Raw genomic sequence first — 40940 nt, 5'->3', positions numbered from 1 at the left:
AGAGCACATAAGATCATAGTCAGATCGTGAGGTCAAACCTGTTTACATGGTTAAAAAACATTCACGATCCCGCCCTGGGAGTTGTCCCTATGACAGAAACGGCATTGTTGCTCATCAATTCATGTGCCGTACTGGAAAGCCTGCTGGAACAAGGCGAGTGGCAGGTGGAGCAGGCAAGCTCCCTGGTGGTGGCAGAGAAAAAACTGCAGGAAAAGGACTATCCCCTGGTGCTGGTGGTGATCGAGCATCAGCAGCACGAAGCCCTCTACAACCTGATTGCGCAGCACTCCGGCGCCTTGTGGATCGGCCTCATCCAGCGGGACTGTCTCGCCAGCGAAGCCCTTCGCAATTTGCTGGCAGCCTGTTTTCATGATTTTCACACCTTTCCCCTGGACAGAGACAGGCTCTCCCACAGCCTGGGACATGCCCTGGGGATGGCGCGCCTCATCCGGCGACACCGCCCCCGACTGCAACCCCAGCTTCGTTTCATTCAGGGGGAGAGCGCCCCCATCCGCCAGTTGCGCGACCAGATCGTGCGGTTGCAGCATTGCCGCCTGCCCGTACTGGTGACGGGACCGAGCGGCACGGGCAAGGAGCTGGTGGCCCGGGAGCTGCACTACAGCACGTTCGGGGAGGAGAGCCCTTTCGTGGCGGTCAATTGCGGGGCCATGCCCCATCAGCTCATCCAGTCCGAGCTGTTCGGCCACGTCAAGGGGGCCTTCACCGGGGCACAGCACCACAAGATAGGCAAGATAGAGGCCGCCGATGGCGGCACCCTGTTTCTCGACGAGATAGGGGAGCTGCCGCTGGAGGATCAGGCAACCCTGCTGCGCTTCTTGCAGGAGCAGTGCATAGAGGCGGTGGGCAGCCACCTGACGCGTCGTGTGGATGTGCGGATCATCGCGGCCACCAATATCGATGTGGAGCAGGCGGTGGCCAGCGGCGGATTTCGCATGGATCTCTACTACCGGCTCAACGTGGTGCGCCTGCGCACCCCGGCCTTGTGCGAGCGGGCGGAAGACATCCAGCTCCTTGCCGATGACATTCTGGCGGAAGTGCGGGGCGGGCGGGTGCTCAGCTTCACCCGCAAGGCGCGCCAGGCCATGCAGTCCTATGGCTGGCCGGGGAATGTGAGGGAGCTGCGCAACCGGGTTCAGCGGGCAGTGGTCATGTGCAGCGGCCCCTTCATCGAAGCCGATGACATGGAGCTGACCAACATGGACAGCCTGCTGCTCGACGGCTCGCTCAAGGCGGTGCGCGAAGCGGCGGAGCGTCAGGCCTTGCAACGGACGCTGGCCCGCTTCCCCGATCAGCTCGAGGAGGTGGCCCGCACGCTCGATATCTCCCGGGCCACCCTCTATCGCCAGCTGGACAAGCACGATCTGCTGTGAGGGGACGGCAGTATCGCCCCGTCATGCAAAAAGCCCGGGCAGCAGGCCCGGGCTTCTTGTCTGGCCCCGTCGTGGGGACTCGTTACTTCCGATGAGCTTCAGGCCATCTCCATGGCGAGGTGACAGAGTCGCCGCGCAGCCTCCTCCTCGCTCTTGACCACCTGATGCACGCCGCGCACGCGCAGATGATGCACCTCCTCGTGCTGGTGGGCACAGGCGGCGATGCGCATCAGGGCGCCGTATTCCTGCGCCCTGATGGCTATCTCACCGGCCAGCAGGCTGTCATCCAGGGTGATCAGCAGCCAGCTGGCGTTGGGCAGCGCCGCCGTCAGCAGATCCTGCTGGATGGGATGGCCCGCCAGACAGGTGATCCCCATGGCGCGCCAGGGGGCCAGCAGTCGCTCGTCGGTGTCGATCACCACCATCTCCCTGCCTTGTTCATGCAACTGCCGGATGAGGTGCTGACCTATCTCGTCGGCGCCCACTACCACCACATGGCCCTGCAAGGGGCAGAGGTGAGGTGACTCATCGGTGCGTGGCTCGGGATGGCGCCTCAGCCAACGCTCCACCTGGTTGAAGACCAGCGGATTGAGCACGATGGAGAAACAGGCGCCGACCAGCACCAGATCCCGGGCGACTCCGGGGACCAGCTCGAGCATGACCCCGAGACCCATCAGGATGAAGGAGAACTCCCCCACCTGGGCCAGGCTGGCGGAGATGGTCAGCGCCGTGCGCTGGCTGTGGCCAAAGAGCCGCACGATGGCGAAGGCGGCCACCGATTTGCCGATCACGATGACGAACAGGGTGGCCAGCACGGCCAGGGGCTCGCGCAGCAGGATGACGGGGTCGAACAGCATGCCCACGGAGACGAAGAAGAGCACGGCGAAGGCGTCCTGCAGGGGCAGGGTGTCGTTGGCCGCCTTGTGGCTCAGATGGGAGCTGTTCATCACGACGCCGGCGAAGAAGGCGCCGAGAGCAAAGGAGACGCCAAACAGCTTGACGGCGCCAAAAGCGATGCCAAGGGAACAGGAGAGGACGGCCAGGGTGAACAGCTCGCGGGAGCCGGTGGCGGCGGTGCGGGCCAGCAGCCAGGGGATGAGGCGTCGCCCGCCGATGACCATCAGGGCGATGAAGGCAGCTACCTTGGCCAGGGTCAGGCCGATATCCGCCATCACCTGGGCCGGGGTCAGTGCCTCGCCCCCCTGCTGCAGGTTGGCGAGGATGGGGAGCAGTACCAGGGCCAGCACCATCACCAGATCCTCCACGATGAGCCAGCCGATGGCGATGCGTCCCTCGTTGGTGTCGAGCTGGCCGCGGCTCTCCAGGGCGCGCAGCAGCACCACGGTACTGGCGGTGGAGAGGGCCAGGCCAAACACCAGGCCGGCGGTCACGGTCCAGTCGAGCAGTTGGGAGAGGCCAAGGCCGAGCAGGGTCGCAAGGGTTATCTGAACGATGGCTCCCGGGATGGCGATGTGTTTCACCGACAGCAGGTCTTTCACGGAAAAGTGCAGGCCGACACCAAACATCAGCAGGATGACGCCGATTTCGGCCAGCTCGGGGGCGAGCCGCAGATCGGCGACATAGCCCGGCGTAAAGGGGCCGCATACCACGCCGGCCGCGAGGTAGCCCACCATGGGGGAGATGCGCAGGCGGCTTGCCAGCATGCCGAAGAGGTAGGCCAGCACGAGGCCGCCTACCAGGGTGGTGATAAGGGGGAGTGAGTGGTCCATGTCGTCACCTCGCTAATGGCAGTCAGGGGCTACCAGATCACCCGAAGGTGAAGAGGGCAGCTGTCAATGAGCAGGGGGCGAAAGAGACAGAAGTTGGCCGTATCAAGGGGAAATCTTGAGGGCAACAGATGCCGTTTCTATTGAAAAGTAATGCATTTATATGCCATGAGCAACACTGTTCCAGTTTTTGCGTTGGTTTTGATGAAAAGCATCTTTAATGCATTGCGATTGGGTGAAAAGAGTGTGCAGTTAAAGAAAAATTGGCAGGAATAAACAATCGATGATGATATTGGGAGGCAAGGGAGAACACCTATGAGCACACGGCATGGAGGAGGCTGGCCTCCTCCATGGTGAACGAGGGTGCTGAAGGGGCATCACTCCCCCCTGGCGACCCCCTCACGTCTGGGGTCTGCGGCCCCCAGCCAGCCGCCGGCATGGCGCTGGACGCCCTGCAGCCCGGAGGTCTGCTCGTTAAGCAGGACCTCGTGCCCTCTGGCCTTGAGCCCCTGAACCACGGCGTCGGGCGTGCGCCCCTGCTCCAGCTCGGTGGGGCCGTTGCGACTGCCGAAATTGGGCAGGTTGATGGCCTGCTGCAGGTCGAGCCCCCAATCCTGGGTGCCGAGCAGCGCCTTGCCCACGTAGTTGATGATGGCCGAGCCTCCCGGGGATCCCAGGCTCATCTCGAGCTCGCCGCTTGCCTTGTCAAACACCAGCAGGGGCGACATGGAGGAGCGGGGGCGCTTGCCGGGCTCCACCCGGTTGGCCACCGGCAGGCCGGCGGCGTCCACCGAGGTGAAGGAGAAGTCGGTGAGCTGGTTGTTCAGCAGGTAGCCGTTGACCATCAGCCGCGAGCCGAAGCCATCCTCGATGGAGCTGGTCATGGCCACCGCCATGCCGCTCTTGTCCACGATGGAGATGTGGCTGGTGGAGGGCAGCTCCGGGGTGGCGTCCCGGCCCCTGGCCAGCGCCCGTGGCGGGTTGCCGGGCTGGGCGACGCCCATGGAGCGGTTGCCGATAAGGTGCCCCCGCTGCGCCAGATAGCCCTTGTCCAGCAGGCCTGTCACCGGCACGTCGACGACGTCGCCGTCGGCCACATACTGGTTGCGATCGGCGAAGGCGAGGCGTGCCGCCTCGCTGTAGAGGTGAATGGCCTCGCTGGAGGCGGCCAGTTGACCCTGCTCCCCCTGTACCGGTTTGAGGGCGGCCATGTCCCGGCTTTCCAGCATGCCGAAAATCTGGCCAAGGGCGATGGTGCCGGAGGAGGGGGTCGGGAAGCCGCAGATCTCGCTCTGGCGATAGTCAAAGCAGAGCCCGTCCCGCAGCTTGGCCTGGTAGCTGGCGAGATCGGCGGCGCTCAGCACCCCGGGGTTGGTCGGGTGGGCGTGCACCTTGGCCACCATGGCCTCGGCCAGCGAGCCGCGATAGAAGGCGTCGGGGCCGTCGCTTGCCAGGGTACGCAGCACCCTGGCCAGGGCCGGGTTGGTGAGCCGGGTACCTGCCGTCTTGGGAGTGCCGTCCGCCTGATAGAAGTAGGCACGGGCGTCCGGATCCCCGGCCAGATAGGGATCCTTGGCAAGCAGGGTGGCGAGGCGGGGGCTTATCACGAACCCTTGCTCCGCGAGGGTGATGGCGGGTTCGAACAGCGTGGCCCAGGGCAGCTTGCCATAGCGCTCGTGCGCCAGGGCCAGGGCACGCACCGTGCCGGGGGCGCCGACGGAGCGCCCGCCCACCACCCCCTCATAGAAGGCCATGGGTTTGCCCTCCTTCATGAAGAGCTGATCGGTGGCAGCGGCGGGGGCTGTCTCCCGGCCATCCACCGCCGCCACCTGCTTGCCGTCCCACACCAGCATGAGGGAGCCGCCGCCGATGCCCGAGGATTGAGGCTCCACCAGGGTCAATACCAGCTGGACGGCGATGGCTGCATCGATGGCGCTGCCCCCCGCCTTGATGATCTGGTAGCCCGCATCCACCGCCAGCGGGTTGGCCGCCGCCACCATGAAGTCACGGCCCTGCCAGCCGGGCTTGTCAATCCAGCCGCTGGCCGCCTCCGGGGCGATCAGGGTCTGGGGAGGAGGGACATAGTGAAAGCCATCCTGGGAGGCGCAGCCGCCAAGCAGGCCGAGGGCGACCAGCAGGCCGAGGGGGTTGAGGGACATGACAGGCTCCTTGTCGGTTTCTTGTTCACCTGCCGAAATGTGTCACACTTGGAGCTTGATTAAAAGTTTGTCTTAATACTCATATGGTTACAAAACTATCAAGGAGGCGCTCATGACACACCGGGGGACGCTGGCGAAACCTTGCATGGCGGGGCTGCTCTGCCTGTTGCTGGCGGCCTGCGGGGAGCCGACCTTCAGACCGCTGGCCCAGGGGGAGACCCTGCTCGCCTTCGGGGACAGTCTGACCGAGGGGCGCGGGGTGAGCCCGTCCCAAAGCTACCCCAACGTGCTGGCGACCCTGAGCGGCCATCCCGTGGTCAATGGCGGGGTGTCCGGAGAGCTGAGCCAGGCCGGCAGGGCCCGCCTGCCCGGGTTGCTGGCCCGGCACAGACCCGCTCTGGTCATCCTGCTGGAGGGGGGCAACGACATCCTGCGTGGCAGCGGGGAGGCGGCCCTCAAGGCCAATCTCGCTGCCATGATAGAGGCGGTGCAGGGGAGCGGGGCCCAGATCCTGCTTGTCGGGGTGCCCCGAAAATCCCTGTTTGCCGATGGCGCTCCCCTCTACGAGGAGCTGGCAGAGCAGTACGGGCTGGTGCTGGACAACGACAGCATCGGTGAGTTGCTGCGAGACCCGGCCCTGAAGTCCGATGCGGTGCATTTCAATGCCGAGGGTTACCGCACCCTGGCGCAGCGATTTCATCGACTGTTGCAGGAAAGGGGGGCGCTATAGCGAGGTGTCATGCTGCCGGGGCAGTGCGCCATGCTGCCGCAATCAATGGGGCGCGGCGCGCTACCCCGGAGGGGACCAGCCCGCGGCGACGGTGCCGATGGAGATGAAAAAACCGCCGTGAAGGCGGTTTTTTGCAATCAGGCTGAGCCAATTTGCTTAGATGGACTGCTCTTCACCGCCCAGGGCGGCAAACAGGGCCGGGATGAACTGGGAGAGCTCGGCGGTGACCAGGGCGAAGTCGGCGTCCAGGCGGGCGGCGGGATCTTCACTGGTGACGTCGTCGTTCTGCTCGCGCAGCTCTTCGCTGAACTTGAGGCGCTTGATGGAGAGATCGTCCCCCAGCACGAAGCTCAGGGTTTCGCCCCAGTTGAGGGCCAGCTTGGTCACCAGCTTGTCGTTGGCCAGGTGATTCTTGATCTCCTCGCTCATCAGATCCTGCTGCTTGCAGCGGATGATGCCGCCGTGCTCCATGGCGCTGCGCAGCTCGGCTTCGTCCTCCAGGGTGAAGGCGGCGGGCAGGTTGCCCTCGTTGAGCCACTCGGTCATGGTGATCTCGGGCGGGTTCTTGAGGGCCACCGGCACCACCGGCAGGGAGCCGATGGATTTGCGCAGGAGCGCCAGCAGATCGTCCGCCTTCTTGGCTGAGCCTGCATCCACCACCATCAGGTTGTCGGCAGGGTTTATCCAGGCGAAGGTCTGACTGGTGCGGCTGAAGGCGCGGGGCAACAGGGTGTGCATGATCTCCTCTTTCAGCGCCTCCTTCTCTTTCTTCTTGAGGGCGCGACCCTGCTCGAATTCAATGGCCTCTACCTTCTCCGCCAGCATCTCCTTGACCACGGTGCCGGGCAGCATCTTCTCTTCCTTGCGAGCGCACAGCAGGATGTGGCCAGAGGCGGCGTGGGTCAGGGTGGAGCCGAATTTGCCAAGGGGCTTGACCCACCCGAACCGGGAGATGTCCTGGCTGCCGCATGGGGTGAAGGCGCAGGCTTCCAGCTGGGTTTCCAGCTGCTCAACGGTCAGGTCGAAGGGGCGGGTAAAGCGGTAAATCTGCAGGTTTTTAAACCACATGGCGTCCTCGGTCTCTAGATTGTCCGGCGGGCATTGTACTAGAGAGGCGCTTTGTGATCAGCCAATCATTCTCGCTAAATAAAGGGCGATCGACCTCACAGGGCCCCATCTTGATCCCCCGGGAGCGGGCCCAACTCCCCTAGACTGCGAGTGTTCACATTGCTGACAAGGAGGCGACCATGTTGAGACAGAGTCGGCCGGAAGACATGGAAGAGATCGTCGAAATCTGGCTCCTGGCCTCCCTGCAGGCCCACGATTTCGTCGATGCCTCCTGCTGGTGGCAGGCTCAGGAGGAGCTGCGTACCCGCTACCTCGATCACGCCCGCATCTGGGTGTTCGAGGAGCGAGGGGACCTGCTCGGCTTCATGGCGCTGGTGGATGATTACCTGGCTGCACTCTTCGTGCGCCCCGATAGGCAGGGACGGGGGGTGGGGCACGCCCTGTTGCAGGAAGCCAGATCCAGATGTGCCGAGCTGCATACCCGGGTCTTCGTGGAGAACGAGCCGGCGGTGCGTTTCTACCGCCGCCACGGCTTTGAAATCGGGGGGGAGGTGCCCGATCCCCTCACCGGCCATCTTCAGTACCAGATGCATTACCAAGCCGTCTGAATCTGACGTCTGGGGCTGCCCCGGTTGAAAACGGGGGGCACCATCCTCATCTTGTCTCCATCCCGGGGCGCCCTCGCCCCCGCTCTCTTCTCCTTATCGAGCCGTTTTCCATGAAGATCCTGCACACCGCCGACTGGCACCTCGGTCATCAGCTTCACGGCCACGACCGCCGCTTCGAACACGCCGCCTTCCTCGACTGGTTGGCCGACACCATCAAGACCCGCGACATCGATGCCCTGCTGGTGGCGGGCGATCTGTTCGACACCGCCAACCCTCCCGCCAGTGCCTGGCAGCAGCTCTACCGCTTCCTGGCACGGCTGCGGGCCGAGCACCCGGCACTGGAGATGGTGCTGATCGGCGGCAACCACGACTCCCCCTCCAAGCTGGATGCTCCCCACGAGCTGCTGCGCGCCTTCGATCTGCATCTGGTGGGCAGCATCAGCCGGGACGACGAGGGGCGCCTCGAGACCGAGCGCCTGTTGGTGCCGCTGCGAGGCAAGAACGGCGAGGTGGCCGCCTGGTGCGCCGCCGTGCCGTTTCTGCGCAGCAGCGATCTGCGCCCGGAAGGGCTCAGCGAGGGGCAGGACAGACTCATCGAAGGGGTGCGCCAGGTCTATGAAGCGGTGCTGAGCGAGGGGCGGGCGCGCTGCCATCCGGATCAGGTCCTCATCGCCATGGGCCACGCCTATCTGGCGGCGGGCCAGCTCTCCGAGCTCTCTGAGCGGCGGGTGCTTGGCGGCAACCAGCATGCCCTGCCTGCCGAGCTGTTTGCCGCCGCCGACTACACGGCGCTGGGTCACCTGCACCTGGCGCAGAGCCCGGCCGAGGGAGTGCACTATAGCGGCTCGCCGCTGCCGCTCTCGCTGGCCGAGGCGAACTACAACCATCAGGTGCTGGAGGTGACGTTTGAGGGGGGCAAGCTGGCCCAGCTTGAGCGGATCCCGGTGCCCCGGGCGGTGGAGATGATCCGGCTGCCCCAGAGCGGCCTTGACGAGGCGCTCCAGGCCATCGAGGCGCTGGCGCTGCCCGCTTGCCCGCAGCAGGCGCAGCCCTTCCTCGAGGTGCGGCTGCTGCTGCCCAAACCCGAGGCCCGCATCCGCGAGCGCGTGCTGGCCGCCATCGGTGACAAGCCGGTGCGTCTTGCCCGCATCACGACCAGTTATCAGGGCTCGGGCCAGGGGCTGGCGGACGGTGCCGGCCAGCGCCGGCTCGATGAACTCTCCCCCACCGAGGTGTTTCGCCTCTGCTATCAGCGTCAGTTCGACGGGGAGCCGGAGGCCGAGCTGGTGGCGTCGTTTGAAGAGATCCTGGAGCAGGTGAAGGAGTCCAGCCAATGAAAATCTTGTCGCTGTCAGGGGAGAATCTGGCCAGCCTGACCGGTCAATTCACCATCGATTTTGCCGGTGGCGCCCTGGGGGCCGCCGGCCTGTTTGCCATCACCGGCAATACTGGCGCTGGCAAGAGCACCCTGCTCGATGCCATCTGTCTGGCGCTCTACGACGAGATGCCGCGCTTTATCGCCAATCGCAAGAATGTCGCCGAAGTGGGCCGCATGGATGACGAGGAGAAGCTCAAGGCCAACGACGTGCGCGGCATCCTCAGCCGCGGTCACGCCAGCGGTTTTGCCGAGGTGCAGTTTCGCGGCTGTGACGGCCGTGTCTGGCTGGCCCGCTGGGCGGTGCGCCGGGCTCGCAACCGCGCCGAGGGGCGCTTTCAGGCCCAGGAGCGCAGCCTGACCGACGTGGCGTCGGGCCAGGTATTCAGTGGCAGCAAGCGGGAGCTGCAGGATCGCATCGACGAGCTGGTGGGACTCTCCTGGGAGCAGTTTCGCCGCGCCGTCATCCTGCCGCAGGGGGAGTTTGCCGCCTTCCTCAAGTCGAGCGCCGACGAGCGTTCGGCCCTGCTCGAACGGATGACCGGCACCGAGCTCTACTCCGCCATTTCGGTCCAGACCCATGAACGGGCGCGGGAGGAGCAGCAGAAACTTGCCGCCATCAGCCAGCGGCTCGGCGACGTGGCGCTGATGGACGAGGCGACCCGCGAGCAGTGGGTGAGCCAGCAGGTCAGCCTCGCCACCAGCCTCAAACACGAGCAGCAGCAACAGCAACTGATGCAGGACTTGCGGGATCTCAACGGCCGCATCGCTGCGCAGTTGCAGGCCTGTCAGGAGGGAGAGGCGGCCCTTGCCGCGGCGGAGGCGGCCCACGGTGCGGCCGCTCCCGAGCGGGAGGAGTTCGCCCGCGCCGAGCAGGCCCAGGTGGCCCGCGCCGATCACGACGAGCTGGCTCGCCTCACCCTGGAGGTGCAGCAGCAGGAGAAGGCACTGGCCGAGCTTGGCCCCGAACTTGGCAAGCTGGAGGAGCAGACCCAGCAGAGTGCCCTCACCGAACAGCAACTGCTGGCGGAGAAGATCGCCGCCGAGCGCGAGTGGGGAGCCCTGCAACCCGAACTCAAACGGGCGCAGGAGCTCGACACCCGCATTCGGGAAAAGCAGCAGCAACTGCAGAAGATCCAGCAGGAGGGGTCGCAGGAGCGGGAGGTGCAGCTCACCCTGGAACAGGGCTGGCGCCAGCAGCGCCAGCAGGTGGAGCAGCTCAAGGCCCAGCACCTGCAGTGGGGCGCCTGGCTTGAGGAGCACAAGGAGCTGGCGCCGGTGGCCCGCCAGTGGCAGCCGCTGCTCACTGCCATGCAGGATTGGGCCGAGGATGCCGACAGGCTGCAGCAACTGCTCACCCTGCGCGAGCACAAGCTGCGCACCCTCAGGCAACTGCAACACCAGCTGGAGCAGGGGCAGCAGGAGCGCGACTACTGGCAGCGCGAGCAGACCCGGTTGCAGCAACAGCAGCACGAATTGCAGGAGCAGCAGTGGGAGGGGCGTCTGGCCAAGGCGCAGGAGCAGTGGCAGCAGCAGACCGAACAACTGGGCCAGCTGCGCCAGCTGCTGGAGCTGGCGGACTATGGCCGCAATCACGGTGAGCAGCATGGTCGCCTGCAGCAGGAGATCGCCCAGCTGGAGCAGGCGCTCGGCAAGCTGGCCATCCTCGGCGATGAGTTGACGCCGGCCCGCGAGCGGCTCGCCCTGCAACGGGACGAGGCACGCCGCGCGCTGGAGCAGTCCCGTGCCATCGCCAGTTTCGAGCAGCATCGCCACATCCTGCGCGACGGTGAACCTTGCCCGCTCTGCGGCGCCGAGGAGCACCCCTATCACCAGAGCCAGCCGCAGGTGGCCGGTATTCTCGGCCAGCTGGCGGAGCGCGTCCGCAGCCTGGAGCTCGAGTGGGAGCGGCTCAATCACCAATACATTCAGTGCGAGAGCGAACGCCAGGAGCTGGCCCGCCAGCTGGCAGTGCGTCAGCAGCATCTACCTGAGCTGGAGACGCGCGCCGAGCAGCTGACCCAGCGTTGGCAGCAGCTGGGCGGTGCCGAGCTGCTGGGCCATCCGCTGCCGCTGCGTCAGAGCCCGATCGAGTGGAACGAGTTGATGAGTACCCTGCTCGGCCGCGGCCAGAGTCTGGAGCAGGGGCTGGCCCGCAGCCAGCAGCAACTGCGCGAGGCCCAGCAGGGGCAGCAGCAGTTGCAGGCCGTGCGCCAGCAGCTGAGCCAGCTGGCCAGCCAGCACCAGCAGTTCGAGCAGCAGTGGCAGGAGGCCGATCGCCAGCGCATCGCCCTGGAAGGGGAGGTGAAGGGGATGGGCGAGCAGGAAGCGACCCTGCGCCAGCGCCTTGAGCAGGGGGGCAACCGGATCGACGAGCAGATGGGAGGCCAGCCCTGGCGTCAGTGGCTGGGCAGCCAGCAGTGGCGCGAGTGGCAGCGGGCCTGCGAGGCCTGGCTGCACGGCCAGAGCGAGTGGGAGCGGCTGACCGGCGAGATTGCCAGCCTTACCCCGGCCCTGAGTGCTCAGGAGGCGCGTCTGCAGACCCAGCGCGAGCTGCTGCACAAGCTCGAGCGCGACTACAAGGAACATGAACAGCAACGGCAGGGGCTGGTTACCAGTCGTGCCACCTGTCTGGGGGGGGAGGAGATTGCCCTGGTCGAGAGCCGCTGGCAGCAGCGGCTGCAGCAACTGGCCAGCGAGCTGGAGACGATGCAGGGGGCGGCCCGCACCCTGCGCGAGCGCCAGACCGAGCTCAAGACCCGTCTCAGCCATCTGGAGCAGGAGAAGCAGGTGAGCAGCCGGCGGCGACGGGAGGTGCTGGGGCGCTGGGCTGCCCACGCCAGCAGCCTCGGCATCGCCGAATATGATCTGCGCCGCCTGCTGGCCATGAGCCCGGATGAGCTCAAGGGGCGCCGCGCCGCCTTGCAGGCGCTGGAGGATGCCCGCGCCGAGGCGCGTACCCGCTTGACCGAGCGGCAGCGGGCGCTGGCGCTGGAGGAGAGCAAGCGAGAGCGTTACTGCGAGCATCACCCCGAGCTGGCCGCGTTGGCGCCACAGGAGCTCGCCAGCCGGCTGACGGCGCTGGAGGCGCACTGCCGCACTCTCGACGAGCAGCTGTTCCAGTGCAAGAGCACGCTGGCCCAGGCCGAGGCGGCGGCCCTCAAGGCGGGCACCTTGCAGGAGGAGCTGGCTGCCCAGCAGGCGGTGGCGGATCATTGGCAGCGGCTCTGTGATCTCATCGGTTCGGCCAGCGGCGCCAAGCTGCGTACCTTCGCCCAGAGCCTCACGCTGGAGCGGCTGCTGCTGGAGGCCAACGCCCAGCTCGCCGAGCTCTCGCCTCGCTATCGGCTGGAGCGGGTGCCCGGCACCGATCTGGCGCTGCAGGTGGTGGATCTCGACATGGGGGACGAGGTGCGCTCGGTGGACTCCCTCTCCGGCGGCGAGAGTTTCCTGGTGGCGCTGGCGCTGGCGCTGGCCCTCTCCAGCCTGTCGTCGCGCCAGACCCAGGTCGAATCGCTCTTTATCGACGAGGGCTTCGGCACCCTCGATCCCGACAGTCTGGATCTGGCGCTCTCAAGCCTCGATTCCCTGCAGGCGGCTGGCCGCCAGATCGGGGTCATCTCCCACGTGCAGACCCTGGTGGAGCGGATCGGCGTGCAGGTGCGGGTGGAGGCCCTCGGCGGCGGCGAAAGCCGGGTAGTATTGTCCGGCTGACGAGGTGTCGCCCATGACCCTCCATGAACAAAAAGGCCCCTGTCACAGGCAATGCTGTTCAGATAAGCACTTTTTTGACTGATTATTCATAAATTGGATTTGAGTTGAGGGGGCAAGGCTGTGTCCAGTCGATCTTCCTCCAGCCTTTATCCAGCGGGGCTTGCAATAGAAAGAGGGAGGCATCATGCCTCCCTCGCTTTTTTGTCCTGATACTACGTGGACTGGAACTCAAATTCTCTTAAGTGAACAGCATTGCCCTGTCACAGGGGCCTTTTTGTTGGTGTGCAACCCGTCGCTGGTTATTTGCGCTCGGGCAGCATATTGGTCAGGGCGTTGTCCTTGAGCACATGGTGGTGGTAGATGGCTGCCGCCGCGTGCAGGGCAATCAGAGCATAGCCAATGTTGGCCAGCGTCTCGTGCAGCTCCTTGATGGTACCCTTCAGGCCGTCGTCGGGGGCGATGAGGGCGGGGAGCGCCAGGCCGAAGAAGGGGATGGGCTTGCCGCCCGCACTCAACAGCAGCCAGCCCAGCAGCGGGGTGAGGATCAGGAAGCCATAGAGCGCCAGATGGGCGAGCTTGGCCAGCGTGAGCATCAGGGGGGAGAGCTCGGGCACGATACGTGGTGAAGGGCTACCCACGCGCACCAGCAGGCGCACGACCACCAGCGCCAGGATCAGCAGACCCACCATGAAGTGAAACTCCTTCATCAGGTCGCGGCCAGCCGACCCTTTGGGGAAGATGTCCCTGAACTCCATCAGCGCATAGACGGCGATCATCAGCAGCAGGGTCAACCAGTGCAGCCCTATGCTCAGGCTGCCATAACGTTGTTCGGTATTTCTCAGCATCGTTGTCTCCTCGCCACTTAAGCGGCTTATCTCTTTTCATCCCGTCTCATATCGAACCAAAGGACCCGCAGGTATCCCTCTTGAGGGTACTCGGCTTGCTTATGCCCGTGTTGATCTCGATAACATTTCTGCCTGTTTGCCGTCATGCTGACCTGTGCGGGAGCCCATGGAGTATCGGGAGATGGAAGGGGCAAAAAAAAAACCGAAGCACCAGGCTTCGGTTTTTGGCGGTCGCTGGCGTCAGGCCAGGGCGCATTATTTCTTGATGCGGATCACCGGGGTTTCGCCCACGGTCACGGCGCCAGTCATCTTCACCAGCTCTTTGATCTCGTCCATGTTGGAGATGACCACAGGTGTCAGGGTAGACTTGGCTTTGGCTTCCAGAACGGCCAGATCGAACTCGATGATGGTGTCACCGCGCTTGACCTGTTGACCTTCCTGAGCGATACGGGTGAAACCTTCACCCTTCAGCTCGACGGTGTCGATACCGAAGTGAACGAACAGCTCGATACCAGAGTCGGACTCCAGAGAGAACGCATGGTTGGTCTCGAAGATTTTGCCGATGGTGCCGTCGCACGGAGCAACCATCTTGTTGCCGGCCGGCTTGATGGCGATGCCGTCGCCGACGATCTTCTCGGCGAAGACGACGTCAGGCACATCTTCGATGGGGACGATTTCGCCGGACAGCGGAGCAAAGATTTCGATGCCGCCAGTGTCAGAACTGTCGTCGGAAACCAGTTTCTTCAGTTTGTCGAACAGACCCATAGTAAAAGCTCCTAGAGATGATTGTCGCTGTTTGCAGCCGATCTTAGCAGACTGCCTTCTGCTTAATAAAGTTATCTACGCACGCTTCGATTTCGGCGGCGGTGGCAAAGCTCAGCGCCTGGTCGGCCATGGCCTTCACATCTTCGAAGTTGGTGTTGCGGATAAGCTTCTTGATACGCGGTACAGAGATGGCGCTCATGGAGAACTCATCCAGACCCATACCCAGCAGCAGCAGGGTGGCGCGTTCGTCACCAGCCAGTTCACCGCACATACCGGTCCACTTGCCATTGTCATGGGAAGCGTCGATCACCATCTTGATCAGGGTCAGGACGGAGGGTGACAGCGGGTTGTACATGGCGGAAATCATCTCGTTACCACGGTCGACAGCCAGGGTGTACTGGGTCAGGTCGTTGGTACCGATACTGAAGAAATCCACTTCCTTGGCCAGATGATGAGCCATCACGGCCGCGGCCGGGGTCTCGATCATGATACCCACTTCGATGGATTCATCAAAGGCTTTGCCTTCGGCACGCAGTTCGGCTTTCAGCGTCTCCACGGTAGCCTTCAGGCTGCGGAACTCTTCGACGGAGATGATCATCGGGAACATGATGCGCAGTTTGCCGAAGGCAGACGCACGCAGGATGGCCCGCAGCTGGGCGTGCATGATGTCGGTGCGATCGAAGAAGATACGCACGGCACGCCAGCCCAGGAAGGGATTCATCTCTTTCGGGAAATTCATGTAGGGCAGTTCTTTGTCGCCGCCGATGTCCATGGTACGAACGATGATCGGTTGATCCGGCATGGCTTCGGCCACTTCTTTGTAAGCCTTGAACTGCTCGTCTTCGGTCGGCAGCGCGTCACGGTCCATGAACAGGAACTCGGTACGGTACAGACCCACGCCTTCGGCGCCGTTGCGAATGGCGCCTTCGGTATCCTTGACGGTCCCGATGTTGGCGCACACTTCGACCTGGTGGCCATCCAGAGTGATGGCAGGCAGGTCTTTGAGCTTGGCCAGCTCGTCCTTCTCGGCCTGGAACTGGGCCTGGAACTTCTTGGCTTCGTTCAACTGGTCGGCGGTCGGGTTGATGATGACCTGGTTGTTGATCGCATCCAGCACCAGCATGTCACCGTTCTTGACGCGCTCGGTGATGTCGTTGGTGCCCACGACGGCCGGCAGCTCCAGGGAGCGGGCCATGATGGAGGTGTGGGAGGTACGGCCACCGATGTCGGTGACGAAGCCCAGCACGTATTTCAGGTTGATCTGAGCGGTTTCAGACGGGGTCAGGTCTTTGGCGACCAGGATGACCTCTTCGTCGATGGTGCTCAGGTTGACAACTGCGATGCCCAGTACGTTCTTGACCAGACGGGTGCCGATGTCACGGAAGTCGGTGGCGCGCTCACGCAGATAGGGGTCATCCAGATCGGCCATCATCTTGGCGTACTGTTCGATCACCTCGTGAACGGCTCTGTCGGCAGAGGCCTTGTGTTCTTTGATGAAGGATCTGATATCCCCTTCCAGCTCTTCATCTTCGAGCAGCATGATGTGGCCTTCGAAGATGGCCTCTTTTTCTTCACCGAAGGTGCGACCGGCCATCTCTTTGATGGCTTCCAGCTGTGCGGCTGACTTGGTGCGGGCTTCGAGGAAGCGGTTGATCTCGGCATCAATCTGTTCGGCGGGAATCTTGCCCTGATTGATAACGATTTCATCTTCTTTCAGAAGAAGCGCCTTGCCGAATGCGATACCGGGGGACGCAAGAATGCCAGATATCATAATCCTTCCTATTAAAACGACTGTGGGGGAGGAATAAAGCTGGATTACTCCAGCTCGTCCATCAGGGCAACCAGCTTCTCAACGGCTTTCTGAGCGTCCGGGCCGTCAGCCTGGATGGTCACGTTGGTGCCTTTGGTCAGACCCAGGGTCTGGAGCTTGAACAGGCTCTTGGCGCTGGCGGATTTGCCACCGGAGACCACAGTGATCTCGCTTTGGAATTCTTTGGCTTCTTTCACGAACTGAGCTGCAGGACGGGTGTGCAGGCCGTTTTCAGCAGTAATAACAACAGACTTCTCGTACATGGTTTCACCCCATATTATTGATATTGTTTGGAGAGATGGTCGCCAATGAGGCTTCCTGTCTCACCGTGTCAGTATGGATATGTTGTAAAGTAACGAAATCAGACCTGCAATGGTTTAATCCAGGTCAATTTTCTGTGCAGTATTCGGCGTCGTGGCCAGGTATTTTTTCGCTATCAGGCTGTAAGCCGCGTCAGGACTGGCCTGAAATTATTTTATAACGAAAAATAACACTTTGTTACCTTGTGATACCTTGCCAGCAAACACCTCGTGACGCCGCACAGGATATGAGATTTATCACAGAATGTCTGCTTTTTTTGTCATATCCAATTTTGTTATTTTACCCCAAAAAATAAGGGGCCGAGTGGCACTGGTGGCTAGAGAGTTTAGCGCATAATGAAAACGGCGCTCCGAGGAGCGCCGTCGTTTTGGTGTTGGCTGATCAACTACTGCTGCAATTCCTGCTCGCTGAACACACCGGCGAAGAGGGCGCTGGAGAGGTAACGCTCGGCGGCGCTCGGCAGGATGACGACAATCGTTTTCCCTTCGAACTCCGGCTGCTCGGCCAGACGGTTGGCAGCGACCACGGCAGCGCCGGAGCTGATACCGGCCAGGATCCCTTCCTCTTCCATCAGGCGGCGGGCCATCTCGATGGCTTCGTCACTGCTCACCTGCTCGACGCGGTCCAGCAGGCTCAAATCCAGGTTGCCCGGGATGAAGCCAGCGCCGATGCCCTGGATCTTGTGCGGACCCGGTTTGATCTCTTCACCCGCCAGTTTCTGGCTGATGACGGGAGATTCGCTGGGCTCGACCGCCACGGAGACGATGGCCTTGCCTTTGGTCTTCTTGATGTAGCGGGAGACCCCGGTGATGGTGCCGCCGGTACCGACGCCCGCCACGAACACATCCACCTCGCCATCGGTGGCGTCCCAGATCTCGGGGCCAGTGGTCTGCTCGTGGATTTCCGGGTTGGCCGGGTTTTCAAACTGTTGCAGCAGCACGTACTTGCCCGGCTCGGATTCGAGGATCTCGTTGGCCTTGGCAATGGCGCCCTTCATGCCGAGGGGACCTTCGGTCAGCACCAGGTTGGCACCCAGGGCCTTGAGCAGCTTGCGGCGCTCCAGACTCATGGTGGCCGGCATGGTCAGGGTGATGGGATAGCCGCGGGCCGCAGCCACGAATGCCAGGGCAATGCCCGTGTTGCCGCTGGTGGGCTCGATGATCTCCTTGCCCTTGGTCAGCACGCCGCGTTTCTCGGCATCCCAGATGAGGTTGGCACCGATCCGGCACTTGACGCTGAAGCTTGGGTTGCGGCTCTCGATCTTGGCCAGCACGCGGCCCTTGGTAACACGGTTGAGACGAACAAGCGGGGTGTTGCCTATGGTCTGGCTGTTGTCCTCAAAAATTTTGCTCATGGTGCTATCCCTGTGTTTGTTAAGGCGATTAAACAAGATTACCCTGTGGTTTCTGAATGAGAAGTGACGAATCGTTATAACAATATGTTATTACAACATATAGAACTTATTCTCTCTTGCCGAGGGGGCTCCCGCTGCCTGGGCATCCAATGGAAGGGATCTCATGGGATTTGCAGGAAGCGACCGCTATCTCGCATCACAGGCACTGAAGATGGCCGTCGATGCCGCCATCGTGCTGGAGAAGCCGCTGCTCATCAAGGGTGAGCCCGGTACGGGCAAGACAGTGCTGGCGGAGGCGGTGGCCGAGTCCCTGGGCGCCGAGCTCATCAGCTGGCACATCAAGTCCACCACCAAGGCCCAGCAGGGGCTCTACGAATACGATGCCGTCGCCCGGCTGCGAGACTCCCAGCTCGGTGACCCCAGGGTAGGGGAGATAGGCCACTACATCCGCCGGGGCAAGCTGTGGCAGGCCTTCAGCGCAGAGCAGCGGCCAGTGCTGCTCATAGATGAAATCGACAAGGCGGACATCGAGTTTCCCAACGATCTGCTGCTGGAGCTGGATCGGATGGAGTTCGATGTCTACGAGACCGGCGAGCGAGTCAAGGCCCGCCAGCGGCCGGTGGTCATCATCACCTCCAACAACGAGAAGGAGTTGCCGGATGCCTTCCTGCGCCGCTGCTTCTTCCACTACATTCGCTTCCCCGACAAGGCCGAGATGCAGGCCATCGTCAAGCTCCACTACCCAAACCTCAAGGAGAGCCTGCTCGGTGAGGCGATGGAGCTCTTCTTCGAGCTGCGCGAGGTAGAGGGGCTGCGCAAGAAGCCGTCCACCTCGGAGCTGCTGGACTGGATCCGGCTGCTTTTGGCCGACGATATCGCCCCCGAGGCGATGCGCACCCGCGAGCCGGGCAAACTGGTGCCTGCCCTCTACGGCGCCCTGCTCAAGACCGAGCAGGACCTGCATCTGTTTGAGAAGCTCGCTTTTCTGGCCAGACGCGGCAGCTGACCCATGCTGATCGACTTTTTTACCCATCTGCGCCGTCACAAGCTCCCCTGCAGCCTGCGCGAATTGCTGGACTTGCACGCGGCGCTGGCAGCCAGACTGGCCAGCCTCGACATGGACGAGTTCTACCAGCTATCCCGCTGCCTGCTGGTGAAGGATGAGGCGCACTATGATCGCTTCGATCGCGCCTTCGCCGAGTATTACGAGGGGTTGGCCGCCATCCCCCTGTTGCCGGAGAGCCTGCCCGAGGAGTGGCTGCGCAAGGAGTTCGAGCGGCTATTGAGCGCCGAGGAGAAGGCGTTGCTCCAATCCCTTGGCGGGCTCGACCAGCTGCTGAAGACCCTAAACCAGCGCTTGAACGAGCAGAAGGAGCGTCACGCCGGCGGCAACAAGTGGGTCGGCACCGGGGGCAGCAGCCCGTTCGGTCACGGCGGCTATCACCCGGAAGGGATCCGCATGGGGGGAGAGGGCCAGCACGGGCGGGCGACTAAGGTGTGGGAAGCGCGCCACTTTCGCAACTTCAGTGACGACTCGCCCCTGGGGCAGCGCGCCATCCAGCTCGCCCTTCGCAAGCTCAGGCGCTGGGTGCGCCGGGGCAATCCCGACGAGCTGGATCTCGACGACACCATCCAAAGCTCGGCCAGGCAAGGCTGGCTCGATGTGAAGCTCAGACCCGAGCGCCACAACGGGGTCAAGCTGCTGGTCTTCTTCGATGTGGGGGGCTCCATGGATGCCCATGTGGCCGAGGTGCAGCGCCTCTTTTCGGCCCTGCGCCACGAGTTCAAGCACCTGGTGTTCTTCTATTTTCACAACTGCCTCTACGACTTCGTCTGGCAGGACAATGCCAGGCGCCTTGATGATCGGTTCGATACCCTGCGGCTGCTGCGCACCTACGGCAGCGACTACAGGGTGATGGTGGTGGGGGATGCGAAGATGGGCCCCTATGAAATCACCTGGCCAGGTGGCAGCGTAGAGTACTGGAACGAGGAGCCCGGCCAGGTGTGGCTCGGGCGCCTGCAACAACATTTCCCCAAGATGGTGTGGGTCAATCCGCTGCCAAGGCAGGAGTGGCTGTGGCACCCCTCCATCAAGTTGATGAACGAATTGATCGGCGGGCGGATGCACCCGCTGACCCTGGCGGGTCTGGCTGCGGCCATCGACCAGCTGTGACCCTCTGAACCCTAAAAAACAGACAAGCCGGGATTGCACCCGGCCAGGAGCAAAGATGACCTCTATCGTAATCAGTGGCTCAGGCCTCTATACCCCTCCCTTTGCCGTCAGCAATGAAGCGCTGGTGGCGGCCTTCAACCAGTACGTGGATCTCTACAACGAGGAGAACGCCTCCGCCATCGATGCAGGGCAGCTGCCTGCCAAACAGCACTCGAGCTGCGAGTTCATCGAGAAGGCCTCCGGCATCAAGAGCCGCTATCTGGTGAGCAGCGAGGGGGTGCTGGATCCCGACATCATGCAGCCGCTCATGGCGGAGCGCCCGGACGATCAGCCCTCCATCATGGTGGAGATGGCGGTGGCGGCCGCCGAACAGGCGCTGATCGCCGCCGGTCGTGAACCGGGGGAGATCGATCTTGTCATCGTCGCCGCCTCCAACATGCCGCGCCCCTACCCGGCGCTGGCCATCGAATTGCAGCACTATCTGGGCGCGAGCGGCCTGGCGTTCGACATGAACGTGGCCTGCTCTTCCGCCACCTTCGGGATCAAGACCGCCGCAGACATGCTGGCGGCAGGCACCGCCCGGCTGGCGCTGGTGGTCAATCCGGAGATCTGCTCGGGTCACCTCAACTTCCGCGATCGGGACAGTCACTTCATCTTCGGCGACGCCTGTACCGCCGTGCTGCTGGAGCGGGAGGCCGATTGCCAGGTGGCCAACCCCTGGCAACTGGTGGCCAGCAAGCTGGTGACCCAGTACTCCAGCAACATCCGCAACAACTTCGGCTTCCTGAACCGGCTCAGCCCGCGCACCCGCTACGGCGACGACAAGCTGTTCCGCCAGCAGGGGCGCAAGGTGTTCAAGGAGGTGCTGCCCCTGGTGTGCGATCAGATAGCCTCCCAGCTGGCGGAGCAGGGATGGGCGGCCGATGGCTTGAGCCGGCTCTGGCTTCATCAGGCCAACCTCACCATGAACCAGTTCATCGGTCGCAAGTTGCTGGGCCATGACGCCAGCCAGCAGGAGGCGCCTGTCATCCTCGACCGCTACGGAAACACCAGCTCGGCGGGTTCCATCATCGCCTTCCACCTCTTCAATCAGGATCTGCCGAGCGGGGCTCGCGGGGTGCTCTGCTCCTTTGGGGCCGGTTACTCCATCGGCAGCCTGCTGCTGCAGCGGCGCTGAGCACCCTGTTTTGCCCATAAAAAAGCCACCCGGGAGGGTGGCTTTTTTTCATGCTGCCAGAGAGGCTTTTTTCAAGCGGGTTCGATGGCCAGTACCTGACATTGCGGTTCTTTTATCTGAAATCGCACGTTCACATCGAACAATCTGACACCGTACACCTTGTCATCCGGCTTGCCCTTCTTGTAAGCAGGGCGGGGATCCTGGGCCAGCACCTCCCTCACCAGTTCACGCAGCTCCGGGTGGGCCTTGAGCCAGGGGGCGAGCTGCTGCTCGGCCTGGGCGCTGAAGCTCACCGCCAGCGGCGGGGTGGGGGCATCTGGGGCGAAACCGCCACGGGCGTGGGGCAGGCTGTCGGCATAGGGGACATAGGGCTTGATGTCGACGACCGGGGTGCCGTCGAGCAAGTCCACCGCGCCCAGCTCGAGCCAGAGCTTGCCGCGCTCACGTCCCACCCCGTGCAGCTCGACCACGGAGAGGCCGAGGGGGTTGGGGCGGAAGGTGGAGCGGGTGGCAAAGACCCCGACCCGCTCGTTGCCGCCGAGGCGCGGCGGGCGCACCGTCGGGTGCCAGCCCTGATCCATGGTCTGGTGAAACACGAAGCTGATCCAGAGATGGGAGAATTGCTCGATGCCGCGCAGCACATCGGGCTGATCATAGGGAGGAAGCAGTTCGAGGCGGGCGCGAGCCGCGCTGACCAGACCGGGCTGGCGGGGTATGGCGAACTTCTCCTTGTAGGGAGAGCGGATGATCCCTAGGGTATCGATATCGAACTTCATGGCGGATCCTGGCTGAAAACCCGGGCAATGTAGCACAGGCACGCCGAAAACGCAGGGGGAGCACCAGGACGCAGCCCCTGTGATCCCGATCCCAGACCCGGTGCCCGGGGGCTGTGTCCTGGTGCCAACTTGCGTAGGGTGGGGCGGCAAAAGGGGTGGCGGGGGAGTGGGCAAGGAGCCTGCTGCCCGCACCATGACGATATGCCTGGCGGCATCAGGGCGTGCCTGGGACGTGTGCTCACCATGCCAGGCCATGGCCGTTTCGGCTGCCCGTGGAGGGGCTGCAAGGAGAGGGCGCCATAGAGGAGAGACAGGGATGAAATTGTTGATTATCGGCGGCACCGGCTTTCTGGGTCGCCACCTGACCACGCTGGCCCTGGATTGGGGGCACGAGGTGACGCTGTTCAATCGCGGCCACCGCCAGCACCCGGATTGGCGGGAGCTGACCCAGCTTCACGGGGACAGAGACGGGGACCTGGCCCCCTTGCGGGGCGAAGGGCGGCACTGGGATCTGGTCATCGACACCTGCTGCTATCGCCCCGAACAGGCCGAAGGGCTCTCTGACGCCCTGCTGGGGCGCTGCGATCGGCTCATCTTCATCTCCACCATCAGTGTCTATCGCGATTTTTCCCAACCCGGCATGGATGAGTCGGCCCCCCTGCACGAGATGGCAGGAACGCCCACCGACTACGGCCCCCTCAAGGTGCTGTGCGAGTCGGTGTATCGCGCCCGCTGGGGAGATCGCCTGTGCACCCTGCGCCCCGGCGTGCTCTGCGGCCCCTTTGACCCGACCGCTCGTCTTGCCTGGTGGGTGAGGCGGGTGCAGCGGGGCGGGCCCTGGCTCTTGCCGGGGCTGGGGGAGGACAGGCTGCAATACCTGGATGTACGCGACTGCGCCGAGTTCGTGCTGCGGGCTGCCGAGCAGCGACTCGCTGGGTGCTTCAACCTGATCAAGCCCGGCATCGCACTGAACGACTGGGTGGAGCGTCTTGCTGCCCGGCTGACGCCAGCGATCCCCTTGCAGCTCGAGTGGGCTCCCTGGCGTGACCTGATGGCGGCAGGGGTGGCGCCCTGGCAAAGCTATCCCACGCTGCTGCCAAACGAGCTGCCCGAGTATGCAGGGTATGGCACCATCAGCGCCGAGGCCGCCATCGTCCATGGGCTGAACTTTCGCCCCCTGGAGGAGACGGTTGACGATCTGGTGGTATGGCTTGCCAGCAACCCCCGGGGGCCGCTGCCGGGCATGACCTCTGATGAGGAACAGGCCTTGCGACGACGAGTGGAGGTTTCCTTGTCATCGAATGCGTACTAGCCGGCATCATAAAGAAGAGGGCACCCCGGGGTGCCCTCTTCTCATGTGGGGTGTTCATCCATGACGGGGCTCAGCGCAGCAATGCCCCCGCCTCGGCCAGCAGGGTTCTCAGCACACTGCGATGGCAGCGGGACTCCTGTTCGCAGTAGCACCCCACCGAGAAATGGGTAGTGTGGGAGAGGGCGGCCAGCAGGGCCAGATCGTGCTTCGCGGCCGGGGTGGCCATCTCGGCCTTGTACTGCTTGCAGAAGGCGGTCCACCGGGCCGGGGTGTCGGCAGTCTGACCGAGTTTCATGGTCTCGGCGCTGGGGGCCAGATTGGGGAACCAGACGTCGTACCAATCCTGGCTGGCGAACGCCGCTTTGGGCACGCCGCGAGGGGGGCGACGCACGGTGCCGATGCGAAGCCCCTCATCCTCGAGGCGGGGGCTGCCGAGTCGCACGATGGCGATCGCCATGGCAGGACTTACTTCTCTTCGGCCACTTTCAGCGCCTGACCGTAGCAGATCACCTGCTTCAGGCAGCCGGGCACGTCGCTGAACTCGGCGCACTTGTCGAAGCTGACGCCGTTACCCCCCATGTCCGCCACGCGGCGGCGGGCCAGGGTGCGGGCTTCACCGGCATTGGGCACCGCCTGATTGGCATCGCTCTGGCAGGATTCCCCCTCGACGGTGCCGAGGTAGAGGTAGTTGAGGTCGGCGAGCTCGCTCTGCTCGTAGATCCGCACGCTCCCCGGCTTGAAGTACTCGTCGAAGTTTTCCTTGTCCAGATTGCTGTTGAAGGCGAAGTCGGCGCAACCGGAGGCAATCAGGGGCATCATCAGGATCAGGCGTTTCATATCGGCATCTTGTTGGGTGGCGAGTGGGCCATTATAGGGGGCAGTCGCCGATGGCGACCAGCCCCATTTTTAGCCATATCAATGGATTGTAGCGAGACGACCCCGGATCAGGCGGGGGCCAGTCGCCGGTGCAGGCTGCGGTAGTGATCATCTTCCAGTAGCTCCTGGTGGGGGGCACACAGACGGATGCGACCCTCTTCCATCAGGGCTACCCTGTCCATCCGTTCCAGCCCCAGCAGGCGGTGGGAGATGAGCAGCAGGGTGCGATCCGCCCCCAGGGTCAGCAGCAGATCCATGATCTCCCGTTCGGTCTGGGTATCGAGCCCTTCGGTGGGCTCGTCCAGCAGCCAGAGCGGGGCATCGTGGAGCAGGGCGCGGGCGATGCCGATGCGGCGGCGCTCCCCGCCGGAGAGCGGACGCCCGCCATCCCCGAGCCAGGCATCCAGTCCCTGTTCGGCCTGCTCACCCTCATCGCGCAGCAGAGTCCCGAGCCCCACCTGGGTGAGCACCTCGATGAGCCGTTCGTCGCTGGCTCCGGGGGCGGCCAGGGTGAGGTTGCCACGCAGGGTATCGGCAAACAGGTGGACCCGCTGGCTCACCACGGAGCAGGAGGCGCGCAGCGCCTCTTCGCTGTAATCGGTGAGGGGCTTGCCATCGAGCAGGATCTCCCCCGATAGAGCCGTCCATTCCCGGGTCAGCAACCCCATCAGGGTGGACTTGCCACAGCCGGTCTGCCCCAGCAGCGCCAGCTTCTCCCCGGTATGCAGTTGCAGGGTGCACCCTTGCAGCACGGGAGCATCCTGGCCTGGATAGGTGAAATGCAGGTCGCTTATCTGCACGGCACCCTGGGCAGCGGGGGCTTGCTGTGCGCCCCACTCCGGCGCCTTGGCCTCTTGCAGGATCTCGTTGAGACGGCGGGCGGAGGTGAGGCTGGTGGAGAGGTGCTGGAAGGCACCGGCCAGCGGCAGCAGCGCCTCGAAGCTCGCCAGGGTAGCGAACACCATGAGTGCCGTGATGGGGTCAGGGGCATTGCCACCGACGCCGTGACCGGCCAGCCAGAGCATCAGGGTCAGAGTCCAGCCGCTCAGCAACTGCACCGAGAAGGCGGCCAGGCCGCTGACGCGGGCCATGCGGGCCTGGGCCCGGATCAGGGCCTGCTCCGCCTGCTGCAATCCGGTGAGCGCCTCGGGAGCGGCGGCGAACATCTGCAGTTCGGCCTGGCCGTCCAGATAGTCCACCATGCGGGTGCGCAGGTTGGACTTCTCGGCGATGAGCTGGCGGCCCGGCGCGCGCCCGGCAAAATAGAAGACCAGGGGCAAGGCCAGCATGCCAAAGAGCAGAATGGCTCCCAGCGTCAGCGCCAGGCGACCATCGAAGAAGGAGAGGAAGAAGACCAGCCCGGCGCAGCTCAGCAGCGCCGCCCCAATGGGGGTGATGAGGCGCAGATAGACGTGATCCATGGCATCGATGTCGGCCACCAGACGGTTGAGCAGGTCAGCCTGGCGAAAACCGGCAAGGGAGCCGGGGGAGAGAGGGGAGAGCTTTTGCCAGAACCAGACCCGCAGCCGGGTCAGCACCCGGAAGGTGGCGTCGTGGCTCACGACCCGCTCGCCCCAGCGACTGGCGGTGCGCACGATGGAGAAGAAACGCACGCCCCCCGCAGGGGTCATGTAGTTGAAGGTGTCTCGGGTGGCGACCGCCAGCCCGGCGACGGCGGCGGCGGAGAGGAACCAGCCGGAGAGGGAGAGCAGGCCCATGCCGGCCACCAGGGTGACCAGGGCCAGCAGCAGGCCGATGGAGAGGCTGAGCCAGTGCTGGCGATAAAGGCGCAGGAACGGCAATAGATCAGTCATCGAGAGAGTCTCCGAAACCTTGGGATTGCGACAGGAGGCGGGCGAAGGGGCCCTGGGCCTCGCCGAGTGCGGCAAAACGTCCCTGCTCCACCAGCTTGCCGTGCGCCAGCACCAGGATGTTGTCCATCTGGCTGAGCTGATCGAGGCGGTGGGTGATCATCAGCAGGGTCTGACCTTGTGCGGCCTGTTCGAGGGCGCTCATGACGGCTCGCTCAGAATGGCGATCCAGGCTGGCAGTGGGTTCATCCAGCACCATCATCTGGGTCGTCTTGAGCAGGGTACGGGCAAGGGCGATGCGCTGGGCCTGGCCGACGGAGAGGCCGCCCGCCTGATCCCCGACCCGATAGCCCAGCCCTTTCTCATTGACGAACTCCCAGGCCTGGGCGCGCTTGAGCGCGGATTCCAGCTCGGCGTCGCTGGCGGATGGTCTGGCCAGCAGCAGGTTGTCCCGCAGGGAGCTGTGGAAGAGTTGGGGATTCTGGGAGAGCCAGCCTAGCTGCTGGCGCCACTGGCTGATGTCCAGGGTACGAAGCTCCACTCCGTTGACGCACAGGGAACCGCGATAGGGGGCAAAACCGAGCAGGGCATTGACCAGGGAGCTCTTGCCCGCGCCGCTGATGCCGACTAGGGCGGTGCGCGTGCCGGCTTCCAGCGTGAAATCGAGGGGACCGACCAGCACCTTGCCCTCGGCGCTCAGCACTTCCAGGCTGCGGGCTTCTACCTTGACGGGGCCATCCGCATGGAAGGGGAGCGTCCCGGAGGCGGGTTCGCTCACGTCGGCCTCGAGAAATTCCAGCAGTTGTTCGGCTGCGCCAATGGCCTGTGCCTTGGCGTGATAGTGGGCACCGAGTTCCCGCAGCGGCGCGTAGAACTCGGGGGCGAGGAAGAGCACGAACAGGCCGGTAAAGAGGGTGACCTTGACGCCATAGCTGCCAAAGTTGAGGTGATCGATGTAGGAGAAACCGAAGTAGACGGCCACCAGGGCCACCGCGATGGCGGCGAAGAACTCCAGCACGGCCGTGCTCAGAAAGGCGAGGCGCAGCACCTCCATGGTGCGCTCGCGAAAATCTTCCGATGCATCGCGGATGGCCTCCCCTTCCGCCCGGGTGCGCATGAAAAGCTGCAGGGTGCGCAGCCCCTTGAGGCGATCGAGGAAGTGGCCTGAGAGACGCGCCAGCGACTGGAAGTTGCGGCGGTTGGCATCGGCGGCACCCACCCCTACCAGGATCATGAAGAGGGGAATGAGGGGGGCCGTGCCGAGCAGAATGAGGCCCGCCGCCCAGTTGACCGGGAACACGGAGACCAGGATCACCAGGGGAATAAAGACGGCGATGGCCATCTGGGGCAGATAGCGGGAGAAGAAGTCCTGCATCTCTTCGATCTGCTCGAGCAGCAGGCTGGCCCAGCTACCGGCGGGACGACGCTGGATATAGGCAGGGCCGAGCCTGGCGAGGCGGGTGAGCACCAGCTCGCGGATGGCCTGGCGAACAGCACTGCCCGCCTTGAAACTCGCCACCTCGCGGCCATAGGCCAGGGCCGCCTTGGTCAGGGTCACCAGCAACAGACTGATGAAGAGGGGGGCGGAGTGCTCCGGCGTGGAGCCTTCGATGATGAAACCGTGCAGCAGGGTCGCCAGCAACCAGGCCTGCATCACCATCAGGACGCCCTGACCCAGCCCGAAGGCGATGGAGATGCCGATCCAGCGCCGACCATGGCCCGATTGTTTGCGCAACCAGCCATAGAGATGTTTCTGTCTGTTCTTGTCCATTACCACCCTCCTCAAACGAGTGGCGCAAGACTATCGTCGCCCCCACGGCTTGGCAACCTTGCAGAACCGGGCGGAGGAACATCATTGTGTGAAAAATCGGCTTCATGCTCATTAGTTGGCCGAACAGCTTGATTTATGGCAAAAAATGCGAGGTCGGTGATTGCGCTCGGCGGCAAAATGCATATAGTAGAGGCCACTGACGCGGGTGTAGTTCAATGGTAGAACGGTAGCTTCCCAAGCTGCATACGTGGGTTCGATTCCCATCACCCGCTCCACATTCCAGATAGCGGCACGCGCCGTTGTCCATATCAGCCAGATGGCTGTCTGTCGTGGGGATTCCCCATCACACCAAGCAAGTTTTGATGCCTAGCGGGCATCGTATAATGGCTATTACCTCAGCCTTCCAAGCTGATGATGCGGGTTCGATTCCCGCTGCCCGCTCCAGTCTTCACACAAAAAGCCCACTCCTGCGAGTGGGCTTTTTGTTGTCTGTTTTTTGATGCCGGCGAGAGTGCCAGAGCGGCCAAGCTGAAAGGCGCAGACATGGAAAAGGCGCCACAGGGCGCCTTTTCAACACGGGAGTGGGGAGGATTACTCCTGCTCCAGCTCGCCGCAGAAGCGATAGCCTTCGCCATGGATGGTGGCGATGATCTCCGGGGTGTCGCCCACGCTCTCGAAGTGCTTGCGAATACGGCGGATGGTCACGTCCACGGTGCGGTCGTGGGGCTTGAGTTCGCGGCCCGTCATCTTCTTGAGCAGCTCGGCACGGGTCTGGATCTGGCCCGGGTTCTCGCAGAAGTGCAGCATAGCGCGGAACTCGGAGCGGGGCAGCTTGAACATGTCGCCAGCCGGGCTGACCAGGGCGCGGCTGTTGATGTCCAGGGCCCAGCCATTGAACAGATAACGTTCCACCAGCTTCTTCTCTTCGCCACCGGCGGCCACGTTCATGGTGCGACTCAGCAGGTTGCGGGCACGGATGGTCAGTTCACGGGGATTGAACGGCTTGGTGATGTAGTCATCTGCACCGATCTCCAGCCCCAGGATCTTGTCCACTTCGTTGTCGCGACCAGTCAGGAACATCAGGGCGATGTTGTCGTCTTCACGCAGCTCGCGCGCCAGCAGCAGGCCGTTCTTGCCCGGCAGGTTGATGTCCATGATCACCAGGTTGATGGTGTGGCTGGTCAGGGCCTGGTGCATCTCGTCACCGTTGTTGGCTTCCAGCACGATGTAGCCTTCGGCTTCGAAGATGCTCTTGAGGGTGTTGCGGGTGACCAGCTCGTCTTCGACGATCAGAATATGTGGTGTTTGCATGAGTATTCCCAGATTCTTATCAGTTAATTATCGAAATTTTAACACTCTTTGGCGTTATCCGACCGGTCCTGAAAATTTATTACGTCATCCTGGGTATGAATATCAGGTCGAATCATCGCGAATTTGGTAACTATGTCGGCAAGCATCCCTGTGCCGTACATGGGCTCTCAACAAGTCTGAACAAGAGAAGCCCGGAGAGGTAGTCCATTACAAAAGTTGCTGCATTTTATCAGTTAACAGGCGCATAACAACACTCTTTGCCGTCAGATAGCAACTTTTTAACTCAGCTTTGATATAAGTCAATCCCCGAGTTCGCTGCATCATACTTGGGCTGACCCGCTTTTTCGCCCTTAATAAATGTAATGGGATGTAACATGTGGTTGACATGACTTTGTGGGAAAACTACAGAAAAGTGTGCTTCATCGCCCCCTTTGCGCCTCCCAGCTGCCCAGCCTATGCCATTGTCACGGCCTGGAACCCGGCCAGCCGGTGGGTGGGGCTGCGCCGCAATGCCCGTCGCCAGCGAGCCCTTGTCCGGCAAGTGGGTGAGTGTCCCGTCATGGGAGAGGTCTGGGGGAGCGATGAGGATGAGCGCTGGCAGGAGGCGTCGCTGTTGTTGCCGCTTTCGCTGCCAGAGGCGATCCGGCTGGCCGCCCGATTTGGCCAGAATGCCCTCTATTGGGTGCGTGAAGGAGAGCTCTGGCTGGTGCCCGTGTTGCTGGAAGGGCCGCCCTGTCATCTGGGGGCGCTTGCGTCCCGCTGGCGGCTCAGGCCTTCGGGCTGACATGGCCCCCCGCCATCCGCACAGGGCACCCGGCCGGTGGATTGTCAGCGCCCCGACATGATGAAAGAATGAGCGGACACATTTCACTCCATGGAAGGATGATGATCATGCTGGACCTGCTGCCCGACCTTTGCGATGAACATGGCGATGCCCTTAGGATCGCTGACCCCCTGTTTCAGGACTATGGTGGCAAGGCGCTGTTTTACGGCGAGGCCGTGACCCTCTCCTGCTTTGAAGACAACAGCCTGGTGCGTGATCTGGTCAATCGTCCCGGCCATGGCAAGGTGATGGTGATCGACGGGGGCGGCTCCCTGCGTCGGGCGCTGCTCGGGGATCAGCTGGCCATCAAGGCGGTGGAGCAGGGGTGGGAGGGGATCCTCATCAATGGTGCCGTGCGGGATGTGGGGACGCTGGCGACCCTGGCGCTGGGGGTCAAGGCCCTGGCCCCCTGCCCGGTCAAGACCGAAAAACGGGGCCTGGGCACGCTGGACACCGTGGTCTCTTTTGCCGGTGTGACCATAGCGCCCGGCGACTATGTCTACGCCGACCTCAACGGTGTGCTGGTGAGCGGCGCCAGGCTCCTCTGAACCTCAGAAGTTGAAGCCCACGCCCAGAGTGAGAAAGTGTTCCGTGCTGAAGGCACTGAGTCCGTAATTGGCGGTGATGGCCAGGGAGGGTGTCACCAGCAGGCTGCTGTTGAGCTCAACCAGGGTGCTGGCCTTGCTCACCTCCAGTTGCTTGAGCTGGCTGCCGATGTTGAGTGACGGGGAGAGGCGATAGCGCACCCCAGAGCTGATATTGAACCCGGCCTGCCCGCTTTGGCGGCCGATGGCGGGGCCGGCCTCCATGTAGAGGCTGATGTCATCCTGAAGCGGGTATTGATAGCCGGTATTGATGAGCCAGAGGTCGAAGTTGTCGCCAAGGTGGCTCTGGTTGCCGAGCAGTACGCCGGAATAGCTTTTGACGTAGAGCGGGTTGTCCGATTCGGTCTGGAGAAAACTCCAGTCGGCGGCCTGAGCCGAAAAGACGAGGCTGGATGCCATGGCGATGACGAGAGACTTGACCATTCGTTTCCCCTCCCTGGGTCCGAACAGGACTACAAGCATGGCACATGCCAGCGGGGAGTAAAGGGAACCCCGATCACAATAAAAGAGTTTTGATTGACGCCGCAGTCATGGTACACAGGCCCCTCACTCCGTGTCGTTACGACACGCTCCATCACGAGGTGAACTGATGAACAACAAACTGATCCTGCTGGCCGCTCTGGCCCTGGGAGGCTGCGCCATGACTACGGGTTCCACGCTGGCACAATTGCAGGCATCGACCTGGCAACTGCAAGGGGCGAGCGGTGATACCTTCACCCTGCAGGTCGCCGGTGACAAGGTGGCGGGCAAGGGCGGCTGCAACCGCTACTTTGGCGGCATCACAGAGCAGGGTGACGGCGTGTTGACGCTGGGCGCCATGGGTTCGACGCGCATGATGTGTGCGGGGGATCTGGCCGGCAAGGAGATGAACTACCTGCAGACCCTGGAGAAGGTGGCGAGCTTCCAGATCAGCGGCAAACAGCTGGTGCTCAAGGATGCCGACAAGGCCACCTTGCTGACCTTTGACGCCGTGAAATAAGCCGGGATCTCGTCAAAGGCTGTCGCAGGCGACCCCTGCGCCAGCGTGCAGGAGAATGTGAAAAGGGGCTCCATGGCGTCCCTTTTTGTGCCTGATGCCGGGTCATCCCCCTCGCTGGAAGCGAAACCGCTTCTTGCGCCGGTAGGGATAGACATCCTCGAACATCCCCTCCTTGATGTTGCTCTGCAGCATCTTCCAGTAGTTGGCGTCGAAGAGCTCCTTGTGCAACTGCATCATGATCTCCCGCACCTGGGGTTTTTGCAGCAGGAAGGTGGCGAACTCCTCCGGGAAGATGTCGTTGGGTGCCACCGAATACCAGGGTTCGGCGCTCCACTCGTCCTCCGGGTAGCGGGGCGGCGGGATCTGGCGGAAGTTGCACTCCGTCATATAGCAGATCTCGTCGTAGTCATAGAAGACCACCCGGCCGTGGCGAGTCACCCCGAAGTTCTTGAACAGCATGTCGCCGGGGAAGATGTTGGCCGCCGCGAGCTGGCGGATGGCGTTGCCGTACTCCTCCAGGGCGAGGCGGGTCTGCTGTTCGTCCGCCTGATCCAGATAGAGGTTCAGGGGGATCATCTTGCGCTCGGTGTAGAGGTGTTTGATCACCAGCTTGTCGGCGGTGAGGGTAAGCGCAGAGGGGGCCACCGCCTTGAGCTCGGCCAACAGCTCCGGCGAGATGCGATCGAGGGGAAACTCGAAGTTGGTGAACTCCTGGGTATCTGCCATGCGGCCCACTCTATCGTGCTGTTTTACCAGCCGGTATTTCTCCTTCACTTGCTCGTGGCTCACCTCCTTGGGCGGGGTGAACTCGTCTTTTATCACCTTGAACACCACATCGTAGGAGGGGAGGGTGAACACGCTCATCACCATCCCCTTGATGCCGGGCGCGATGACGAACTGCTCCCGGCTCTGGGCCAGGTGCTGCTGGTAGTGGCGATAGAGCTCGGTCTTGCCGTGCTTCTGGCAGCCGATGGCGTTGTAGATTTCATAGTCCGGCTTGCGGGGCATGATCTGGCGAAGGAAGGCCACAAAGAGCGCCGGTACCGGGGCATAGACCATGAAGTAGGCGCGGGCGAAGCCGAACACGATGGAGGCCAGCTCCGGCTCGAAGATGACGGTGTCCACATAGATGCTCTGACCGGTGCTGAGCAAGGGCAGGATGAAGGGATAGACTTCGCCCTTCACCCGGATGAGCCCCACCAGATAGGCTCCCTTGTTGCGATAGAACACCTCCCTGAGCAGCTCGATGGCGAAGGGCTCCTCGTGCAGGATGGCCGGGCCGCTCTCTGCCAGATGGCGGTGGATGTCCATGATGTCCCGCTGCTTGTCTTCGAAAGGGAGGGTGAAGCTGTAATCCCCGAGCAGCTGGCTCAGGGTCTGGGGCAGGTGGGAGAGATCGGTGCGATAGATACGCAGCAAGGATCCCAGGTCAGGCTTGTCGCCCCGGCTCACGAAGGGGTGAATATAAAGGTTCTCGTCGCGGATGTTGCGATGGCGGAAGATGCGGCGATAGACGGAATTGAAGAAAGACTCCGCCACCTCGAAGTTCTCGCAGCGGGGCAGGAGATCGCTGAAGGCGCCTTTCACCTGCTTGAGCAGGGCCTGGGTCGGCAGCTGCTCCCCCATCATCTGTTTGATCTGCGCCGTGGTGGCGCCGACATGGTGATCATAGAGGCGGATGCGCTCTCGACCGGCGAGCTGCACCCCCAGCCAGTCGCTGTTCTCGAAACGGCTCTTGCTGCCCTGGGTTATCTCGAGAAAGCGGCTGTAAAACGACTCAAAACGTTGCAGGATCGTCTCGGCGACCGCCTGCTCCAATGGCTGCTGCATCTCTCTCTTCCTTGTGATCTGTCGGGCCCATGGCGTCAGTGCCCTGAGGCGGCGGACTCGCGTCCAAGGCCACTATGGCAACATCCAAACATCTGTTCAAGTGGCAATATTTCGGGATAAACGGTAGATTGCGCCCCTGTTTTGCCGACGGTTCGCCGCAGTTCGCGGCGTCGGCCCCATCCTGGAGAGAACCCGATGAAACTCTATTTTGTGCTGGTGTCGCCGGCCCGTGCCGCCAACGTGGGGGCTGCTGCCCGCGCCATGAAGACCATGGGCTTCGATGCCATGCGACTGGTGGGGAGCCGGGTGCACGAAGAGGAGGAGGCGAGCTGGGTTGCCCACGGGGCGCAGGAGATCCTGACGGATGCGCAAGCCTTCGACACCCTGGAAGAGGCCCTGGCGGACATGGATCTGGTGGTCGCCACCACCGCCCGGCAGCGCGGCCGCTACCAGCACTACCTCACCCCGGCGGACATTCGCGACCAGATCAGGGCCAAGCCCTCCCTCGAGAAGGTGGCCATCGTGTTTGGCTGCGAGGAGTCCGGACTCTCCAACGAACAGCTCGCCCAGGTGGATCTCATCAGCTACCTGCCTCTCAAGGTCTCATACCCGTCCCTGAACCTGGGTCAGGCGATCATGCTGTATGCCTATGAGCTGAGTCCGCTGCTCGATGACCAGAAAGTGAGCGACGAGCAGGACGTAGCAGAAAATTTCGAGAGTGCCGGGCAGGTTCGCGTGCTGAAATCAAAAACAGCAGAATTGCTTGGTGAACTCGGAGTTTCGCAGGATGAAAAACTGCATCAATGGGTGATGGACCGAGTGCCCATGCTGCCGCAGCGGGATCTCAATATGCTCCATCTGCTCTGCAAAGACCTTGCCCGCAAGTTTGGCAAGGAGGTTTAGGTTGACAGCCCCTCGCCGGGCGCGGTATTGCTAACAACCAGATTCGTTCAAGAGTGTTCGTCATGCAGCTATTCACCAACATCATCACCACCACCATTATTACCGGTACCACCACAGGTGGCACTGGGGCCGGTTGATGCGCTGACGAACAAGCACAGAAATCAGAAAAAGGCCCGTACCCACCCAGTACGGGCCTTTTTTGTTGGATTGTTTTTAGACCAATTAGCAGATCAATTTGCAGGGAATACAGGGAGATAGCGATGAGAGTGTTGAAATTTGGCGGGTCGTCACTGGCCGACGCAGAGCGTTTCTTGCGGGTTGCCGATATCGCGGTGAATACCCACGGCCAATCCCAGGTGGCCCTGGTGCTGTCGGCACCGGCCAAGGTGACCAATCACCTGGTCGCCCTGGTGGAACAGACCAGTCGCGGCATGGATGCAAGCAGTACCCTGTTCGAGATCAACGGCATCTTCTCCCGCCTGCTGGCCGGCTTGAAGGCCGCCTATCCTGCGCTGGATGACAAGGCGCTGCAGACCCGTCTCACCGCCGAGCTGGATCAGGTCGAGCGGCTGATGCAGGGTATCCGTCTGCTGGGGCTGTGCCCGGACAACGTCCAGGCCCGCATCCTGAGCCGTGGCGAGAACCTCTCCATCGCCTTCATGCACGAGCTCTTGCGGGTGCGCGGCCTCGAGCTGGATCTCATCGTGCCCGAGCAGTTGCTGGTCACCGATGGCGGCTACCTCGAAGCCCATGTGGACATCGAAGCCTCCCGGGTGCGCTTCGCCGCCAAGGGCCTGCGCTCTGACTGTCTCTACCTGATGCCGGGCTTCACCGGTGGCAGCGACAAGGGCGAGACCGTGCTGCTGGGCCGCAACGGCTCCGACTATTCCGCCGCCGTCTTGGCCGCCTGCGTCGATGCCGAGTGCTGCGAGATCTGGACCGACGTGGAGGGCTGCTACAACTGCGACCCTCGCCTGGTACCGGACGCCTACCTGCTCAAAACCCTCTCCTATAAAGAGGCGATGGAGCTCTCCTACTTCGGTGCCAAGGTGCTGCACCCGAAGACCATCGCCCCCGTGGCCCAGTTCCACATTCCCTGCCTCATCAAGAACAGCTTCAACCCCCAGGGTCCGGGTACCCTCATCGGGGTCGATCAGGGGGATGACGATCTGAAGGTGAAGGCCATCTCGGATCTCTCCGGCATGTGCATGTTCAACGTCTCCGGTCCCGGCATGAAGGGCATGGTGGGCATGGCCGGTCGCATCTTCTCCGCCGTCTCCCGCGCCGGGGTCAGCATCGTGCTGATCACCCAGTCGTCCTCCGAGTACAGCGTCAGCTTCTGTATCCACAGCTACGACAGCGACAAGACCCGCAAGGTGCTGGAGCGCGAGTTCGAGCTGGAGTTCAAGAACCAGTTGCTGGACCCGCTCGAGATCATGACCGATCTGGCCATCATCTCCCTCATCGGCGATGGCATGCGTACCTCCAAGGGGATGGCGGCGCGCTTCTTCACCTCCCTGGCCCAGGCCTCCATCAACATCGTCGCCATCGCGCAAGGGTCGAGCGAGCGCTCCATCTCCGCGGTCGTGCGCTCCGGCAAGGTGGCGGAAGCCATCAAGGCGTGCCACCAGAACTTCTTTGGCAGCCAGCAGTTCATCGATCTCTTCGTGGTCGGGGTGGGTGGCGTCGGTGCGGCCCTGGTGGATCAGATTGCCCGCCAGCAGCCGGTACTGGCCGAGCAGGGCACCGGTCTGCGGGTGGTCGGCATCGCCAACAGCCGTCAGATGGCGGTCAACAAGGATGGTCTGGCCCTCGCCAACTGGCGTGAACAGCTGGTGGAAGCACAAGGCAGTTTCAGCCTGGAGGCGGTGAAGAAGCTGGTGGAAGAGAGCCACCTCATCAACCCGGTGATCGTCGATTGCACCTCGAGCGAAGCCGTGGCCGTCCAGTACGCCGATTTCCTGGGGGCCGGTTTCCACGTGGTCACCCCGAACAAGAAGGCCAACACCGGGTCGCTGGATTACTACAAGGCGCTGCGTCGCACCGCCCGTCAGACCCGCCGCAAGTTCCTGTACGAGACCAACGTGGGCGCAGGCCTGCCGGTCATCGAGAACCTGCAAAACCTCATCAAGGCCGGTGACAAGCTGCGTGCCTTCGACGGCATCCTGTCCGGGTCGCTCTCCTTCATCTTCGGCAAGCTGGACGAGGGGATGGCCTTCTCTGAGGCTACCCAGATCGCCCGCGGCAACGGCTTCACCGAGCCGGATCCCCGCGATGACCTGAATGGCATGGACGTGGCTCGCAAGCTCCTGATCCTGGCCCGCGAGGCCGGCATGGCGCTGGAGCTCTCCGATGTGGAGGTGGAGCAGGCACTGCCGCCGGGCTTTGATGTGAGCGGCGACGTGGAAGCCTTCATGGCCCGCCTGCCCGAGGCCGACGGCTGGTTCCGCGACCAGTTCGCGGCGGCCCAGCGTGAAGGCAAGGTGCTGCGCTACGTCGGCTCCATCGAGGGTGGCAAGTGCAAGGTGGCCATCAAGGCGGTGGGTGGTGACGAGCCCCTGTTCAAGGTAAAAGACGGGGAGAACGCGCTCGCCTTCTTCTCCACCTATTACCAGCCCATCCCCCTGGTACTGCGCGGCTATGGCGCAGGGACCGAAGTGACCGCCGCCGGTGTCTTCGCCGACGTGCTGCGCACCCAGAACTGGAAGCAGGAGCTGTAACATGAGTTCAGAGATGAACCCGAATGTAGAAATCGGCGGCAGCGTGGTGGCCTATGCCCCGGCCTCCAGCGCCAACCTGAGCGTGGGCTTTGACGTCCTGGGGGCGGCGCTCGCCCCCGTGGATGGCTCCCTGCTGGGTGACCGCGTCCAGGTCAAATCGGCAGAGGTGCCTTTCGCTCTCTCCTCCGTTGGCCGTTACGCCCACAAGTTGCCGGACGACCCGAAAAAGAACATCCTCCACGACTGCTGGGTCGCCTATGGCGAGGCGCTTGAGAAGCGCGGCCTGGGTCTCAAGCCGCTGGAAATGGTGCTGGAGAAGAACCTGCCGGTGGGCTCGGGCCTGGGATCGAGCGCCTGCAGCGTGGTGGCGGCGCTGGAAGGACTCAACGCCTTCCACGGTGCGCCCCTGAATGAACACGACCTGCTGCTGCTGATGGGGGAGATGGAAGGGAAGATCTCCGGCTCCGTCCATTACGACAACGTGGCGCCCTGTTATCTGGGCGGCATGCAGCTGGTGCTGGAGGAGGGGGGCGTCATCAGCCAGGGCATCCCGGTGTTTGACGAGTGGTACTGGGTGGTCTGCTACCCGGGCACCGTGGTCTCCACCGCCGCCGCCCGCGCCATCCTGCCGGCCCAGTATCGTCGCCAGGACTGCCTCACCTATGGCCGCCGACTTGCCGCCTTCGTGCATGCCAGCTACAGCCGCCAGGAAGGGCTGGCCGCCAGCGTCCTGAAAGACGTGATCGCCGAGCCTTATCGCGCGGCCCTGATTGAAGGCTTCAACGAGGTGCGGGCCCAGGGGGCCCAGAACGGGGCGCTGGCCACCGGCATCTCGGGGTCCGGTCCCACCGTGTTCGTGGTGATGAAGGATCTGGCCCAGGCCGAACGCATGAAAGAGTGGATGGAAGCGCACTTCGTGCGCAATGAAGATGGATTTGCCCGGGTCTGCAAACTGGACATGGCCGGGGCACGGGTAACAGGAAGCGAGCTATGAATCTTTACAACATCAAGGACAAGAGTGAACAGGTGAGCTTCGCGCAGGCGGTGCGTCAGGGTCTGGGCCGCGAGCAGGGGCTGTTCTTCCCAGAGACCCTGGAGCCGCTGGCCGACGTGGATGCCCTGCTGGATCTGCCGCTGGCCGAGCGCTCGGCCCGCATCCTGAGCCACCTGCTGGGTGACGAAGTACCGGCTGCCAAGGTGAGCGAGCTTATCGATGCTGCTTTCACCTTCCCGGCGCCCCTGGTGAAGCTCAAAGATGGCACCTATGCCCTCGAGCTGTTCCACGGCCCGACCCTGGCGTTCAAGGATTTCGGCGGCCGCTTCATGGCCCAGTGTCTGGCTGCGTTCAGAACCAATGACAAGATCACCATTCTCACCGCCACCTCCGGCGACACCGGCGCCGCCGTGGCCCACGCCTTCTACGGCCTGGAGGGGATTGAAGTGGTGATCCTCTACCCCAAGGGCAAGATAAGCCCCTTGCAGGAGGCGCTCTTCTGCACCCTCGGCGGCAACATCCGCACCCTCGCCATCGACGGTGACTTCGATGCCTGCCAGGCGCTGGTCAAAGATGCCTTCGACGATGAAGGGCTCAAGACCGCCATCGGCCTCAACTCCGCCAACTCCATCAACATCAGCCGCCTGCTGGCCCAGGTTTGCTACTACTTCGAAGCCGTGGCCCAGTTGCCGAAAGCCGATCGCGCCAAGGCGGTCATCAGCGTGCCGTCCGGCAACTTTGGCAACCTCACCGCGGGTCTCATCGCCAAGGCGCTGGGGCTGCCGGTGAAGCGCTTTATCGCCGCCACCAACGCCAACGACACCGTGCCGCGCTACCTGAAAACCGGCCAGTGGGAGCCGCACCAGACAGTCGCGACCCTGTCGAACGCCATGGACGTGAGCCGCCCCAACAACTGGCCGCGCGTGGAAGAGCTGTGCCGTCGCAAGGGCTGGGCGCTGGAAACCTTGGGCTCAGGGATGCGCGACGATGCCCAGACCCGGGATGCGTTGCAGCGCCTGCATCAGCTGGATTACCTGTGCGAGCCCCACGGGGCGATTGCCTGGGATCTGCTGAACGAGCAGCTTGGGCAAGACGAGGTCGGTGTGTTCCTCTGCACCGCCCATCCGGCCAAGTTCAAGGAGTCGGTAGACGAGATCCTGAATCTGGATGTACCGCTGCCGGGCCCGCTCGCCAAGCACGCCGCGCTGCCGCTCCTGTCTCACGATCTGCCCGCTGACTTTGGCCGCCTCAAGGCCTTCCTGCTCGGTTAAGCCGTCATGAGACGCTGACGATCCCCCGCTTTTTCGCGAGAGCGGGGGATTTTTTATGTCCGGTATTGATGTCCGGTATTGGGCGGGTAGCCCGCCCAGATCCCCCTGAAACAAGGAGCACGGCATGAGCCCGCATCCCCTGCGCACCCTGATCGAGACCTGTGACGCCGCCATCTCCCGGCGCGACTTCGACGCCCTGATGGCCTTCTACGCCGAAGACGCCGCCCTGGTGGTCAAACCCGGCATGGTAGTGCGCGGCATTCCCGCCATCCGCCGCGCCTTCACTGCCATCTCCGATTACTTTGACGGTCAGCTTGAGGTGACCCAGGGGGCCATGGAGGTGATCGAGGGGGCAGACAATGCCCTGGTGATCATGGAGACCCGGCTGCGCTACCCGGTCGGGGAGGGGTGGATCGACGAGACCCGGCGCGCCACTTATGTGTTTCGCAAAGAGCCCGGCGGGCAGTGGCGCTGCACGGTGGACAACTCCTACGGCACCACGCTGCTGGGGGCGCAGCAGCCCGGCGATCGGCCTGCAACCGACTAGCGCAGTCACACTGGCTCGGTGCAGCCAGAGTGCGTGTATAGCGTGCGTAATCAAGGCTCAGCATCAAGGCCGTGCTGCCAGACCGGTTAGTCAGATTGAGTAGCCAGATTGAGTAGCAAGAGCCAAGCCATCCAGGCCGGGGAACCCGAGCCGCACGCAGGGCACCGCTCTGCCTGGGAGGGGGCATCACAGCGCAGCCCACGGCGCAACTCCCCGTTTTGGTTGTGCCTCACAACCTGCTGGAAGAAAGTGTGCTGACAGTGATTGCTGCGACGTTTTTACGAATCTGGTTTGCACTCTGGTTGTTATGTTCGCCCCTGGCAGCACAACCCTGTCTGTGGGTCATTTCCGGCCCTCCGTGGCCCGTTGACCCGGTCTGCCGTGGCTGCTAATCAGGGTACTGCTTGACACCGTTCATGGACGAGCAGAGCCGCAGATGCCTCGACGGCGCGGCTTATCGACAACAACAACACCACAGTGCAGGGAGCAAACCATCATGTGGCCGTACCGAAAAATAGTGACCCAGTCCCTCAAAACCCCCCTGATGATCGCCAGGATCATGTTTTACCTGGCCCTGTTATTGGTCTTCCCCCTGCCAATGATCATGCTATCGGACTCTCCAGCGGCAGAGATCGGGCGTTTCTCTTACATCCTGGTGACGTTTCCCATCGCCATGGGACTGATGCTGATATCGAGCCTGATGGCTATCCTGATCGCCATGGTGGAGTCGCGCAACCAGCAGCCACCCCAGGGGCGGTGGTAAGAGGGCCCTCGCTTTGCGAGCCATCCAATAAAAAACCATCCCGGGCGGGATGGTTTTTGGACTTCCAAATTGGGACTCCCACCTTTTTGCCAGCAATTCGCCCGGCACTGTGGTCAGCGGCGATGCCATCAGCCACCTTGTTAATCCGATAGATCCCGTTTTACTCCCTTGGCATTTGTTTGGTGTCAGGCATTACAACGTCTGAACACTCGGCCCGCCAAGTAAAAATCGCTTGCTTGCCCGATCTCTAGCGGGTTCTTGGAGGAACTGTGTGTGATGAGAGAGATAGCCAGCTAAGCAATGGCTGGCTCAGAAAGGTGGGTGTCCTAGGGAAGGTGCGAACAAGTCCCTGACATGAGATCATGTTTGTCATCTGGAGCCATGAAAAAGGGTTCATCATGAGTCATCAGCTCACCTTCGCCGACAGTGAA

The 40940-nt window shown here is 62.8% G+C and carries 34 protein-coding genes, 2 tRNA genes and 1 other annotated feature; of the genes, 20 read left to right on the top strand and 16 right to left on the bottom strand.

Annotation, left to right across the window (positions count from 1 at the left end):
- Positions 1 to 89 precede the first annotated feature (89 nt).
- Positions 90 to 1391 (top strand): sigma-54 dependent transcriptional regulator, encoded by a 1302-nt coding sequence (locus OKC30_RS05300; protein WP_201996256.1) that lies wholly within the window; start codon positions 90 to 92, stop codon positions 1389 to 1391.
- Between the two features lie 98 nt (positions 1392 to 1489).
- Here the strand turns inward: OKC30_RS05300 and ybaL are convergent, their stop codons facing one another.
- Both ybaL and ggt read right to left on the bottom strand, forming a co-directional pair.
- Positions 1490 to 3121, bottom strand: a complete 1632-nt coding sequence (gene ybaL / locus OKC30_RS05295; RefSeq protein ID WP_201996264.1) for a YbaL family putative K(+) efflux transporter — start codon at positions 3119 to 3121, stop codon at positions 1490 to 1492.
- A 374-nt stretch (positions 3122 to 3495) separates the two neighbouring features.
- Positions 3496 to 5277 (bottom strand): gamma-glutamyltransferase, encoded by a 1782-nt coding sequence (gene ggt / locus OKC30_RS05290; protein WP_254231628.1) that lies wholly within the window; start codon positions 5275 to 5277, stop codon positions 3496 to 3498.
- A gap of 112 nt (positions 5278 to 5389) precedes the next feature.
- On the opposite strand from ggt, the gene OKC30_RS05285 reads away from it, so the two are divergent.
- Positions 5390 to 6007, top strand: coding sequence for an arylesterase (locus OKC30_RS05285; RefSeq protein ID WP_270664956.1), 618 nt, complete (start codon positions 5390 to 5392; stop codon positions 6005 to 6007).
- Between the two features lie 156 nt (positions 6008 to 6163).
- Here the strand turns inward: OKC30_RS05285 and rdgC are convergent, their stop codons facing one another.
- Entirely contained in the window at positions 6164 to 7075 is a 912-nt protein-coding gene (gene rdgC, locus OKC30_RS05280) for a recombination-associated protein RdgC (protein WP_010673564.1), read from the bottom strand.
- A gap of 179 nt (positions 7076 to 7254) precedes the next feature.
- Here rdgC and OKC30_RS05275 point away from each other — a divergent pair, with 179 nt between their 5' ends.
- The 3 genes from OKC30_RS05275 (at position 7255) to OKC30_RS05265 (ending at position 12772) form a co-directional block, all read left to right on the top strand.
- On the top strand, positions 7255 to 7683 hold the full coding sequence (locus tag OKC30_RS05275; protein WP_010673565.1) for a GNAT family N-acetyltransferase: 429 nt from the start codon (positions 7255 to 7257) through the stop codon (positions 7681 to 7683).
- A gap of 110 nt (positions 7684 to 7793) precedes the next feature.
- The gene (locus tag OKC30_RS05270; protein ID WP_270664952.1) at positions 7794 to 9020 is read left to right on the top strand and encodes an exonuclease SbcCD subunit D C-terminal domain-containing protein; all 1227 of its coding nucleotides are present in this window, start codon (positions 7794 to 7796) and stop codon (positions 9018 to 9020) included.
- Entirely contained in the window at positions 9017 to 12772 is a 3756-nt protein-coding gene (locus OKC30_RS05265; RefSeq protein WP_270671072.1) for an AAA family ATPase, read from the top strand. The genes OKC30_RS05270 and OKC30_RS05265 overlap by 4 nt, the downstream gene beginning before the upstream one ends.
- Positions 12773 to 13071: 299 nt before the next feature.
- Here the strand turns inward: OKC30_RS05265 and OKC30_RS05260 are convergent, their stop codons facing one another.
- The 5 genes from OKC30_RS05260 to cysK all read right to left on the bottom strand — a co-directional run bounded on the left by OKC30_RS05260 (position 13072) and on the right by cysK (position 17867).
- On the bottom strand, positions 13072 to 13617 hold the full coding sequence (locus OKC30_RS05260; protein ID WP_270666151.1) for a cytochrome b: 546 nt from the start codon (positions 13615 to 13617) through the stop codon (positions 13072 to 13074).
- A gap of 255 nt (positions 13618 to 13872) precedes the next feature.
- Positions 13873 to 14382 carry a PTS glucose transporter subunit IIA gene (gene crr, locus OKC30_RS05255; protein ID WP_010673569.1) on the bottom strand — a complete coding sequence of 170 codons (510 nt, stop codon included), beginning with the start codon at positions 14380 to 14382 and terminating at the stop codon, positions 13873 to 13875.
- A gap of 43 nt (positions 14383 to 14425) precedes the next feature.
- Positions 14426 to 16153, bottom strand: coding sequence for a phosphoenolpyruvate-protein phosphotransferase PtsI (gene ptsI, locus OKC30_RS05250; protein ID WP_041213301.1), 1728 nt, complete (start codon positions 16151 to 16153; stop codon positions 14426 to 14428).
- 44 nt (positions 16154 to 16197) lie between these two features.
- The gene (locus tag OKC30_RS05245) at positions 16198 to 16455 is read right to left on the bottom strand and encodes an HPr family phosphocarrier protein (RefSeq protein ID WP_005303128.1); all 258 of its coding nucleotides are present in this window, start codon (positions 16453 to 16455) and stop codon (positions 16198 to 16200) included.
- A 443-nt stretch (positions 16456 to 16898) separates the two neighbouring features.
- On the bottom strand, positions 16899 to 17867 hold the full coding sequence (gene cysK / locus OKC30_RS05240) for a cysteine synthase A (protein ID WP_010673571.1): 969 nt from the start codon (positions 17865 to 17867) through the stop codon (positions 16899 to 16901).
- A gap of 163 nt (positions 17868 to 18030) precedes the next feature.
- Between cysK and OKC30_RS05235 the strand changes: the two genes are divergently transcribed.
- From OKC30_RS05235 to OKC30_RS05225, 3 genes are read left to right on the top strand one after another with little or no spacing between them, the layout of a single operon-like run.
- Positions 18031 to 18873, top strand: coding sequence for an AAA family ATPase (locus OKC30_RS05235; RefSeq protein WP_049636619.1), 843 nt, complete (start codon positions 18031 to 18033; stop codon positions 18871 to 18873).
- 3 nt (positions 18874 to 18876) lie between these two features.
- Complete coding sequence (locus tag OKC30_RS05230; protein WP_270666150.1) at positions 18877 to 20040, top strand: vWA domain-containing protein; 1164 nt, start codon at positions 18877 to 18879, stop codon at positions 20038 to 20040.
- Positions 20041 to 20095: 55 nt separating this feature from the next.
- Positions 20096 to 21217, top strand: coding sequence for a beta-ketoacyl-ACP synthase III (locus tag OKC30_RS05225; protein WP_270666148.1), 1122 nt, complete (start codon positions 20096 to 20098; stop codon positions 21215 to 21217).
- 71 nt (positions 21218 to 21288) lie between these two features.
- Here the strand turns inward: OKC30_RS05225 and tsaA are convergent, their stop codons facing one another.
- Positions 21289 to 21993 carry a tRNA (N6-threonylcarbamoyladenosine(37)-N6)-methyltransferase TrmO gene (tsaA, locus tag OKC30_RS05220; protein WP_041214760.1) on the bottom strand — a complete coding sequence of 235 codons (705 nt, stop codon included), beginning with the start codon at positions 21991 to 21993 and terminating at the stop codon, positions 21289 to 21291.
- Positions 21994 to 22309: 316 nt separating this feature from the next.
- Between tsaA and OKC30_RS05215 the strand changes: the two genes are divergently transcribed.
- Positions 22310 to 23305, top strand: coding sequence for an NAD-dependent epimerase/dehydratase family protein (locus OKC30_RS05215; protein ID WP_270667819.1), 996 nt, complete (start codon positions 22310 to 22312; stop codon positions 23303 to 23305).
- Between the two features lie 70 nt (positions 23306 to 23375).
- Here the strand turns inward: OKC30_RS05215 and OKC30_RS05210 are convergent, their stop codons facing one another.
- The 4 genes from OKC30_RS05210 to cydD all read right to left on the bottom strand — a co-directional run bounded on the left by OKC30_RS05210 (position 23376) and on the right by cydD (position 27763).
- Positions 23376 to 23762, bottom strand: coding sequence for a DUF488 domain-containing protein (locus OKC30_RS05210; RefSeq protein ID WP_010673577.1), 387 nt, complete (start codon positions 23760 to 23762; stop codon positions 23376 to 23378).
- An 8-nt stretch (positions 23763 to 23770) separates the two neighbouring features.
- The gene (rcsF, locus tag OKC30_RS05205) at positions 23771 to 24142 is read right to left on the bottom strand and encodes an Rcs stress response system protein RcsF (protein ID WP_010673578.1); all 372 of its coding nucleotides are present in this window, start codon (positions 24140 to 24142) and stop codon (positions 23771 to 23773) included.
- Between the two features lie 107 nt (positions 24143 to 24249).
- Positions 24250 to 25995 (bottom strand): heme ABC transporter ATP-binding protein/permease CydC, encoded by a 1746-nt coding sequence (cydC, locus tag OKC30_RS05200; RefSeq protein ID WP_270666143.1) that lies wholly within the window; start codon positions 25993 to 25995, stop codon positions 24250 to 24252.
- A complete protein-coding gene (gene cydD, locus OKC30_RS05195) occupies positions 25988 to 27763 on the bottom strand; it encodes a heme ABC transporter permease/ATP-binding protein CydD (protein ID WP_270663006.1) in 1776 nt (591 codons plus the stop codon). The genes cydC and cydD overlap by 8 nt, the downstream gene beginning before the upstream one ends.
- Positions 27764 to 27964: 201 nt before the next feature.
- Here cydD and OKC30_RS05190 point away from each other — a divergent pair.
- Together OKC30_RS05190 and OKC30_RS05185 are read left to right on the top strand one after the other, a co-directional pair.
- Positions 27965 to 28038: transfer RNA gene (locus OKC30_RS05190), tRNA-Gly, on the top strand.
- A 94-nt stretch (positions 28039 to 28132) separates the two neighbouring features.
- Positions 28133 to 28207: transfer RNA gene (locus OKC30_RS05185), tRNA-Gly, on the top strand.
- Between the two features lie 147 nt (positions 28208 to 28354).
- Here the strand turns inward: OKC30_RS05185 and arcA are convergent.
- Positions 28355 to 29074, bottom strand: coding sequence for a two-component system response regulator ArcA (gene arcA / locus OKC30_RS05180; protein ID WP_010673581.1), 720 nt, complete (start codon positions 29072 to 29074; stop codon positions 28355 to 28357).
- Positions 29075 to 29459: 385 nt separating this feature from the next.
- Between arcA and OKC30_RS05175 the strand changes: the two genes are divergently transcribed.
- Both OKC30_RS05175 and OKC30_RS05170 read left to right on the top strand, forming a co-directional pair.
- Positions 29460 to 29858, top strand: a complete 399-nt coding sequence (locus OKC30_RS05175; RefSeq protein ID WP_082180751.1) for a DUF3293 domain-containing protein — start codon at positions 29460 to 29462, stop codon at positions 29856 to 29858.
- Between the two features lie 107 nt (positions 29859 to 29965).
- A complete protein-coding gene (locus OKC30_RS05170) occupies positions 29966 to 30445 on the top strand; it encodes a putative 4-hydroxy-4-methyl-2-oxoglutarate aldolase (RefSeq protein ID WP_048208766.1) in 480 nt (159 codons plus the stop codon).
- Between the two features lie 3 nt (positions 30446 to 30448).
- Here OKC30_RS05170 and OKC30_RS05165 read toward each other — a convergent pair whose 3' ends face one another.
- Entirely contained in the window at positions 30449 to 30925 is a 477-nt protein-coding gene (locus OKC30_RS05165) for a hypothetical protein (protein WP_270667814.1), read from the bottom strand.
- A gap of 166 nt (positions 30926 to 31091) precedes the next feature.
- On the opposite strand from OKC30_RS05165, the gene OKC30_RS05160 reads away from it, so the two are divergent.
- Positions 31092 to 31481, top strand: a complete 390-nt coding sequence (locus OKC30_RS05160) for an META domain-containing protein (protein ID WP_039039356.1) — start codon at positions 31092 to 31094, stop codon at positions 31479 to 31481.
- A gap of 102 nt (positions 31482 to 31583) precedes the next feature.
- Here the strand turns inward: OKC30_RS05160 and aceK are convergent, their stop codons facing one another.
- Positions 31584 to 33311: a bifunctional isocitrate dehydrogenase kinase/phosphatase gene (gene aceK, locus OKC30_RS05155; RefSeq protein ID WP_104454506.1), complete on the bottom strand. Its 1728-nt coding sequence runs from the start codon at positions 33309 to 33311 to the stop codon at positions 31584 to 31586.
- 195 nt (positions 33312 to 33506) lie between these two features.
- Here aceK and OKC30_RS05150 point away from each other — a divergent pair, with 195 nt between their 5' ends.
- From OKC30_RS05150 to OKC30_RS05125, 6 genes are all read left to right on the top strand, one after another.
- A complete protein-coding gene (locus OKC30_RS05150) occupies positions 33507 to 34214 on the top strand; it encodes a tRNA/rRNA methyltransferase (protein ID WP_039039357.1) in 708 nt (235 codons plus the stop codon).
- A 69-nt stretch (positions 34215 to 34283) separates the two neighbouring features.
- Positions 34284 to 34417, top strand: a sequence feature (Thr leader region).
- 57 nt (positions 34418 to 34474) lie between these two features.
- Complete coding sequence (thrA, locus tag OKC30_RS05145; protein ID WP_216944492.1) at positions 34475 to 36934, top strand: bifunctional aspartate kinase/homoserine dehydrogenase I; 2460 nt, start codon at positions 34475 to 34477, stop codon at positions 36932 to 36934.
- Positions 36935 to 36947: 13 nt separating this feature from the next.
- Complete coding sequence (gene thrB / locus OKC30_RS05140; RefSeq protein ID WP_010673589.1) at positions 36948 to 37928, top strand: homoserine kinase; 981 nt, start codon at positions 36948 to 36950, stop codon at positions 37926 to 37928.
- The gene (gene thrC, locus OKC30_RS05135) at positions 37925 to 39199 is read left to right on the top strand and encodes a threonine synthase (protein WP_104454503.1); all 1275 of its coding nucleotides are present in this window, start codon (positions 37925 to 37927) and stop codon (positions 39197 to 39199) included. The genes thrB and thrC overlap by 4 nt, the downstream gene beginning before the upstream one ends.
- 124 nt (positions 39200 to 39323) lie before the next feature.
- Positions 39324 to 39746 carry a YybH family protein gene (locus tag OKC30_RS05130; RefSeq protein WP_270667807.1) on the top strand — a complete coding sequence of 141 codons (423 nt, stop codon included), beginning with the start codon at positions 39324 to 39326 and terminating at the stop codon, positions 39744 to 39746.
- 496 nt (positions 39747 to 40242) lie between these two features.
- Positions 40243 to 40509, top strand: a complete 267-nt coding sequence (locus OKC30_RS05125) for a hypothetical protein (RefSeq protein ID WP_010673592.1) — start codon at positions 40243 to 40245, stop codon at positions 40507 to 40509.
- Positions 40510 to 40940: the final 431 nt, after the last annotated feature.

The organism is Aeromonas sp. QDB18, assembly GCF_027705325.1.
In the GTDB taxonomy this organism is placed as follows: domain Bacteria; phylum Pseudomonadota; class Gammaproteobacteria; order Enterobacterales; family Aeromonadaceae; genus Aeromonas; species Aeromonas caviae.
Note: the sequence above shows the minus strand (reverse complement) of the source record. Positions and strands in the feature narration are given on the sequence as shown.

What these genes read in the sequence shown, in the direction of transcription:
- OKC30_RS05300 (WP_201996256.1), top strand. Translation starts at nt 90, where the DNA reads ATGACAGAAACGGCATTGTTGCTCATCAATTCATGTGCCGTACTGGAA.
- ybaL (WP_201996264.1), bottom strand. Translation starts at nt 3,121, where the DNA reads ATGGACCACTCACTCCCCCTTATCACCACCCTGGTAGGCGGCCTCGTG.
- ggt (WP_254231628.1), bottom strand. Translation starts at nt 5,277, where the DNA reads ATGTCCCTCAACCCCCTCGGCCTGCTGGTCGCCCTCGGCCTGCTTGGC.
- OKC30_RS05285 (WP_270664956.1), top strand. Translation starts at nt 5,390, where the DNA reads ATGACACACCGGGGGACGCTGGCGAAACCTTGCATGGCGGGGCTGCTC.
- rdgC (WP_010673564.1), bottom strand. Translation starts at nt 7,075, where the DNA reads ATGTGGTTTAAAAACCTGCAGATTTACCGCTTTACCCGCCCCTTCGAC.
- OKC30_RS05275 (WP_010673565.1), top strand. Translation starts at nt 7,255, where the DNA reads ATGTTGAGACAGAGTCGGCCGGAAGACATGGAAGAGATCGTCGAAATC.
- OKC30_RS05270 (WP_270664952.1), top strand. Translation starts at nt 7,794, where the DNA reads ATGAAGATCCTGCACACCGCCGACTGGCACCTCGGTCATCAGCTTCAC.
- OKC30_RS05265 (WP_270671072.1), top strand. Translation starts at nt 9,017, where the DNA reads ATGAAAATCTTGTCGCTGTCAGGGGAGAATCTGGCCAGCCTGACCGGT.
- OKC30_RS05260 (WP_270666151.1), bottom strand. Translation starts at nt 13,617, where the DNA reads ATGCTGAGAAATACCGAACAACGTTATGGCAGCCTGAGCATAGGGCTG.
- crr (WP_010673569.1), bottom strand. Translation starts at nt 14,382, where the DNA reads ATGGGTCTGTTCGACAAACTGAAGAAACTGGTTTCCGACGACAGTTCT.
- ptsI (WP_041213301.1), bottom strand. Translation starts at nt 16,153, where the DNA reads ATGATATCTGGCATTCTTGCGTCCCCCGGTATCGCATTCGGCAAGGCG.
- OKC30_RS05245 (WP_005303128.1), bottom strand. Translation starts at nt 16,455, where the DNA reads ATGTACGAGAAGTCTGTTGTTATTACTGCTGAAAACGGCCTGCACACC.
- cysK (WP_010673571.1), bottom strand. Translation starts at nt 17,867, where the DNA reads ATGAGCAAAATTTTTGAGGACAACAGCCAGACCATAGGCAACACCCCG.
- OKC30_RS05235 (WP_049636619.1), top strand. Translation starts at nt 18,031, where the DNA reads ATGGGATTTGCAGGAAGCGACCGCTATCTCGCATCACAGGCACTGAAG.
- OKC30_RS05230 (WP_270666150.1), top strand. Translation starts at nt 18,877, where the DNA reads ATGCTGATCGACTTTTTTACCCATCTGCGCCGTCACAAGCTCCCCTGC.
- OKC30_RS05225 (WP_270666148.1), top strand. Translation starts at nt 20,096, where the DNA reads ATGACCTCTATCGTAATCAGTGGCTCAGGCCTCTATACCCCTCCCTTT.
- tsaA (WP_041214760.1), bottom strand. Translation starts at nt 21,993, where the DNA reads ATGAAGTTCGATATCGATACCCTAGGGATCATCCGCTCTCCCTACAAG.
- OKC30_RS05215 (WP_270667819.1), top strand. Translation starts at nt 22,310, where the DNA reads ATGAAATTGTTGATTATCGGCGGCACCGGCTTTCTGGGTCGCCACCTG.
- OKC30_RS05210 (WP_010673577.1), bottom strand. Translation starts at nt 23,762, where the DNA reads ATGGCGATCGCCATCGTGCGACTCGGCAGCCCCCGCCTCGAGGATGAG.
- rcsF (WP_010673578.1), bottom strand. Translation starts at nt 24,142, where the DNA reads ATGAAACGCCTGATCCTGATGATGCCCCTGATTGCCTCCGGTTGCGCC.
- cydC (WP_270666143.1), bottom strand. Translation starts at nt 25,995, where the DNA reads ATGACTGATCTATTGCCGTTCCTGCGCCTTTATCGCCAGCACTGGCTC.
- cydD (WP_270663006.1), bottom strand. Translation starts at nt 27,763, where the DNA reads ATGGACAAGAACAGACAGAAACATCTCTATGGCTGGTTGCGCAAACAA.
- arcA (WP_010673581.1), bottom strand. Translation starts at nt 29,074, where the DNA reads ATGCAAACACCACATATTCTGATCGTCGAAGACGAGCTGGTCACCCGC.
- OKC30_RS05175 (WP_082180751.1), top strand. Translation starts at nt 29,460, where the DNA reads ATGACTTTGTGGGAAAACTACAGAAAAGTGTGCTTCATCGCCCCCTTT.
- OKC30_RS05170 (WP_048208766.1), top strand. Translation starts at nt 29,966, where the DNA reads ATGCTGGACCTGCTGCCCGACCTTTGCGATGAACATGGCGATGCCCTT.
- OKC30_RS05165 (WP_270667814.1), bottom strand. Translation starts at nt 30,925, where the DNA reads ATGGTCAAGTCTCTCGTCATCGCCATGGCATCCAGCCTCGTCTTTTCG.
- OKC30_RS05160 (WP_039039356.1), top strand. Translation starts at nt 31,092, where the DNA reads ATGAACAACAAACTGATCCTGCTGGCCGCTCTGGCCCTGGGAGGCTGC.
- aceK (WP_104454506.1), bottom strand. Translation starts at nt 33,311, where the DNA reads ATGCAGCAGCCATTGGAGCAGGCGGTCGCCGAGACGATCCTGCAACGT.
- OKC30_RS05150 (WP_039039357.1), top strand. Translation starts at nt 33,507, where the DNA reads ATGAAACTCTATTTTGTGCTGGTGTCGCCGGCCCGTGCCGCCAACGTG.
- thrA (WP_216944492.1), top strand. Translation starts at nt 34,475, where the DNA reads ATGAGAGTGTTGAAATTTGGCGGGTCGTCACTGGCCGACGCAGAGCGT.
- thrB (WP_010673589.1), top strand. Translation starts at nt 36,948, where the DNA reads ATGAACCCGAATGTAGAAATCGGCGGCAGCGTGGTGGCCTATGCCCCG.
- thrC (WP_104454503.1), top strand. Translation starts at nt 37,925, where the DNA reads ATGAATCTTTACAACATCAAGGACAAGAGTGAACAGGTGAGCTTCGCG.
- OKC30_RS05130 (WP_270667807.1), top strand. Translation starts at nt 39,324, where the DNA reads ATGAGCCCGCATCCCCTGCGCACCCTGATCGAGACCTGTGACGCCGCC.
- OKC30_RS05125 (WP_010673592.1), top strand. Translation starts at nt 40,243, where the DNA reads ATGTGGCCGTACCGAAAAATAGTGACCCAGTCCCTCAAAACCCCCCTG.